Origin of the sequence: Parvibaculum sp. (assembly GCF_046297875.1) — a bacterium.
GTDB lineage: Bacteria > Pseudomonadota > Alphaproteobacteria > Parvibaculales > Parvibaculaceae > Parvibaculum.
The window spans coordinates 2,017,622-2,072,133 of record NZ_JBKBHD010000001.1; the positions used below are offsets into that span (position 1 = coordinate 2,017,622).

Below are 54,512 nucleotides of genomic sequence, written 5' to 3' on the forward strand. Positions count from 1 at the left end.
TTCCTCGCGCGGGTCCTGGCTCGTGTCGGTATAGCCGAAGAGTACGGGGTCATAGCCGAGGCGGCCCGCCTCCTTCGCCCAGTTCGTGTGGCGCGCATCGAGCGGCGTGCCATTGGTGCCGGAGCGGTGGTTCTGCAGATACATGCCGGTATGGAGCGAGGCGCGGGAAGGGCCGCAGGGCACTGCGTTTGCGTAGTGCCGCTGGAAGAGCACGCCGTCGGCGGCGAGCGCATCGAGGTTCGGCGTCTTCACCATTTCGTGGCCGCGGGCCGACAGGCATTCGCCGCGCCACTGATCCGCCGTGATGAAGAGAATATTGAGTTTCTGCGCCATTTCCGGCCCTCCCGCTGCGTTCCTCTGCCCCAGACTATGCGATGCCGGTGACAGGGGAACAACGGGGGCGGAAGGGGGCAAGTGCGTGAAAAAGTCCCTCTCGCCATTGAGGGGTTGAAAAGAAATGAGCCCTGCGTCATGTATGTGCCGCCCTTCGGGCGTCAGGCGGGCCCGGCCCGGTTCCTCAACCTCCGGCGAAGAAAAGCAAGATGGCGAAGATCACCTATATCGAGCACAACGGCACGGAACATGTCATCGATGTCGAAAGCGGCATGACGGTGATGGAAGGCGCCATCAAGAATTCCATTCCCGGCATCGACGCCGATTGCGGCGGCGCCTGCGCCTGCGCGACCTGCCATGTCTATGTCGCGCCGGAATGGAAGGAGAAGGTGGGCCCCGCCGAGAGCATGGAAGAAGACATGCTCGATTTCGCCTTCGACGTGCGTGACAATTCGCGCCTCTCCTGCCAGATCAAGGTGACGGATGAGCTCGACGGTCTCGTGGTGAACCTGCCCGAAAAGCAGTTCTGAGAACGGCGCCTCTTTTTCTCACCTGATCGTTTTCGCAGCCTGCCTTGCGATTGTCTCAAGCCCGGCGCGGGTTTCGCCTGCGCGGGCGCGAAGCGCGAGGCTGTGCAGCACGGCGCCTGCGAGCCGCGCCAGCGCGGCCGCATCGGCATCTTCTGAAATCTCGCCGCGCTTCTTCGCCTTTGCGTAGAGAAGTTCGAGGCCCCGGTCGATTTCGTCCAGCACGTCCTTCAGCACCGTCCTGATGTCGTCATCCACCACCGCTTCGGCCGGCGCGGTGCAGGAGACGAAGCAGCCGCGCGGCCCGTTCTCGCCCGACAGGTAGAGATCGATGCCGCCCTGATAGAAGGCGGCGAGCCCCTCCGTCAGTGCCATGTCCGACTGCAGGATGGCGACGAGAACCTTGCGCAGGCCCTCCGTGTAGAGGTCGAGGCTTTTCAGATAGATCGACTTCTTGTCGCCGAAGGCCGCATAGAGGCTAGGCCGGTTCATGCCCGTCGCGGCGGCAAGGTCGTCGAGCGAGGTGCCGGTGAAGCCTGCCGCCCAGAATGTCTCCATGGCCTTTGTCAGTGCCTTTTCGGGGTCATAGGCGCGGGGCCTTCCGCGGGGGGATTTCGACATTTTTGTACCAATTCGCAAAAAATCATTGACGGGCGTCCGGCGCTCATTATTATTCGGATAGGTACAAAAATCCAGCCGGGAGGAAACCTATGGAGCTTTATTTCGCACCGATGGCCTGTTCCATCGCCACGCGCATCGCGCTTTACGAAATGGGGAAGGGCGACGAAGCCTCGTTTCACCGCGTCGCGCTTGCCAGCAAGACGCTCGAAGACGGGGCGGACTTTTACGCCATCAATCCGAAAGGCCAGGTGCCGGCGCTCCGGCTCGACAATGGCGAGGTCCTGACGGAGAACGCCGCCATCCTTCAATATGTCGCCGATCTCAAGCCGGATGCGGGGCTTGCGCCCGCCTATGGCACCATGGAGCGGTACAGGCTTCAGGAGCTGTTGAATTTCATCGGTTCCGAGTTGCACCAGAAAGTGCTGGCCACGATCTTCAATCCCGCTGCGCCGCCCGAAGCCAAGGCCTATGCGCGTGACGAGGTGGCGCCGGTCAAGTTCGCGATGCTGGCAGAGGCCGTGAAGGACAAGGCGTTCCTCATCGGCAACCGCTTCACGGTGGCCGATGCCTATGCGTTTTTCGTGCTGTCGCTGTGTCCGTTCTTCGGCATCGACATTGCCCGCTGGCCTTCGCTCGAGGCCTATTTCAAGGGCCTGTCCGCGCGTCCCGCCGTGGCGCGCGCTGCCGCCGAGGAAATGGCGCTTATGAAGCCGAGCTGACGCTTTTCTTCGGGCGGGCGTCGAACACATCGAACTCATGTTCGATCGACTTCTCGATCAGGAGCCGCCACAGCGGCTCCGCGATCGCCCGGCTGAGGCCCGCCCGGTCCGCTTCCGCGAGAACCTTCTTAACCACATCCTCGATCCGCGCCTCGTCGCGCACGGCCGAGCGCTCACCCTTGATGATACCGGCCTGTTCGATATAGGACTGCCGCTCGGCGAGGAGTTTCACCAGGTCGCGGTCGATCCGGTCAATCTCCCGGCGGACTTCCGCCATCGTGTTGCATTTCACCATCGGGAGCCTCCGGGGCTGGTGCGGCACGGGGTCATGCTGCGCTGCCGCATTCGCTGCGTAAGATAGGCATCGCGGCCGGTTTGTCACGGCCAATCGGCATGATTTTTCTCTTGGCGTCAGGGCAGGGGCAACCTATATAGGCGTCAATGGTTGTGAAATATCTATAACCACATATTTTCATTGTTATTCCTGCTCCCGGAGCAGGTAAAGACAGGTGGCTGAGATGACGCAAGAAACAATCTCGACGGATGTGGTCATCATCGGAGCGGGGCCTTGCGGTCTGTTCGCGGTGTTCGAGCTTGGCCTGCTCGATATGAAATGCCACCTGATCGACATTCTGGACAAGCCGGGCGGGCAGTGCGCCGAGCTTTATCCCGAAAAGCCGATCTACGATATCCCGGCCCTTCCCGTCGTCAGTGGCCAGGAGCTGACCGAGCGTCTGATGGAGCAGGCGGCGCCTTTCGGTCCGCAGTATCATTATAACGAGATGGTCGAGGAACTGGAGAAGCTGCCCGATGGCCGTTTCCGCGTGAAGACCGATGGCGGCCTCGTGTTCGAGTCGAAAGTCATCGTCATTGCGGCAGGCGGCGGCAGCTTCCAGCCGAAGAAGCCGCCGATCCCCGGCATCGAGGCCTATGAAGGCAAGTCCGTCTTCTATGCCGTGAAGCGTATGGAGACCTTCCGCAACAAGAAGGTGCTGATCTCGGGCGGCGGCGACAGCGCGCTCGACTGGACGATCAATCTCCAGCCCATCACGCAGTCGATGCAGCTCATTCACCGCCGTGACGGTTTCCGCGCCGCGCCCGACAGCGTCAACAAGATGCATGCGCTGGTCGAAGAGAAGAAGATGCAGTTCCATCTCGGCCAGATCACGTCGCTGCATGGCGACAACGGCCAGCTCACCGGCGTTACCGCCAAGGGCAATGACGGCAAGGATTACGAGATCGAGTGCGACACGCTGTTGCCATTCTTCGGCCTCACCATGAAGCTCGGCCCGATCGCCAACTGGGGCGTCAATCTTCATGAGAACCTCATCCCGGTCGACACGGAAAAATTCCAGACGAGCGAGCCGGGCATCTTCGCCATCGGCGACATCAACACCTATCCGGGCAAGCTGAAGCTCATTCTCTCGGGCTTCCACGAGGCGGCGCTTATGGCGCAGGCCGCGTTCAAATATGCGAACCCGGATGCGAAGGTGACGTTCCAGTACACGACGTCGTCGACCAGCCTGCAGAAGAAGCTCGGCGTCGCCTGACGTTCTCAGCACTCCTGGAGTTAGTCATGCGTATCATCCTTGTGGACGGCAAGGGCCGCGAGCATGAGCTCGAGGCCGTGGAAGGCTGGCGGGTGATGGAGATCATCCGCGATTATGGCTTCCCCATCGTCGCCGAATGCGGCGGCGCCTGTGCCTGCGGCACCTGTCAGGTGGAAGTCGATCCCGAATGGTCGGCAAAACTTCACGCGCCGCGCGAGGACGAGCTCGACCAGCTCGACCAGAATTACGGTGGCGAGTGGTCGCGTCTTTCATGCCAGCTCATCATGTCGGAAGAGCTTGACGGCTTGCGGCTCCGCCTCTCCGACATCGCGATCCGCGAAGCGGCGTAGCATTTTCGACCGGTCTTTTCGGGCCTCGATCAGGTAGTCTCAAAACCAAAATACGTCATGGCCCTCATAAAGCGGGCCATGACGGCGTTGGGAGGAAACATGTGAAATCCATGTCCCAACTCCGCTCAAACAGCACCCCTCACTGGACAAGCCCTCCCTCTCTCTGCCAACAATGCGGGAAGTGGAGGGCTTTTTCTTGCGCCGTATTTCTTTCATCGCCTGTCTTTTCGCCGCGCTCGTCTTCGCGGCGCCGTCCTTTGCGCAGCCGCAACAGGCAGTCGAGACCAGTCTCTATTTCGGTCTCGCGCTTGAAGATGGCGGCGAGGTGAGCGAGGAGGCGTGGCACGTCTTTCTCGCCGAAGAAGTCACGCCGCGCTTCCCCGATGGTTTCACCGTCATCGATGCTTATGGGCAATGGCACGATCCCTCGCTTGCCGATGCGCCCATCATCCGCGAGAAAACGAAACTCCTCATCATCGTGCATCCCGGCACGGCGGAGACGGACAAGGTGGTTACGGAAATCAAGGAGCGTTACAAAAAGCGTTTCGATCAGAAATCCGTTTTCCATACGGATGCGCCCGTCCGTATCGTGGAGTAGTCTTCCCTCCATGTTTGCAGCTTCAGTACCTGTAGAAAAAACTTTCGAGATCTGGCCGGGCAGGTTGTCCTTTGCCGCGGGCGGCGCCGGCGCGCGCGATGCGCTCGATGCGGCGACCGACATGGCGCGTTCGCTTGCCCGCGCCGTGATCGAGGATGCGGAACTTCTTGCGCAAGGCGGCGATGTGCTGCCGCGCGGCGTTGCGGGCCGTCATGCGCTCGAAGCGGTGGTGCCGTTCCGCGATGTGCAGGGCGGCGATCTGCCGCCGCCGCTTGCGGCGCTGCCGGGTGCGATCTGCGATACCGTGCTCGATGCCATGCGCCGCGCGGCGGGTGAGGCGGATTTCATCATCGTCGCGCTCGGCAATGCGGCAGCGCTCCATATGGAGCCGGGCATTGCCCTGCCGCCCGATGCCGATATGCCGCCGGTCCTTGCGGAATTTGCGCGCGCACTCGGGCCCGGCATTCAGGGCGGCGTCGCGCTTGGCGGCATCCATTCCGCCATGCCGACCTGCGGCGCGCTCGACATGGTGGCCGTGCAGTCGAAAAGCGCCGCCATTGCGGGTTTTGCCGCAGCGCTTGCCGCCGATGCGGCGGCTACCGGTTTCACGCCGCCGAAGGGAGACATGCCGCGCGACCGTCTGCTGGCCGCAGGCTGGGCAGGGCGCGCTATCGCCCGCGCGCCGGGCCTTGTCGAGCCGGAGGCGATCTGGGATGCCTTGTCCGCGTCCGTCCGCCAGGCATCGGCGCTCCGCGACCGGCGGCTCCTGTCCGCCGCGGCGCTCGGCTTTCGCGGGCGCGGCCGCACCATCGGCCCCATCGATGGCGACAGGCTGCTCCGCTTCGGCGTTTCGGAGTGGCGCTGATCGCGGCGCAGGGTCATACTCGCCCCAAACAATAAGGGGAGGGTGGCCTCATGGGTTTCTACGAACGCCGCATCGTGCCGCATATCATCAACTGCGCCTGCGGCACCAAGCCGATCCGCTATCAGCGCAAGAAGGTCGTGCCGATGGCCGAAGGCACCGTGCTTGAAATCGGCATCGGCACTGGCCTCAACCTTCCCTATTACGATGCCTCGAAGGTGACGAAGGTCATCGGCCTCGATCCGTCGGAGGAATCCTGGAAGCTTGCAGGCGAGCGCGCGAAGGATCTCACCTTCCCGGTCGAATTCATCGGCCTGCCGGGCGAGCAGATCCCGCTCGAGGATAAAAGCGTCGACACGGTTCTCTGCACCTTCAGCCTCTGCACGATCCCCGATCCGGTGACGGCGCTGCACGGCATGAAGCGCGTGTTGAAGCCGGGCGGCAAGCTCGTCTTCTGCGAGCATGGCGCCGCGCCCGACGAGGGCGTGAAGAAGTGGCAGGACCGCGTGAACCCGGTCTGGAAGGTGCTGTTCGGCGGCTGCAATCTCAACCGCAGGATGCCCGCGCTGATCGAGGAAGGCGGCTTCCGCATCGCCGATCTCCAGAGCATGTATCTGCCGTCGACGCCGCGCATCGCGGGCTTCAACTATTGGGGCGTGGCTGAAGCCTGACCCCTTCGCGGAGACGATCATGACCTTGTCCGTTATCGGCGCCGGCTTCGGCCGCATGGGTACGCTGTCGCTCAAGCATGCGCTCGAGCAGCTTGGCTTTGCGCCCTGTCATCACATGACGGAGGTTTTCGCCAATCCGCATCAGGCGCCGCAATGGCATGCGGCAGCGCGGGGCGAGGCGGTCGACTGGGATGCGCTGCTCAAGGGCTACAAGGCGCTCGTCGACTGGCCCGGCTGCCATTTCTGGCGGGAACTCGCCGCGCATTATCCGGACGCGAAAGTGATCCTGTCGACGCGCGATCATGAGCGCTGGTACGAGAGCATGATGAACACGATCTTCCGGGTCATCGGCGGCGATCTGCCGCCCGAAGGCCCGGCGCGGGATGTAGCGGAAATGGCGGGTTATGTCGTCCGCGACAAGACGTTCGGCGGCAATCTCGACAAGGCGCATGTGCTCGATGTGCTGGCGAAGCACGAGGCGGAAGTAAAACGCACGATCCCGGCCCACCGCCTCCTCGTCTTCAATGTCGCGGAAGGCTGGGACCCGCTCTGCCGTTTCCTCGGCGTGTCCGTTCCGGAGACCCCATTCCCCCGCACCAATTCCACCGATGAATTCCAGGCGCTGCTGCGGTAGGGGAGCTCTTTCTTGAGGGGAAGGCCTTGAAGAACAAAACAGGAACACTTATCTTGGGCAGATGGACAGGTACGCCCTTATTGCCGATCTGAAGTCGAAGATTGCCGGGAGCGGGGCCGAAGGGGCTCCGGGGGCCGGGGTGATCCCGCTTGGGGCGGAGGCTGCGAGCATCTTGCCGGGCGGCGGGCTCCGGAAGGGTGCGCTGCATGAGGTGGTGGCGGCGGCCTATCGCGACATGGGCGCGGCGACGGGTTTTGCCGCGGCGCTGGCGGCGGCGGCCATGCGCCATTCGGCGAGGCCGGTCCTCTGGTGCGAGGCGGCGCGGCCGCCTTTCGACATGGGCCGGCTTTACGGGGTCGGGCTTGCCGCTTTCGGGCTCGATCCCGCGCGGCTCATCATCGCGCTGCCGCCTTCCGACACGGATTGTCTCTGGATCATGGAGGAGGCGCTGCGCGCGCGGGCCTTCGCGGCGGTGCTCGGCGAGGTGGACGGGCGCTCCGCCGCGCTCACGCTTTCCGCCACGCGGCGGCTGCAGCTTGCGGCGGAGGAAACGGAAACGCCGGCGCTCATCTTCACAGGTCATGGCAAGGCGGCGGCAAGCGTTGCCGTCACGCGCTGGCATGTTGCGGCGGGCCCGAGCGAGGCACGCGCGGGCGTGGAAGCGGATGAAAGATTGCCGGGGGCGCCTCGCTGGTCTCTCTCGCTTGTGCGTTCCCGTGGCGGTCAGCCGGGAGCGTGGCTCGCACAATGGAATGCCGAAGCGGCTGAATTTTCCTTCGCGCCGTTGCAGGCGGAAGGCGAAGCGGGGCTTGCCGCGGAAGAGCGCGGCAGATTGGTGCCCTTCATGCAGGCGGGCTGAGGCTCACCAGCGGCGATAGGGGTGCGGATAGTAGCCCGGATAAGGCCCCCACCAGGGCGAGGGCGTGCTGGCGCGGCGCAGTTCGCGGGTATTTTCTTCCTGCGCGCGGATTTCCCTGAGCTTCAGCAGGCAGTTCGAAAAAGCCTCCGTACCCGGATCAAATCCGATACGCTGGCATTCGGCCTGATCGGATTGCAGTTGCGCGGCGGCGCGGGAGGCCTGCTGTTCGGGGCTCGCGCAGGCGGTGAGCGCAAGAAGTGCCGCGAAAGTCAGGCCGGTTTTCACGATACGCATGAGGACACTCCTTGCCGTCAGAATCCCTTGGTGATGCCGATGCCGACACCGAAGCCGACATTGGGCGAGCGGCTGCCTTCTTCCTTCGCGCGGATTTCCTTCATCTTGAGGCGGCAATTGCCATAGGCCTCGGTGTTCGGCTGGAAGCCGAGATCGGTGCAGTTCTTGTGGTCGATCGCATCGAGCCGCGCCTGCTCGGCCACGGGGTCTGTGCAGGCCGCAAGTGTGAGGCCCGCGAGCGCGGCGGCGAGAACCAGATATTTCGTCTTTGGCTGTTTCATCATGCCGCTCTCCTGATATCCGGGAACCCCTGTTCCCATGGCGTCATCCTATTCCTTTTTCAGGCAATAAAGAGGCATGCCGGATTTGACTCGCTTCGCCGTGCTGCTTGAGGCAAACTCATGTTCTCTATTTGTTCTTAATGGGTCCGGTTTGTGCGTATCGCTGAAAAACGGCGGATTTCCTCGCTTTTTCTGCCGTCCTGGCCGGTCGAGCGGCTTTATCGCGGGCTCGCGCGGCAGGCAGCGCCCCTGCCGGTGGCGGAAAGGCCGAGGGCGCTGGCGCGGGCCGGGGCGGGCGGCATCCGCCTTACGGCCTGCAATGCGCTGGCGCGGGCCACGGGCGTCGAGCCCGGCCAGCTCGTGCCGGACGCGATGGCGCTTTGTCCGAAACTCGAAATCCTGCCCGCAGATCCTTCGGGCGACCGGAAGGCGCTTCGCCGTCTTGCCGGCTGGTGCGGAAGATGGACGCCCTGGACGGCGGCAGATTTCATCGGCATGGGCGGAGAACCGGATGGCATCCTGCTCGATATAACAGGCTGCGCGCATCTCTTTGGCGGCGAGGCGGCGCTGCTTGCGGAGATGCGGCGGCGCTTTGCCGGCTTCGGTTTCACCGCGCGGATCGCCATTGCCTCCACGCCGGGCGCTGCCTGGGCGCTTTCGCGTTTCGGCAATGAAGATGAATGCGTGCTGCCCGAAGGCGGCGAGGTCGATGCGCTGCGTCCGCTTCCCGTTGCGGCGCTTCGCCTCAGCGCCGATCAGGTGGACGGGCTCATCCGCCTCGGTTTGAAGCGCGTGGGCGATCTTTACGGGCGGCCGCGCGCGCCGCTCACCGCGCGTTTCGGCGCCGAGCTTTCGCGCCGTCTCGACGAGGCGCTGGGCGCCGCACCCGAGCCCATTTCGCCCGCGCGTCCGCCCGTGCCGTTTCGTGCAAGCCTTGCCTTTGCCGAAGGGCTGACGCGGCAGGCGCATATTCTCGATGCGGTGACGCGCATCACGGGCGATCTCTGCGCCGTGCTGGCGCGCGAGCGGAAAGGCGCGCGCCGCATGATGCTGCAGCTTTTCCGTGTTGATGGCGAGGTGACGCGGCTTCGCGCGGGCACCGGCATCGCAACGCATGATGCCGCGCATCTCGCGCGCCTCTTTCACGAGAAGCTCATGCTGCTCGGCGACGATTTCGACCCCGGTTTCGGCATCGAGGCGATCGAGCTTGCCTGCCTCGCCGCCGATCCGCTTGCGCCTGCGCAGAGCGGTTTCGAGGGCGGGGACGATCACGAAGAGGAACTCGAAAAATTCGTGGACCGCGTCAGCAATCGTTTCGGCGCGGACCGCCTTCTCCGCCTTGCGCCGCGCGCAAGCCACATTCCCGAACGTGCGGTCATGGCCGTTCCCGCACTCAATGGCGTGACGCCTGCCATAGAAGGCTGGAAGACGCATCTAGACGAGCATCGCGCCTGCCTTCTCGGCGGCAGCCTGCCGCGGCCCTTGCGCCTCCTGGCCGCGCCCGAGCCTGTGGAAGCGGTCGCGGAAGTGCCGGAAGGGCCGCCGCTTCTTTTCCGCTGGCGCAGGATCGCGCATCGCGTTGCCCGCGCGGAGGGGCCGGAGCGGATCACGCCGGAATGGTGGCGCGGCGGCGGCCAGCACACGCGCGACTATTACCGCGTGGAAGATGGCGACGGGCGGCGCTTCTGGCTCTATCGCGACGGGCTCTACAGGCACGACAATGAGGGGCCGCGCTGGTTTCTGCACGGTATCTTCGAATGAGCGCGGGCTTTGCCGAACTCGCCATGGCGAGCAATTTCAGTTTCCTGCGTGGCGCCTCCCATGCCGAAGAACTCGTCATGGCGGCTGCCGCGCAAGGGCTCGATGCGATCGGCGTTGCCGACCGCAACACGATGGCCGGGCTCGTCCGCGCCCATGCCGCGGCAAAGACGGCGGGCATCCGCTTTCTGCCGGGCGTGCGCCTTGCGCTGATGGACGGGTTCAAGGTCATCGCTTATCCGCAGGATCGCGCGGCCTATGGCCGTCTCGCGCGGCTTCTCACGCGCGGCAACAGGCGGGCGAAGAAGGGAGAATGCCATCTCACGCTGGAAGATGTGCTGGAGGAAGGCGAGGGGCAGTGCTTCATCGCCATGCCGCCGCCCATGCCGGGCGCTGCCTTTCGCGGCAATCTCGAAGCCCTGAAGGCGCGCTTTCCGGCTTCCGTCTGGCTGGCGCTGACGCCGCTTTACCGCGCGGACGACAAGCGGCGCCATGCCATGCTCACGGAACTTTCCGCCGGGACGAAAGTGCCGTTGCTCGCCACGAATGATGTTCTCTATCACGAGCCGGACCGCAAGAAGATGCAGGATGTCCTCACCTGTATCCGCGAGCATTGCACATTACGCGAGGCGGGCTTCCGGCTTGTCGCCAATGCCGAACGGCATGTGAAGAGCGGCGAGGAAATGACGCGGCTTCTCGCTGCCTTCCCGCAGGCGCTTGCCGCGCCGCAGGAGATCATGCGCCGCTGCAGCTTCTCGCTGGACGAGCTTCGCTATGAGTACCCATCGGATGTATTCTCGGCGCATGAGACGCCGCAGGAACTTCTGATCCGGCTGACATGGGAAGGGGCGGCGCGGCGCTTCCCCGAAGGCGTCAGCGAGAAGCTACGCAAGACCATTACGCATGAACTCTCGCTGATCGAGGAAATGAAATATGCGCCTTACTTCCTGACGGTGCATGACATCGTCCGTTATGCGCGGGAGCAGGATATTCTCTGTCAGGGGCGCGGCTCGGCGGCAAATTCCGTCGTCTGTTTCTGTCTCGGCATTACCTCGGTCAATCCGACGGAAGTCGATCTTCTGTTCGAGCGTTTCATCTCGCGCGACCGCAACGAGCCGCCGGACATCGATGTCGATTTCGAGCATGAGCGGCGCGAAGAGGTGATCCAGTATATCTATGCGAAATATGGCCGCCGCCGCGCCGGCATTGCCGCCACCGTCATTTCCTATCGCTCGCGCAGCGCCATCCGCGATGTCGGCAAGGTGTTCGGCCTGTCGGAAGATGTCGTCGCCGCGCTGGCGCGCTCTACCTGGGGCTGGTCGAGCGGCGGTGTCTCGGCCAAGGATGCGGAGGAAATCGGCCTCGACCCGGAAAACCGTACCTTGCGCCTCGCGCTCAGGCTTGCGAGCGAGCTGATCGGCTTCCCGCGCCATCTCTCGCAGCATGTCGGCGGCTTCGTCATCACGGACGGGCCGCTCGAGGAAGTGGTGCCGATCCAGAATGCGGCGATGGAAGACCGGACCTTCGTCGAATGGGACAAGGACGATCTCGACACGCTCGGCATATTGAAGATCGACGTGCTGGCGCTCGGCATGCTCACCTGCATCCGCAAGGCGTTTCAGCTTGTTGAAAAGCATCACGGCCGGAAACTCGATCTTGCCACCGTGCCGCAGAACGACATGAAGGTTTACGACATGCTGTGCGAGGCGGATGCAATCGGCGTCTTTCAGGTGGAGAGCCGGGCGCAGATGTCGATGCTGCCGCGGCTCAAGCCCCGCTGTTTCTACGATCTTGTGGTCGAGGTTGCCATCGTCCGGCCGGGGCCGATCCAGGGCGACATGGTGCATCCCTATCTCAGGCGGCGAAGTGGAAAGGAGGATGTTCATTACCCGAAGGAAGAATTGCGCGCGGTCCTGAACAAGACCTATGGCGTACCGCTCTTTCAGGAGCAGGCCATGAAGATCGCGATTGTCGCGGCGGGTTTCACGCCGGGCGAGTCCGACCAGCTTCGCCGCGCCATGGCGACCTTTCGCAAGACCGGCACGATCGGCCTTTACCGCGAGAAATTCATCAACGGCATGATCCGCAACGGCTATGAGCAGGATTTTGCCGAGCGTTGCTTCAAGCAGATCGAAGGCTTTGCCGATTACGGATTTCCGGAGAGCCATGCGGCGGCCTTTGCGCAGCTCGCCTATGTTTCGGCCTGGCTCAAATTTCACTACCCGGATGCCTTTTGCGCGGCGATCCTCAATTCGCAGCCGATGGGCTTCTACGCACCGGCGCAGCTTGTGCGCGATGCGCGCGACCATGGCGTCGAGGTGCATCCCGTCGATGTGAACCATAGCGAGTGGGATTGCACGCTGGAGGAAGCGGGGCAGGGCAGATACGCCGTGCGGCTTGGTTTCCGTCAGGTGAAGGGTCTTTCTGAAGCAGTGACGGATGCCATTGAAAGCGGGCGCGGCGCAGGCTTCGATTCCGTTCGGCATTTCTGGCTGAAGACGGGGCTTACGCCGAAGCTCATCGAGAAGATTGCCGATGCGGATGCGTTCCGCTCCATCGGGCTCGACAGGCGCGAGGCGCTCTGGGCGGTGCGCGGGCTTGGCGGTTATGCGCAAGGCGAAGGCGGAAAGGCACCTGCTGTGCTGCCGCTTTTCGCGGCTCATGAGGAGAGCGGTTTCCAGCATGAAGAGGAAATGCAGCTTCCTGCCATGCCGCCCGGCGAACATGTGGTACTCGACTATGCGACGCTGCGCCTCTCGCTCAAGGCGCATCCCATATCGTTTCTGCGCAGGCGCTTCGCGGCACAGGGCATCATTTCAAATGCCGCTCTGAAGGAGATCGAGCCCGGGCGGCGCGTCACGCTGGCGGGGCTCGTGCTTGTGCGGCAGCGGCCGGGCACGGCGAGCGGCGTCATCTTCGCGACGCTTGAAGACGAGACGGGCGCCGCCAATATCATCGTCTGGCCGAAACTTTACGAGAGGCGTCGGCGCGTCGTTCTTACCTCAAGCCTGCTTTTCGTGCGCGGGCGGGTGCAGAAGGAAGGCATCGTCATTCATGTCGTTGCCGACGATCTGGAAGACTGGACGCAGGAGCTTTCCCTGCTGTCTTCCGGTGTGGAGCTTGGCGATACCGCGCTCTACCCGACAGACGAAGTGCGCCGCCCGACGCAGGACAGCCGCGAAGTGCATGAGGCCCGGCAGGAAGAGCGCCGCATGAGGGCAGCGCGCTTCGTGCCGAAGAGCCGCGATTTTCACTGAGGCAGTTTGCGCAATGCGTGAAACTGCAATGCGCTGCCGCCGATTTCCGTCAACACGAAAAGCCAGAGAACGGGTGTTGCGCCCAACACAATCGCGTAGACTATCAGGGCCGCGACAACGAGCCTTGCAACGGCATCCATGCGGGCGAGTTCGGCAGACGGTGCGCGCAGCCGCGCAAGTGCCCAGACGACGCCGAGTACGCCCATGATGTGGACGAACATCATGCCGAAAGGGCCAGCTTCGAAATAGAGCGCAGGCGTGCCGAAACCTGCGAGGCCATCGAGCAGGTAGATCCCGACGATCAGCAAATCCGCGATGAAAGGCAGCGCAAAAGGCAGCGTCACCGCCAGATCGAGACCGGCAACCCCTTTGAATATACGTTCAGCCATCCCCATTTCCTCCATGCGACATTCGGTCTTCAATATTCGCCGCGAGACAATCTTCGCACTGTCCTCTTTTACTGTAGACTGCCCCATAGAGGCCGCATGAACCACCCCCCCGGAGGCGTTTTGAGCAAGCGTATCATTTGGACAGGCGGGGCCGGCGCCGCCTTTCTCCTCTTTCTCATTCTTGCCTATGCCCTGTTTCTCCGTGCGCCCAGCGTCGGCATGGCGGTGCCGGAGCGCGGCATGGCCGTCGAAGCGGTCTATGCGACGGGCACGGTGGAGCCTGTCCGCTATGCGCGGGTCGGGTCGAAGATTGCGGGCCGCGTCACCGATGTTCTGAAGCATGAGGGCGACAAGGTCGAGGCAGGGGACATTCTCCTCGTGATCGACGTCACCGAAAGCTATTCGCAGCTTCAGGAAGCGCAGGCGCGGCTGCAGCTTGCGGATTCAGAACTCGACCGCGCGCAGCGGCTTCGCCGCTCCGGCAATGTGAGTGAGGCGGCGCTCGATCAGGCGCGCAGCGCGCAGGCGGCGGCAAGCGCGGCGCTTCGCGGGGCGAAGGCCCGGCTCGACGATCATTTCATCACCGCGCCCGTGGCGGGCGAGGTGCTGCGGTCGGAATACAAGATCAAGGTTGGCGACATGGTTCAGCCGGGCCAGATCCTCTACATGGTCGGCGATCCCGGTGAACTGAATATCGATGCGGAAGTCGATGAAGAGGACATCGTGAAAGTCAGGCCGGGTCAGGAAGCGCTGATCCGCGCGGACGCCTTTCCGGGACGGGTGCTGGAGGGGAATGTCGTCCGCATGACGCCGTTCGGCGATCCGGTGGGACGCACCTATCGCATCCATATCGAGTTGCCCCGCAACACGCCGCTCATCTCCGGCATGACGACGGAAATCAATATCGTGGTTCGGCAGGAGGCGAATGCGCTTCTCGTTCCCTTGTCCGCCATTTCGGGAAATGCGGTCTGGACGGTGCGCGAGGGGCGGGCAGAGCGCCTGCCCGTGACGCTGGGCGCGGTCGGCTCGAACAGGGTTGAAGTATTGTCCGGTCTCGAAGACGACACACATTTCATTGTGCAGCCGCCGGCCGGACTCAAGGACGGCGACCGCTTGCGCGCGCATAGCGAAGGCTAGGCCGATGTTCTGGCGAGTCAGCATCGGCATTGCGGCGGCACAGCTTGCCCATCGGCGCCGCCAGACGATCGTCTCGACGCTTGGCGTGGCGCTTGGCGTCGGTTTCTTCGTGGCTACGTCTGCGCTGATGTCGGGTTCGGAAAAGGACATGGTGCAGCGGCTGGTCGACAATGCACCGCACATCACAGTGAAAGACGAATTCCGCACCGCGGCGCCGCAGCCGGTTTTCATGGCCTATCCCGAAGGCGCCGTCTCCCTGACCAGCACCAAGCCGCGCGAATATCTGCGCGGTATCAAGAATCATGGCGCCAAGATCGAGGAACTGTCGCGGCAGACCGGCGTCATCGCCGAAGCGGCGCTGACCGGCACGGCGATCGTGCGCTATGCGGCGAAGGATGTGAGCGCCGGCATTGCAGGCATCGACCCCGAGAAGGAACGGTTTCTCACCACCATTGAAGAGGACATGCAGCAGGGCAGCCTGATGCGCCTCAAGACGGCATCGCAGGGCATCGTGATCGGGCAGGGCATGGCGCTCCGGCTCGGCCTCGGCATGGACGATCTTGCGACCGTCGTTTCGCCGGAAGGCATTGTCCGCCGCATGAAGGTTGTCGGCATCTTCCGCACCGGCAATCTTCTGCTCGACGAGGGGCAGGTCTATATGCTGCTCAAGGATGCGCAGGTGCTGCTCAACAAGCCGTTTGTCGCCAACCGTATCCGCATCAAGATTGCCGATCCCGACATGGCAGAAGAAGTGGCCGCCGATCTCGAAAGCCGCTGGGGATACCGCACCGAAAGCTGGCAGGAAGTGAACCGCGACTTCCTCGGCCTTTTCGTCGTCCGCAACATCATCACCTATTCGATCGTCGGCGCCATCATGGCGGTGGCGGCTTTCGGCATCTTCAACATCATCTCGACCGTGGTGATGGAAAAGCGGCGCGACATTGCGATCCTGATGTCGATGGGATTCCGCGCGGCGGATATTCAATGGGTGTTTCTCGTGCAGGGCGTTTTTGTCGGCATCATCGGCATGGTGCTGGGCTGGCTGCTCGGGCTCTTCCTGCTGCAAATGCTGGGCACGGTCGAGATCACTGTGCCGGGGCTGATGGATACGCAGAAACTGCCATTGGAAAAGGGCATATTCCAGTTCGGCGTGGGCGGTCTTTTTGCGCTTGTCTCCGCCATCGCTGCGGCATGGATACCGGCGCGCAAGGCGTCGCAGGTGCGGCCGGTCGACATCATCCGGGGGGCGACATGAGCGCCGCGCCGATCGTCGAACCCATCGTCGAACCCATCGTCGAACCCATCGTCGAACTCAGGGGCGTCACGCGCATCCTGCAGGATGCGGTTCCCGTCACGCTTGTGCGGGACATCGACCTTTCGATCCATCGCGGCGAATTCGTCAGCGTGACAGGGCCTTCGGGTTCCGGCAAATCGTCGCTGCTTTATCTGCTTGGGCTTCTCGACCTGCCGACCACAGGCCATGTGCTGATCGATGGGGAGGATACGGCCGGATTCACGTCCGACCGTCTGGCCGAAATCAGGCTTGCGAAACTCGGCTTCGTCTTCCAGTTCCATTTCCTGCTGCCGGAATTCACCGTGCTGCAGAATGTGACGCTGCCGATGCTCCGGCTCGGCCGGCTCGGTGAGAAACAGATTCATGAGCGTGGCATGGCGCTGCTTGCCGATTTCGAGATTGCCGATCAGGCGGCGAAGCGGCCCGACCAGCTTTCGGGCGGGCAGCGCCAGCGTGTCGCCGTGGCGCGGGCGCTTGCGAACGATCCGCCGCTTATTCTCGCCGATGAGCCGACCGGCAATCTCGACATGCGCAACAGCGAGATCGTGCAGGGCATTTTCGCCGATCTCGCGGCGAAGCAGGGGCGCACCGTCATTGCGGTGACGCATGACAAGGATTTCGCGGATTCAGCGCCGCGCAATGTCCATCTGGTCGATGGGCGGATCGACAGCGACGTCAAACGCTAGCGGCTCAACTCCCGCATGGCGTGGTCGAGGCCTTCCAGCGTCAGCGGGAACATGCGCTCGCCCATGATCTGCTTGATGATCTGGAGAGAGGGCGTGTATTCCCAGTGGCGCTCGGGGATCGGGTTGATCCAGACGCAGCTTTCATAGATCTGGTTGACGCGCTCGAGCCAGATGCCGCCCGGCTCCTCGTTCCAGTGTTCCACCGAACCGCCGGCATAGGTGATTTCGTAAGGCGACATGGTGGCGTCACCGACAAAGATCACCTTGTAGTCGGACGGATACTTGTGGAGCACGTCCCAGGTGTTGAGCTTTTCCGAGTGGCGGCGGCGATTGTCCTTCCAGACGCCTTCATAAAGGCAGTTGTGGAAGTAGAAATATTCGAGGTTCTTGAACTCGGTGCGCGCGGCAGAGAACAACTCCTCGCAAAGCTTGATGTGGCTGTCCATCGAGCCGCCGATATCGAAGAAGATCAGCACGTTGATCTTGTTGCGGCGCTCGGGGACCATCTTGATATCGAGATAGCCTTGATGTGCGGTCGCCTTGATCGTGCCGTCGAGATCGAGTTCGTTCGGCGCGCCTTCGCGGGCGAAGCGGCGCAGGCGGCGCAGCGCCACCTTGATGTTGCGGGTGCCGAGTTCGACCTGATCGTCGAGATTTTTATATTCGCGCTTGTCCCAGACCTTCACGGCCTTGCCGTGGCGGCCTTCCTTCTGGCCGATGCGCACGCCTTCGGGATTGTAGCCATTGGCGCCGAAGGGGGAGGTGCCGCCCGTGCCGATCCACTTGTTGCCGCCTTCGTGGCGTTCCTTCTGTTCCTCGAGGCGCTTCTGCAGCTCCTCCATGATCTTTTCCCAGCCGCCCAGCGCCTCGATCTGCGCCTTTTCCTCTTCGGTGAGAAACTTCTCGGTCAGCGCGCGCAGCCAGTCCTCGGGGATGTTGGCGATCTCGCCATCGCCCATGAGTTCGAGGCCCTTGAAGACATGGCCGAACACGATGTCGAACTTGTCGAGGTTGCGCTCGTCCTTCACCAGCGAGGCGCGGGCGAGGTAGTAGAAGTCCTCGACCTTGCGGTCGATCACGTCGCGGTCCATCGCCTCGAGGAGCGTCAGATACTCGCGGAGCGAGACCGGCACATTGGCCTTTTTGAGTTCATGGAAGAAATGGACAAACATGGGCGTTTCCAGAATCCTGAATTGCGTTTGGGCGCAGTCTAGGGCCTATAGGGGCCGGTTTGAAGGGGCAGAGGTGTTCATTTATGCGTGGCCTGATTCCGGTAATTTTCGTTCTGATACTTGGGTTTAGCGGGGCCGCCCAGGCGCAGGAGGACAATCCCTGGCTGGAGCCCGGCCGGGCCGCGACGGAAATCGAGGCCTGCCTTGCGGTGGCGCCCGAGGAGGACGGCAACAGGGCGCGCGACTGCGGCGACAGATATTTCACGCAATGCGCGGAGGCCGGGAACTGGACGACGCTTGCCATGAACTTCTGCCAGTACGAGGTGATCGGCTACTGGGACGAGGTTGTGAAGGCGCGGGAAATGGAAATCGTCTCGATGGAAGACCAGCGGCTGACCGACTGGGTCGAGGCGAGCGCCATTGCCTATGAGGAGCATCGGGAGCTTACCTGTTCGCGTTTCCAGATTCCGATGGGCACGATGTATGGACCGATGCTTGCGGCCTGCTATGCGCAGATGGCGCTGGAGCGGGCCTCGGTTCTCGAAGACTTCACCGGCGAGGAACCGCTGATCGTGCCGGAAGTGGAAGAATAGGCGCACAGCAAGGCTCCCTGCAAAATGCGGGTTCTGAAAAAGTGGAGGGGCGCGGAGCATATCCGGCTTGTCTCTACTTTATTTGGGGAAGCGTCCGAATACGCTCCGCGCGGCGTTCGCGTTGCCCGGAAGGCGCTACACTTCCGCTGGCGCTTTCGCCGCCCGCCTTTCTGCAATGGATGCTCCGGAGCACCCCTCCCGAAGGCGGTCCCACCAAGATGGGGGCGGAATCGGGGGAGGGGATAAGTTTTTTTGCTGCTGATTGCAGAGGAAAGAAAAAGCCCGCGCCATGGGGCGCGGGCTTTCCTGATTTGGAGAGTCTTTCCTGACGCTGCGTTCCGCGGCTTCTGGATTGCCGGGTCACGGCGCTTCGCGCCGGCCCTGCAATGACGGCTTTGGTTCAGTTCCGTTCGCGGCGGGCGAGGAAGGCGAGGCGCTCGAAGAGGTGGACGTCCTGCTCGTTCTTCAGGAGCGCGCCGTGGAGCGGCGGGATGAGCTTGGTGGGGTCCTTCTCGCGCAGCGTCTCGGGCGAGATGTCTTCCGAGAGGAGAAGCTTCAGCCAGTCGAGGAGTTCCGACGTGGACGGCTTCTTCTTCAGGCCCGGCACTTCGCGGATCTCATAGAAGATGTTGAGTGCTTCCTGCACGAGCTTGCCCTTGAGGCCGGGGAAGTGGACATCGATGATGGCGCGCATCGTGTCTTCGTCCGGGAACTTGATGTAGTGGAAGAAGCAGCGGCGCAGGAAGGCGTCCGGCAGTTCCTTCTCGTTGTTCGAGGTGATGATGACGATGGGGCGCTGGGCGGCCTTGATCGTCTCATTCGTCTCGTAGACGTAGAATTCCATGCGGTCGAGTTCCTGCAGCAGGTCGTTCGGGAACTCGATATCGGCCTTGTCGATCTCGTCGATCAGCAGGATCGGGCGGTTCGGACGCTCGAAGGCTTCCCAGAGCTTGCCCTTGGCGATGTAGTTGCGGATGTCGTTGACGCGCTCGTCGCCTAGCTGGCTGTCGCGCAGGCGCGAGACGGCGTCATATTCATAAAGGCCCTGATGTGCCTTGGTGGTCGACTTGATGTGCCAGGTGATGAGCTCGGCATCGAGCGCCTTGGCGACTTCCTCGGCGAGCACGGTCTTGCCGGTGCCGGGCTCACCCTTCACGAGAAGGGGGCGCTGCAGCGTGATGGCCGCATTGACGGCGACGCGCAGGTCATCCGTGGCGACGTAATTCTTTGTTCCCTCGAACTTCATTGATCTGGCTTTCCTCTGGGCGCCAAGGCGGCGTTACCGAATTGCTGAACGCGAAGGAACCTAAAGGCTGGCCTGACCGGGTTCAAGGAAAAGGCCTGTTCGCAGGCGGGCGGCCTGACTGCTGGAATTGAGCGGGCAAGGGGACCGCCCGAGGCGGCCGCGACGGCAATTTTTGCCGGGAGGGCCTGATATGGGCGGCAGGGGCTACCGCCCAGACATGGTTAACAAATGGTAACATATTGATTTAATTAGATAAAATCATTGGCCCGCTCCTTGCTCCCAATGGACCAGCACTTGTCCCGCCACCCAAGGACGGGACGGACCGTATGGAGAGAGCCCATGAGCTTTTTTGGATCGATGACCACGGCCCTGACAGGCATCCGCGCCCAGTCGAGCGCGCTCGGTCACATCTCGGACAATATTGCCAATTCGCAGACGGTTGGCTTCAAGCGAACGGATACGAGGTTCCAGGACATCGTGACCGCCTCGACGAGCCGGAACCATCTGCCGGGGGCGGTGCTTGCAGCGCCGTCCTTCACCAATGGCGTGCAGGGCTCGATCGACGCATCGGAAGTTCCGACGCATATGGCGATCAATGGCGAGGGCTTCTTCGTCGTGTCGGCGCGCGTTGCCACCATCGACGGCAATCCCGTGTTCGACGGCGTGAACTACTACACGCGCCGCGGCGACTTCTCGATGGACAAGTATGGCTATCTCGTGAATGGCGCGGGCTACACGCTGCAGGGCCTGACGATCGATCCGACCACGGGCAATCCGATCGGCGACGTGCCGGGCCGCATCCAGATCAACCGCGACTTCCTGGCCGCGCGCACGACGAGCAACATCGATTACAAGGCGAACCTGCCGGCCTGGCCGAAGACGGCGAATGCCGATGCGGGCATCCCGAACAGCGAATTGCTGACGGTCAACCGTTTCACGCCGGCACTGGCCGACCTTTCGGTCATCTCCGCCGACAATGAAGACATCTTCCTCAACAACTCGCTCTCGGGCGGCGCCGTGACGGGCTATGACTCGCTCGGCGCGCCGGCGAACGTGCAGTTCCGCTGGGCCAAGATCGACAATGGCGCAGGCGGCGGCGACACCTGGCAGCTCTTCTACAAGACCAACGATGCCGCGACCGGCGCCCAGGACAAGTGGGTAAATGTCGGTCAGAGCTATGCCTTCGATGCGCAGGGCCGCCTCGATCCGCCGGTCGACTCGACCACGATCACCGGCCTGACGGTGAACGGCATCTCGCTCGGCAATGTCGTGCTCAATCACGGCGCGTCAAACATCACGCAGTTCCAGGACGACAATGGCACGGTGAAGACCACAGCACTCGACCAGAACGGCTATCCTTCGGGCGAGCTGGTGAGCATCGCCGTTTCGGAAAATGGCCGCATCACCGGCACCTATTCGAACGGCAAGACGGTCGATCTCGCGGAAGTGACGCTGGCGCGCTTCAACGCGCCGGACAAGCTGAAGCGGCTGGACGGCACGGCCTTTGCCGCAACGCAGGATTCCGGCGAAGCGATGCTTGGCGGCGGTGGCGACATCATCGCCTCGGCGCGCGAAGCCTCGAACGTCGATATCGCGGACGAATTCTCGAAGCTGATCGTGACGCAGCAGGCCTATACGGCCGGCACGCGCATCGTGACGGCGAGCGACGAGCTTATCCGTGAAACGCTCAACATGAAGCGCTGATGATTTTCGCGCCGGGCGCTCCTCGCGGGCATCCGGCGCGGACCCCAAGCCGGTAGCATTTCCAGCGGTCAGGTTTACCCATGTCTCTCACTTCCGCACTCGGCGCCGCAATGAGCGGGTTGAATGTCTCCCAGTCCGGGATCGACATTACCGCGCGCAATATCGCCAATGTGGGCACGCCGGGCTATACGCGCAAAGTACAGAGCCAGGTCAATGCGCTGGCGGGCGGCGAGGGCATCGGTGTGCGCCGCGAGGCGGCGCAGCGCCAGATCGACGAATTCCTGCAGCAGCAGCTTCGCACGGCGTCTGCGGGAACTGCCGGGCTCAACATCAAGTCGAGCATGCTGTCGCGGATCGATACCATGTTCGGAACGCCGAATTCCAACTCTTCCATTGCTGGGGCGATCAGCGCGCTGGCGACGATGCTGCAGGAGCTGGCGAACAACCCGGAATCGGATTCGGCGCGGCAGTCGCTGCTCAACGAGGCGGGCAATCTCGCCGCCAAGATGAACCGCATGTCGGACACGATCCAGGACATGCGGCTTGAGGCGGAGCGCAATATTGCGGCCGGCGTCGAACAGGCGAATGCGCTGCTGAAGACCATTGCGCAGGTGAACAACCAGATTTCGCAGCGCCAGGCGGGCAGCCTGTCCGTCGGCGACCTGCAGGACAAGCGCGACATGGCGATCGACGAGCTGTCGCGGCTCATGGACGTCAAGGTCGTCAATCGCGACGATGGTACGGTGACGATCTTCACCTCGGGCGGACAGTTGCTGCTCGACCGGACGCCGGTCGAACTCACCTTCGACGAGCGGACGCAGATCGACGCGACCTCGACCTATGAAAATGGCGGTATGGGTACGATCCGGCTCGTTTCCGGCTCGAACAGTATCGACCTGATCGCGGCAGGAGCGATCCGCTCCGGCGCGCTCGCGGGCTATGTCGAAATGCGCGACAAGGTGCTGCCTCAGGCGCAGGCGCAGCTTGACGAACTGGCCGCGCAACTTGCACTCAGCCTTTCGGAAGAAACGGTGGCGAGCGCTGCCGCCGTAGACGGCGCGGCGGAAGGCTTCGAGATCGATACGGCCTCGATGCTTTCCGGCAACACGATCAGCCTGACATACAGTGTGGGCGGGGTGCGGCAGAACGTGACGATCGTGCGGGTGGACGACCCGTCCGTTCTGCCGTTGTCCAACAATGTCACCGCCAATCCGAACGATGTCGTGGCCGGCATCAATTTCAATCAGCCGATGGCGGGTATCGTCGCCGATCTCCAGGCGGCGCTGCCGGCGGAAGTCGTGGTGTCGAACCCTTCGGGCTCTGTGCTGCGTTTCCTCGATGACGGAGCCGCCGATACGAGCGATATCGAGGCGCTGAGCGCGACGGTGACGCCGGCAGGGCTTGCCGACGGCTCGACGGGGCTTGCGCTTTTCGTCGACGGGCTGAACGGCAAGATTTTCTCGAACAGCCTCGACGTGCCGCCGCAGAAGGCGGGGTTTGCCTCGCGCATCCAGATCAATCCGGCGCTTCTCGCCGACGATACGCTGCTTGTGTCCTATGATGCGGGTGTGCCGCTGGGCGACTCGACGCGGCCGCTCGACCTGCTCGCGCGGCTTACCTCGAACACGCGGACCTATATGCCCTCGACGGGCATTGGCGGACCGGCGACGCCCTTCAATGGATCGATCGACGAATTCGCGCGGCGCCTCGTTTCGTTCCAGTCGGCGCAGGCGGCGAATGCCGAGCGCGACGCCTCGGCGCAGCAGGTGGTCTCGTCCTCGCTGCAGGACCGGTTCGACGCGCAGACCGGCGTCAATATCGACGATGAAATGTCCAACCTCCTGTTGCTGCAGAACGCCTATTCGGCCAATGCGCGGGTCATTTCGACCATTCAGGACCTCTTCAATGTGCTGATGAGTATCGGCAGGTAACAGTCATGCAGATTTCCACGCTCTCCCAGTCTCTTGCGATGCGCCAGTCGATCAACGACATGCGCGCCCAGTTCGACGATCTGCAGCGGCAGCTTTCGACCGGCCTCAAGACGAATTCCTATGCCAAGCTCGGGACGGACCGGAACGCGGTCCTGTCGGTGGCGCATCAGCTTTCGCAGCTTTCGACCTATACGAGCACGATCACCAAGACCGGCATGCGCATCGAAGTCATGGCCGATGCGCTGACGCGGATGAACTCGATCGCGTCGGAGACAAAGACGACGCTGGCGAGCTCGGGCTTCGAGCTTGTCAACGGGAAGCAAACGAGCGCCCAGATCCAGGCGGCGATGCAGTTCGACGAAATGGTCAATCTGCTCAATCTCAATGTCGAGGACCGCTATCTCTTTGGCGGGCGCGATACGCAGACGCGGCCGGTCGCGCTGCCTTCGGCCATTCTCAATGGCGCCGATGGCAAGGCGGGTCTCAAGCAGTTCATCGCGGAGCGCGCGCTGGCCGACCTCGGCGCGGACGGCCTTGGCCGTCTGACGCTCGGCACGGCGGGCGCGACGGTGACGCTCGGCGAGGATGCCGCGCCCAGCGTGTTCGGTTTCAAGCTCGCCAATGTCAATTCGACGCTGAGCAATGCCACGGTGACGGGCCCTGCAGGGGCCCCGCCCGCGCTCGATGTCGAGTTCACAGGCCTGCCGCAGATGGACGAGAAGATCGAGATCGGGCTTGCGATGCCGGACGGCACGACGACGCTCGTCACGCTCAAGGCCAGCACGAACAACCCGGCGGGCAAGGGCGAGTTCACGATCGGCGCCGATGCCAACCAGACGGCGGCGAATTTCCAGGCGGCGCTCGACCAGGCGATCGGCCTCGAGGCGCGCACGACGCTGAAGGCCGCATCGGCGGTGGCTGCGTCCAACGACTTCTTCGATTATGTAGCGGGCGGTGCGCCGCAGCGCGTCGACGGGCCGCCCTTCGAGACGGCCACCGGGCTTCGCGACGCGACGGATGCCGATACGGTGTTCTGGTATCGCGGCGATCTTTCCGGCACGGCTGGCAACAACTTCGTCGCGCAGATCGACGATGGCCGTCAGCTCGCCTATGGCGCGCGCACGGATCAGGATGCGATCCGCAACATGGTGAAAATGTCGGCGATGCTTTCGGCTGTGGAATATACCGATGCCGAGGACAAGGAAGAACTTGCTTCCTACAAGGCGCTGTCGAACCGCGTGACCCAGACGCTCAACTTCAAGGGCGTGCAGTCGCTGGAAAGCATCGTGACGGGGCTCGGGCTCGCCGCCTCGACGCTGAAGCAGACGCAGGACCGGCACGATCTCGTCATGGCATCGGCCAATGAATTGCTGGGCGACATTCAGAATGCGGACCCTTACGAGGTTGGCGTGAAGCTCACGACGCTTCAGACCCAGCTCCAGGCGAGCTATCAGGTCACCGCCATGCTTTCGAGGCTGTCGCTGGTGAATTTCATCTAGTCCGGCAGGACCGGCAAAGGAAAAGGGCCCGTTCCGGCGGGCCCTTTTTGCTTTCCGGTGTATGCAGAAGCCGCGATCAGCGGCCGTAAAGGCCGGCGGCGATCTCGCGATTGATCATGATGAGCGTATCGAGGAGCTGCGGCTGCGGCTCGGTGGCGGACTCGATTTCGCTGGTGCGCTTGAAGATGAAGATCGCGAGGTTGGCGATGTTCTGCTTGATCTCGCGGGGAAGGGGATGCTCGACTTCGGCGGCAGATGCGGCAAAAACCGTCCAGATGCGGCGGTTATAGACGAGAGCATCGTAGAGAGCGGTGTTGTTCTCATGGGTCCAGTTGTCGCGAATCCGCTGCAGCTGGCCGGCGGCGCGGGTCAGGATCGAGGCTTCGAACTCCCGCGGATCCTTCGGCGCGATGCGCGATGCGCTGGCATAGGCCTCATGAGCTTTTGACATTCTCCAACAGCCCCCGTTCGTACTCGATCAACTTTCGAGCTTCCTTGAGAGCTTTATACATTTCGCCGGTTAAGATTTTACTGTTGATGGCGTCGATGAAGGGGTGCGTGGACGGGGCAGCCTCCAGCACTTCCTTAACGATCTGGAAATAAAGCTCGTGATGGGGCCTCGGGTCGACCGAGAGATACATCATCTGCACGAGCAGGTAGACGCGCTTGCAGGGCGTGTCCGCGTCGGAGGTGCGCAGAATGTCTTTTTCGCGGAGGATCGGCGTATCGCCCTCGATGAAAAGACGCGTGCGCTGATCATCATTGGTGATGACGCTGTCGCCCAGAATGAAGCGTTCGCCGGGCTTGAGTTCGACTTTTAGAGCCATGAGGCACCGTCCAGTAGAGAATCCTGATTTGCGAGCATCCTAGCCTGAATCGACGCAAAGGGGCAGAGCGGGTGACGAGGTTCCACAAAAGCGGACGGCGGGAACCGGGGTTCCCGCCGTCTTCATTTCGTACCGGTAGCGCCGGAGCGCTTGCCGGATTAGCGGATCAGCTGGAGAACCGCCTGCTCCGCCTGGTTCGCCAGAGACAGCGAGGTCTGGGCGAGGGACTGACGGGTCTGGAGGGCGAGCAGGTTCGCCGCTTCCACGTTCGTGTCGGCCAGTGTCAGGGCGCCCGCACCACCTTCAAGAACGTTGATCATGTTCTTGGTGAAGTCCTGGCGGTTCTGCACGACCGAGAGGTTCGCACCGAAGGTCGAAGCCTGCGTACGCAGCGTCTTCGTGGCGCCATCGAGCAGCGCGATGTCGGCGTCGATGTCGGCGAAGGTCGTCTCGGCCACACCGAGGCCGGCCGAGTTGAACGTCACGCCTTCGATGTTCAGGTTCGACGTGCCGTCTTCGTTGAACTTCACGAGCAGGCTGTCGCCGTTCAGCAGGTTGATGCCGTTGAAGCTGGCATCGGTGGCGAGCTGGTCGATCTGCGTGCGAAGGTTGTTGTAGTCCTTCGCAAAGGTCGCACGAGCTTCCGCGAGCGTTTCGCCGTTCTGGCCCTGCGTGCCCGAAGTGGCGATACCGAAGCCGGCCGCACCGGTGGCAGCAGCAGCGCCGCCGATCGTGATGTCTTCACCCGAGGCAACCGAGAAGGAGAGCGAGCCGCCATCGCGCGAGACAGTCAGGCCGGCAAGCGTACCACCGGCGGAGACGAGACCCGCGAGCTGCGTTTCGATCGCGGCAGCCGAAGAAGCGGCCGACGCGTAGGTCGCCGTCGCGAAGACGACGCTGACAGCAGCGGCGGTGCCGATCTGGAAGGTGACCGTGCGGGCACCGGCAGTGCCGGCGATCGCGGCGGCTTCGGCCGTCTTGTTGAGCGTGGTCTCCGTGGCTTTCGCCTGGAGCGCCTGGTTGGCGACCGAGCGGGCCTGGTTGACGAGCTTCTGGATCGACTTGATGCCTTCGTCGGCGGCCTTCAGCGTCTGCACGCCAAGGCTCATCGAGTCCTGAAGGGCGCCGAGATCGGTGGCGCGGGCGTTCAGGCCGGCGGCGGTGAAATAGGACTGCGGATTGTCGAGCGCGCTCGAGACCTTCAGGCCGGTCGCGAGGCGGTTCTGCGTCTGCGCCATGAGCTGAGCGGTGCCCTGGAGCGTCTGCAGGTTAGCGCGCACGGCGCTGTTGATGACGATATCACCCATTTGAAGTGTCCTTTCCTAGGAACAATTTAGTCCGGCTCTTCCTGAGCCATGGGTGGAGCATGCGCGTCACTCGTTAAAGCGGCGTAAATTGGCGGTATTTTTAGCGAGAATTTTCGCGGAAATTTTCCGTGCACGGTTAAACAAAAAGGGCGGATCCTGCGATCCGCCCTTGCGTTTGCCTTGAAGAATATCCTTAACCGAAGAGACGCAGCACGCCCTGTTCGGCCTGGTTCGCGAGCGAGAGCGCGGTCGTGCCGAGCTGCTGACGGGTCTGAAGGGCGAGCATTTTCGCGCCTTCTTCGTTCGTGTCGGCCACGGTGAGCTGTGCCGCGCCGCCCTGAAGCGTGTTGACCAGCGAGGAGGTGAAATCCTGACGGATCTGGACCACACCGAGATTGGCGCCGAAGGTCGAGGCCTGCTGGCGAAGCACATTGGTTGCCGCGTTCAGCGTGTCGATGAAGGTGCGGATGTCGGAGTCGGCCTGGAAGCCGTGGTCGCCGGACTGATTGGCAACCGTACCGATGTTCAGAATGCCTTCCGGCGTCAGGTTCACGCCTGCAATGTCGAGCTGAGAGGTCTGCTCGGCGTTAAAGAAGACGCTCAGCAGGTCGCCCTTCAGCAGGTTCACGCCCTTGTAGCTGGCATCGCGGGCGAGCTGTTCGATCTGATCGCGCAGATTGTTGAAGTCACGCTCGAACTTGTCGCGGTTCACGCCTTCCGTGGAAGAGGTGCGGCTGCCGAGAAGGGCGGCCAGGCTGACGGGGGTGCCGGAGTTGTCCGCGGTGACCGCGAGATCGCGACCGCTCGATGCAGAAAACTCGAGGCTACCTTCGTTGGTGAGCGTTGCCGTCAGCGGTTCGGCGCCGACGAAAGTCGTGTTGGCCCAGTCGATCAGGTTCTGCACGGTCGCAACCTGGCCGGAGGCGGCGCCGATCGTGACGGAGTGCGACACTTCACCGACTGTGACGGTGATGGAATGTCCGGTTGCCAGCGCGCCAAGGCTGGCCAGCGTGACGCCGCCCGTGAGGGGGCCGCCTGTCTGATTGCCGGTGATGACAGTCGCCTTGATCTTGGTTTCAAGGGCCTGGTTCGCGACGGCCTTCATGCTCTCGACAAGCTTGACGATCGACTTGATGCCCTGATCGGCTGCTTCGAGCGTCTTGACCGCCTGGCCCATCGCGTCGAGCAGGCTGTTCAGGTCGGATGCCCGGTTGTTCAGGCCCTGAGCCGTGAAGAAGGATGTCGGGCTGTCGATCGCGCTGCGGACCTTCAGGCCGGTTGCGAGGCGAAGCTGCGTCTGGTCGAGCATCTTCGCTGTGTTCTGCATGCTGAGCAGATTTGACCGGATAGCACCGGAAAGGACCACATCAGCCATTGTCTTTACCCTCCAGGGTTCTAGCCTGCCGTTTCAACACGGCACGAGCACTACACTCGGTGTTAATCATTAATTCGACGTAAACGGGGGAATCCAAATATCGATCTGGACCGGATCCGTTGACTTGCCGAACCGGGTGCCTGAGGGGCCTTTGCCTTACTCCGCATCCGTCGATTGCATCTGGCATACCAGTCGCAAACGGCGGGCCAGTTTCGAAAATCAATGAAATCAATGGGTTAGGATGTTCCGGCGGTTGGGGAGGTCGGCAAGTTCCCCCTTTTCGGGAAAGTTTTGCCGGGCCGGAAGAGGCAAGTTGTGCCTGCGGATGCCAGAGCGGGCGCCGCCTTAGCCGCGAAGGAAGCGGTCCATATCAGCGATGATCGCGGCCGCCATTTTAGGCTTGTCGGTCGAGCGGCCGATATCGTAGCAGCGCAGGCTCGGGAACCACGGCATATGGTCCGTGCCGAGTTTCGTCCAGATCCGGGCGGCGCCGTAGTGGAAGGTGGGCACGCCGAGGGCGCCGGCGAGGGCGACCGGAAAGCTGGGCGGTCCGACCGTGACATCAAGGCAGGCGGTGAGGGCGGCGGCGCCCTCGAGATCGTTGAAGAGGTCGAGGCCGGGCATGCGATGCAGCGTCAGGCCATGTTCAAGCAGCAGTGCTTCGGCTTCCTGCTCCACATTCGTATATTGAAGATTGACGACCTTGATGCCTTCGAGCTTGAACAGCGCGGCCCAGTCGGCGAGCTGCGTGTAGTAGATGGAGCGAAGGTCGTCCACTTTCCCCGAAGTCCAGGAAATGCCGACCTTGGGGCCGGGGCCGATGCTTGCCAGCCATTCGCGGCATTCGGCCATGCGCGCGGCATCGGGCACGAGCGGGGTGACGGCGGGCGGGAAATCGGCGACGCGCCGGCGAAGCTGCGCCGCAACGAGGCCTGCGGGCGCCGTGTAGTCGAAATCGACTTCGCCGTAATTGTCGAGGCCGGTCGAACGCCATGCTTCAGGGCGGACGGTCGCGGACGGCCAGGTGCGCTGATAGAGCGGCACGAGGCGGCGGTCCGTCTCGATGATGACGTGACTCGCGCGGGCGACGAGATCCGAGTAGCAGGTGGAAAAATGCAGGTCGTCGCCGAGGCCCTGTTCGCGCCAGACCATGATGGTCTTGCCCGTCAGGTCCTGGCCTTCCCAGATCAGGCCGGGGAAGGGGCGATAGGGCTGGCGCTGGCCGCAGGCAAAGCCGAAGCCATACATGTCCCAGCCTTCCCCGGTATAGCCCGTCGCCAGAAGCGTGCGCGCAAGGTTCCAGCGCGCGGCGTCGCATTCCGGGTCGATGGCGAGCGCGCGCTGCAGGGCTTCGAGCGCATCGTGCTGCCGATCGAGAATTTCATAGAGTGCCGCCAGATTGGTCCAGGTATGGGAAATGCCGGCGTCGATCTCGATTGAACGGTGATAGCAGGCGAGAGCGTCGTCGAACAGTTTGGTGCCGGTCAGCACCTTGCCGAGCATTCCATAGGCGGTAGCCGAGTCCGGCTTCATTTCGATGGCGCGCGAAATGAGGTCGACCGCGCGCTGCTTCTCGCCCAGTTCGTCCACCAAGACGCCGAGATTGATGAGGGCGGCGACATGGCCGGGCTCCACTTCGAGCAAGCGTTCGTAGAGGCTCCGGGCCTGAGTGGAGTGCTTTACATTGGTGCAAAGCACGGCGAGATCGAAAATATAATGGAGATCGTCACCCGCATTGTCTGCAGCATGATTGAGCAGGGCGACGGCTTCGGCCTGACGTTTCGTGGCGATCAGGCATTGGGTAAGGCCGGTGATCGCGCCCAGATGCGCCGGATCCGAAGCGAGCACCTTGCGGTAGCGGGCTGCTGCGTCTTCATGACGGTCGCGCGCCTGCAGGCGCTGGCCCTGAGCGAACCTGCGTTCGGTGTCGGTGCCGCTGCTGGAACGCCGCTTGGTCATGGTGGACATTCGGATACTGCCCCGGTTGGCGCGTAAATGATGGGTCCACATCATTTCGGCCCGGCATGGTTACCACCGGGTTAACAAATCCCGAAATGGAGCCACGAGGTCAGACGCGGGCGTCGAGCGTCAGCGAGCCGCTGCCTGCGGCTGTGGCGGCACGGCGCGGCGCAGCGGCATTTGCGCCATAGCCGAGCGCAGGTGCGGTTTTTTCGCTCATGGCGTTCGCGACCATGCGGATGAGGCCTTCCGAGACCGAACGGGCGGCGGCAAGTGCCTCGCCATTCAGTGCGAGAAGCCGGCCGAGTTCGATCATGCCGGCCTTGAGCCGGGCGACACGTTCGGCCGGCGCCCGGTCGATCAGCTCCTTGCGGGTCTGAACGGACTGGACATCGAGGGCATATTCATTGGCGAGGCGGATTTTCTCCGGCTGCAGCGCTACCACCTGTTCGCGGTCGCGGTTGCGGAGCGCCTCGGTTTCGCGGGCGATGATGGCGCCAAGGTCAACGGTGAGCGCGATCATGCGGTCGACAAGGTCGGCCGGAGCCAGCGCCTCGGCAGGGGTGCGGCGCTTGTCGCTCATCGGGACGCCTCCTGAAGCTTGAGAATCTCGCGGTAGATATCGTCGGCGATGCCGATGCCGCCGGCCTTGGAGACCTCACGGCCATACTGATCGACCAGCAGCGAGCGGAACATGGTTTCGCCGGGTCCGCCGCCGAAGGGGCTTTCCTGCTCCATGCTCTCGAACATCGACTGGAACAGAGTCGAGACGAACTGCGCCTCGAAATCCTGCGCGGCTTCCCAGGCGCGCGGATCGCGCGTGCCATGCGCTGCAGATACCGGTTTGGCTGCGGCGGCGGGCATATAATAAGAGGTGACGGCGGCGAGGGCTTCCATCACATCACCTCGATTTCGGCCTGGAGCGCGCCGGACGCCTTGATCGCCTGCAGAATAGTGATCATGTCGCGCGGGCTGACGCCGAGCGCATTGAGACCGTCGACAAGCTGCGCAAGGCTGATGCTGCCGTCGATAATGCCAAGCTGGCGGCCATTTTCCTCGTCGACCTCGACATTGGTGCGCGGCACGACCACGGTGTCGCCCTGCGTCGAGAAGGGCGAGGGCTGGCTCACCTGCGGCGTTTCGCTGATCGAGATGGTGAGGTTGCCCTGGGCAATCGCGACCTTGCTGATGCGCACGTCCTGACCCATGACGATGACGCCGGAGGATTCGTCGATGACGACCTTGGCGGAAAGATCGGGCTGGACGCGAAGCTGCTCGATATCGGTGAGAAGCCCGACAACGCCGCCGCGCCAGCCGGCCGGCACATTGAGCTGCACGGTGGTCGGGTTATCGGCGATGGCGGTGTTCGCGCCGAGGAATGTGTTGATCGCACCGGCGACACGCCTGGCGGTCGTCAGGTCCGGGTTGCGGAGCGACAGGCGCAATGTACGCAGGTCCGCAAGGCGGAAATCGAGTTCGCGTTCGACAATGGCGCCGTTGGCGATGCGGGCATTGGTGGGCACGCCGCGGGTGACAGAGGCCGCTTCGCCGACGGCGGCAAAACCGCCCGTTGCGAGCGAGCCCTGAGCCACCGCGTAGACTTCGCCATCCGCACCCATCAGCGGCGTGACGAGAAGGACGCCGCCCTGAAGGTTCGAGGCGTCGCCAAGCGCGCTCACGGTCACATCGATCCGCGTGCCCTGCGTGGCGAAGGCCGGCAGGTTTGCCGACACCATGACGGCCGCGACATTGGCGGTTTTCAGCGTGGTGCCGCGTGTGTTGACGCCGAGGCGCTCAAGCATGCCGATCAGGCTCTGCTGGGTGAAGGGGGCATTGCGAAGCGTGTCGCCCGTGCCGTTGAGGCCGACGACGAGGCCGTAGCCCACCAGCATGTTGTCGCGGATGCCTTCGACATCGACGATGTCCTTGATGCGCGAGCTTGCCTCGGCCCTTTCGGCCGTAAGCGGCGCAAGGGCGCAGACGGCAAAAAGCGCCAGCAGCAATGCGGCGGGACGGAAAAGGGAAGGCCAGGATTTCAACCGGGACATGGATCGACCACTCAATCGCTTGCGATACGAGCCATTGTTTGCGAAAGCCGTGCCATGCGGCGGGCGGCAGGGATGGGCTTCAACTTATTGATTTAATTTGATTTTTTAATTCGCGCTCCGGGCGGGGCGCGGTGCCGGGGGAGCAGAAGCTGCCGCCCCCGGCAAATGCTGCCCGGCCCCGGCAACAGGCTTAACGAGCCTTTAAGACCTCAGGTTCATTTTGGAGATGTTGAGGAATTCCAGCCTGGAATCCCACTGGAGACGGCCATGAAGATCGGTGAAAGCAGATCGGCTTCGCAGTCAGGACCCGCGCGCGGCACACCGGCGCGGGGCGGCGGTGGCAGCTTTTCGGTTGGCGGTGCGCCTGCGGCGCGTGGCGCGGCGGGGCTGTCCGGCCCGGCCTCGCTGGCTGCCGTCGATGCCCTTCTCGCGTTGCAGGAGACCCCGGCGGCCGATGACGCGCTCCATGCGCCGAAGCGCCAGGCGATCCTCCGGGCGGAGGAGATGCTCGACATTCTGGACGATATCAAGCTCGCGCTTTTGGCCGGGCAATTGCCGAAATCCAAGCTTTCCCGCCTACTTTCCGTTGTCGAGCGCCAGCAAGGCGCCTTCAGCGACCCCCGGCTCAAGGACATTCTCGACCAGATCGAGCTCAGGGCCCGCGTGGAACTGGCGAAATTCGGAACCTATACTAAAGTCTAGGTTTTCTCCTGTTTCCGGCGGCCCCCCGCCCGCTCTTGAATTCGGGCAATTTCCACAAATATTTCACCGGCTTGGCCGCCAATGGCCGGTTGAGAATCGCGAAGGCGCTTCCTATACTCCGCGCGCTTCGGCGAAGGTTTGTGTCACAGAGAGATTGCCTAAATGGCCGTGCGTTTGCCCAAGGGCTATATGCCGTCAGACGACGAACCGTTCATGAACAAGCGGCAGAAGGAGTATTTCCGCCGCAAACTCGAGAAGTGGAAAGAGGACATCCTGATCGAGAACCGCGAGACGCTGCAGCACCTGCAGGACGACTCGGTTCAGCATCCCGATCTTGCCGACCGCGCCTCTTCCGAAACCGAACGCTCCCTTGAACTCCGCACCCGCGACCGTCAGCGCAAGCTGATCGCCAAGATCGATGCGGCCATCCGCCGGATCGACGATGGCACCTATGGCTATTGCGAGGAGACGGGCGAGCCGATCAGTCTGAAGCGGCTCGACGCGCGGCCGATCGCGACGCTTTCCATCGAGGCGCAGGAACGGCATGAACGGCGCGAGAAGGTCTATCGCGACGACTGAACGGAAGAGTTCAATCGGGACACACAAAAAACGCGGCTCTTTCGGAGCCGCGTTTTTCGTTGGAGCGATGCCTTGCTCAGAAAGGCATGACGATGTCGAGAAGCTGCTGGCCGTAGCGCGGCTGCTGCACGTCGCTGATCTGGCCTTCGCCGCCATAGGAGATGCGCGCCTCGGCGATCTGCGAATGCTGGATCGTGTTGGTGTTTGTGATGTCCTCGGGGCGGACGATGCCCGTGATGAGGAGATCGCGTACCTCGAAGTTGACGCGCACCTGCTGGCGGCCGGCGATCACGAGATTGCCGTTCGGCAGGACGTCGGTGACGACGGCGGCGATAGTCAGGTCCACCTGTTCGCGGCGATCCACGGAGCCGGTGCCCGCATTCGAGCTGGTGCTGCCGAGATCGGCGAGGCTCGTATTGTCCACAGCGTCCGGGAAGACCTTGCCGAGATAGGACTCGTAGCCGAAGAGATTGTTGACGCCGGCGCTTTCGGAATTGGCGCGGCTGCGCTTCGTGGTGTTGTTCACCTTGGCGCTGTCGGTAATGTTGATGTTCACGGTCAGGATGTCGCCGATGCGGGCCGCACGCTGATCCCGGAAGAAGGCACGCGAACCGGAACGCCAAAGCGAGTTCGGCTGGTAGACGATCTGTTCGGGCTGCGGCATGCGCATCGACACGGTCGGCGCTTCGGTGCCGATGGGCGCCAGATCCGGCGCCTTGCCGATATTGGACAGACGGCCAGGCGCATTGCAGGCGCCGAGCGTGGCCGCAAGAAGGACGATAGTGGCGAGGCGGGAAGCTGTACCGGCAAACATTGACTTTACCTTTTCGGTGCTGGCCCTGACGGGCTTGCGTTTCCGTTACGAATTGTTCGAGTGCGTCGTGGCCGAGACGGCGCGCGCGCTGCCGGGCGTGTCGACGCGGATGCTGTTGGGACCATCCACAACGCCGCGCAGGGTGCGGTTCGAGCGTGTGTTCAGCACGTTGATGATGTCGCCGACGGCGCCGTTTTCGAGTGCACGGCCACGCGCGATCAGCGTCAGCGTGCCGGAGGTGAGCAGCATATCGACCTGAGCACCCTTCTGGACGACGACGGGCGGCACCATGTCGGCAAGGCGCAGCGGCTCGCCCGAGCGCGCCTGATAGCGCGGCGACATGCCGAGAAGCTGGTCGAGCGAGGTGATGGCATTCTGGCCGATACGGTTCGAGGGGACGCGTACCCAGTCGATGTCGCTATGGCGCACGACATCGCCGGGGCGCATGTCGCGGTTGAGAACAGGCACGTCGGAAACGGGATAGGCGCGGCCCGTCACGCGGTGGAGCGGGCTCAGCATGTCGCCGGCCGGTGCGCGAAGGATCGCGGTGAAGCTGCCATTGCGGCGATTGAAGGCGATCTGTTCGACATTGACCGAAATCTCGGCATTGTCGGCAACCTGGACACCGGCGGCGCCATTGGTGAAATCGATCTGGAGCTGGGCGGCGGAGGGGAGGCCCGTCGACTGCGCACCGATGGCGGCGGCAATGGCGGAGGCGACTTCCTCTTCCGGCACGGCGATTCCGCTGCGGGCAACGACGATGTGGCTCAGGCCCGCATCATTGCGCCATTCGATGCCGTTGCGGCGGGCGGCGAGCGAAATGCGCGACACGGAAATCTCGCTGCGAAGCCCCGGCGCAGGCGCATTGGCGATAACGACATGGGCGGCCTTGCCGGCATTGTCAAAAATATCGCCGAGCGTGACCGTTTCGCCCGACACGGTGACTGCGGGGCGAAGTTCGGCCGCGTGGACCGTGCCTGCGACAAGCACGAAGGCGGCGATGGCGGCGAGACGGGAAAACATACGGGTCATCATGGCGTTCATCGCTTACTTAATGTTCGTGGTGACGGACATCATCTCGTCGGAGGCGGTGATGACCTTGGCGTTCATTTCATAAGCGCGCTGCGCGGTGATGAGCGTGGTGATTTCGCTGACCGCGTTCACGTTCGAGGTTTCGAGGAAGCCCTGCAGAACGCTGCCAATGCCGTCATTGGCGGGAATGCCGATGGTGGGGGCGCCGCTCGCGGTTGTTTCCGTGAAGAGGTTGTTGCCGAGAGGGTCGAGGCCTGCGTCGTTGGCAAAAGTTGCAAGTTCGATCTGGCCGACAACCTGCGAAGCCGTCTCGCCCTGCAGCGTCACCTGGACCTGGCCGTCGCGGCTGATGGTGACGTCGATCGCTTCCGGCGGAATGTTGATACCGGGGGCGAGCGTGTAGCCGTCCGCCGTTACCATCTGGCCATCGGCGCTGATCTGGAACGAACCGGCGCGGGTATATGCGTCTTCGCCGCTCGGCAGTTCGACGCGGAAATAGCCGCGGCCCTGGATGGCGATGTCGAGCTTGTTCTCGGTATTGTCGAGATTGCCCTGCGTCATGATGCGGTTCACGGCCGCCGTCTTCACGCCGAGGCCGACCTGCACACCGGCGGGCACGATGGTGCCTGCGTCCGACGAGTTGGTGCCGACGCGGCGCAGGTTCTGGTAGAGCAGGTCCTGGAACTCGGCGCGCTGGCGCTTGAAGCCCGAGGTGCTCATATTGGCGATGTTGTTGGAGATCACCTCGACATTGAGCTGCTGGGCCATCATGCCTGTGGCGGCGATGCTGAGCGACTGCATATGCGTACTTCCTTACTCTGCGTTTCGGGCGTGACGGGCGTTATGCCGCGGTGCCGCCAAGTTGCTGAATGGCCTGACGGCGCATCTGGTCTGCCTGATCGATGAGCTTCTGCGCGCTGGCGTAGGAGCGCGAAACCTCGATCATGTTGGTCAATTCGAGAATAGGATTGACGTTCGAACCTTCGAGGGCGCCCTGCACAAGGCGGATATTCTCGGAGGGGATTTCCTGCTGCGCGGTCTCGAACAGCGAGTCGCCCGTCTTCTTCATGTCTTGCGGGTTTTCGAAGGTGACGATGGCAAGGCGGCCGCGCAGACCCTGATCGGTCGAGATCGTGCCGTCGCGGGCAACGGTGATGCCGGTTTCGTCCCGTGCGAAGGCGATGGGGGCGCCGGCATCCGTCAGCACCAGGTCGCCGGCGGAGGTGACGAGCTGGCCTTCATTGTTCAGGTGGAAATTGCCGTTGCGCGAATAGCGGATGCCGTTTTCGGTCTCGATGCGGAAATAGCCTTCGCCGGTGATGGCGACATCGAAGGGATTGCCCGTGGTCTGCAGTGCGCCGTCGCGCATGTTGCGGTACTGGCCGACGTCCTGGACGAAGGCAATGCGCTTGTCGGGGCTCATATCCGATGCGTCGGTCTTCAGATACTGCTCGAACATCATCGTTTCCGACTTGAACGCAGTCGTGTTCACATTCGCGATGTTGTTCGCGATGGTCGCCATGTCGCGTGCCATCGCCATCTGGCGCGAGAGACCTATGAGAAGGGCGTTTTCCATATCGGGTCCGGCGAGCGGTTGAGTATCGGGACGCGGAATTGCGCTGCCAAAGAGAGTGCAGGGCCCATGCCAGACAATAATTCCAATTAAAACAATGACTTGACTTGTTTCCGGTGCGCCGGAGCGGGCGCTCGGGCAGGGATTACCGGGCAGATTCTGCCGGGCCGGCCCCGGCGGAGGGCGGACGCGCCATATTCTCTTAAGACAATTCGGCACAAGGCCGTTTTGCCAACGCTTCGTTAACCAAAGTCGGCGAGCATCCGGTTGTAATTCAGGGGAGGCGCACCGCGCGCATCCCGAACATCCGGGGCGAGATCGAAATGGCTGCAGTGGACGCCGACATTTCAGAAGAAGATACCGAAGACGCTGCGCCGCCTGCAAAGAGCAGGCTGGCGGGCAAGGTGCTCGTGCTTTACGTCGTCCTGCCTGTGCTCCTTCTGATCGGGGCGGGCGTGGGCGTCTACATGTCCGGCATTTTTGGCGGCAGTGACGAGGCGGCGGAAAAGCCGGTCGTCGTTGCAGCGCCCGTCTATTACGACATGCCGGATTTTCTTGTGAACCTGGCCGGGCCGCCGCCGCAGCATTACCTGAAGATGCGCGTTTCGCTGCAGGTGCGCGACAAGGAGGCGGTGCCGCTGGTCGAGGCCGCGATGCCGCGCATTCTCGACGGGTTCCAGACTTTCCTGCGCGAGCTTCGGCCGGAAGACCTTGAGGGGTCGCAAGGCATGCTCAATCTCCGCGAGGAGCTGATGCGCCGCCTCGCGCTCGCGACGCAGGAGCCCGTCGTCAGGGACGTGCTCTTCCGGGAAATCATTGTCCAGTAACCGTTCAGTCGCAGACAGGTTGTCATGAGCGCCGCAGATACGCAGGATATTGGTCAGGACGCACTCTCCGCCGCGGCAGAAGCCGCTTCGAAGGCGCCGGAGCGCGTGCTGAACCAGGATGAGATCGACAGCCTTCTCGGCTTCGAGGTGGATGAAGAAATCCTGCCGGACCGGCATGGCATAGACGCCATCGTCAATTCCGCGCTCGTTTCCTATGAGCGCCTGCCGATGCTCGAAATCGTGTTCGACAGGCTCGTGCGCCTGATGACGGTTTCGTTGCGCAATTTCACTTCCGACAACGTCGAAGTGTCGCTCGACAATGTCTCGTCGATCCGTTTCGGCGACTACCTCAATTCGATTCCGTTGCCTGCCATTCTTGCTGTTTTCCGTGCGAAGCAGTGGGACAATTACGGCATGTTCACGGTCGACTCGAACCTGATCTATTCGATCGTCGACGTGCTTCTCGGCGGCCGGCGGGGCACCGCTGCAATGCGTATCGAGGGCCGTCCCTATACGACCATCGAACTCAACCTCGTCCAGCGCATGATCGAAGTCGTGCTGCAGGACGTGCAGGCGGCTTTCGAACCGCTTTCGCCGGTCACGCTCGAATTCGACCGGATGGAAACCAATCCGCGCTTTGCCGCCATCGCGCGTCCGGCCAATGCCGCCATTCTTGTGCGGCTGCGCGTCGACATGGAAGATCGCGGCGGCCGCATCGAGATGATGTTGCCCTATGCAACGCTCGAACCGATCCGCGAGCTTCTGTTGCAGATGTTCATGGGCGAGAAGTTCGGCCGCGACTCGATCTGGGAAAGCCATCTCGCCACCGAACTCTGGTCGACACGGGTGCCGCTCGAGGCGGTGCTTGACGAACAGAAGCTGACATTGCGCGATGTGATGAATTTCGAAGCCGGGCAGACGTTGATGCTGAACAACGGGCCGGATGGCACGATCGATCTGCGCTGCGGCGGCGTGCGCCTCGGAACGGGCCGGATGGGCCGGGTGGGAAATCACGTTGCCGTGCGTGTCGAACAGGGCATCCGCCAGATCAAGCGTCTGGCCGAGGCAGAGCCGGAAATGAAAATTCCCGACATGAGCATGTCGAGTGGAGGTAAGTGATCATGTTTGGCGAGCTTCCTTTCAGCACCGTTCTTGAAATCATCGTCTGCCTGTTTCTCGCAGCGACGATCGCCTATTGCGCCGTGCTCGACCGAAAGCTGCGCGCCATGCGCGCCGGCCAGGACGGGATGCGCGAACTTGTCGGCGAACTCAATGCCGCGACCCAGCGCGCCGCCGGGGCGATCGACGGGTTGAAGCGCGCCAGCGAGGAAAGCGGCGAGGAGCTTGCCGAGCGTATCCGGCGGGCGAGGGGACTCGCCGACGAATTGTCGCTGATGCTCGAATCCGGCAACAGCATTGCCGAACGTCTCGGCCGCAGCGAACGCAGCGCGCAAGCCGCGCCGGCGGTGACGCGGCCTGCCGCCCGCCCGGTTTCGCAGCGCGATGCGGCGACCGCGGCTCGCGCCGCCAATCAGCTTCTCGAAGCCCTGAAAAAGAAATCGGGTTGAGGCCGGAAACAAACTCATGTCCATGTTTAATCGCCTCAGGCTTCTTCCGACCGTCATTCTCTGTGCGTCGCTGCTGCTGACGCTGAAGCTGGCCGATATCGCATCGGGCGGCGGCGGGAATGCGATTTCGGTTGCGCAGGCAAGTACGCCCGAGCCCGAAGCGGCGGCCCAGACGGCCGAAGGCGAAGCTGCGGCGGAGGACGCTCCCGAAACGGTGCAAAGCATCGTGCCGCCGAGCGCGGAAGAGGGCATTGCATCGCGTCTCAGCCAGTCGGAAACGACCGTGCTCGAAAGCCTTGCAGCGCGGCGCGAGGAACTTGACCGGCGCGGCAAGGCGCTCGATACGCGCGAGCAGCTTCTGAATGCGGCGGAAAAGCGCGTCGAGGAGCGCATTGCGGAGCTGAAGGAGATCGAGGGCCGGATCAACGAACGGCTCGGGGCTCAGGACGCCGAAAACGAGGCCCGTCTTGCGGGTGTCGTCTCGATGTATGAATCGATGAAGCCGAAAGATGCCGCCCGGATTTTCGAGCGGCTCGACATGGGCGTGCTGATAGAGGTTGCTAAGCGCATGCAGCCGCGGAAATTGTCCGCCGTACTGGCGGCGATGGACCCCGTTTCGGCCCAGGATCTGACGGTCGAACTCGCGATCGGCGAAAATCTCAACCTTGAGCCAGCCGCAGGCGGCGAGGCGACCGGCGCAAGCGCCGATCCGGCCTTCCGAAGCCCCGGAAAAGCGAGCTAATCCGCGCCAAAGGCCCGGTCTTTAAGGCCCACTTAACCGGCCTCCTTCTAGAGTGACGGCTCGCAGCGGCAGAAGGCCGCGATTTGCAGGCAGAAGCTTCAGGGGCGAATTGGCGTGAACGGGCTCAACCGACATGGCTGTGCGGACGGCACAAGCGGCATTCATGGCCGTCTGCGTGCGGTTGCCGTGGCCTGCCTCACACTGATGCTGCTCGCCCTGCCGCTCTCCGCCAGGGCATCGGGCGATGTGCGCGTCGATCTAAGCGAAGAGGACGGTTATGGCCGCCTCGTCTTCACCTTTTCCGGCGGTCTTCCCTCTCATCGTGCCTCGATCAATGCAGGCGTCCTCGTGCTCGAGTTCGGCCGTAGCGTTCAGGCCGATGGGGATGTCTTCCTGCGCGAAATGCCGCGCTATATTGCGCTGGTCCGCCAGTCGGACGATCGCCGTACGGTTCGCGCCGCATTGACCACCGATTTCACGCTCGACACGAAGACGGCGGAAAACGCCGTCTATGTCGATCTGCTGCCGCCCGGCTGGACAGGCGCACCGCCGCCGCTTCCCGCCGAGGTTCTGGCGCGGGTCGAGGAAGCGAAGCAGGCAAAAAAGGCCGCCGAAGAGGCGAGGCTCGCCGCCAAGGCGCAAGGCATTGTCGAGCCCGAAGCGCCGCCGCCCGGTATTGCTGTGCGGGTTGCCGCGCGCGCGGGCATGACACGGCTTGTTTTCGACTGGAACCAGCCGGTTCTCTATTCGCTTGTGCATCGCGAAGGACTTGCGACGATCACCTTCGACCGGATGTCGAAGGTCGATCTGTCACGCATCCGCGCCGATTTGCCGGCCTATCTGGCAGGCATCAATGCCGTCGAGCATGACGGACGGCTGTCCATCGTGATGACGCTGAAGCCCGGCATTGCCGTTTCCGATTTCCGCGAGGATCTCGGCATCGTCGTGGACCTCAAGCCGCATCATGCGACTCAGGCGCCGCTGACCGTAGAGGAAAAGCCACGCGACGGCGAGCCGCGCAAGCTTGCGCCCGCCGCCAGCGAACAGGCAAAGCCGGAAACGGCGGCAGAACCCGCAACAGCCGATGCCGGGAACGAGACTGCAAGCCCCGATGCGACCGCAACGAGCAAGACGGCCGGGGAGAGTGCCGAACCCCCGGTGACCGCCGGCCCCGTGCCGCAAGGAAAGCGGCCGGAAGGCAAGGCGGTCGTCCGCTTCGCCGAGGGACGCAATGGTATGGACCTCCTTGTCGACTGGCCGGAGCCGGTTGGCGCTGCGGTGTTCGAGCGGGCGGACCGGCTCTGGGTCGTCTTCGACAGGGAATTGCCGCTCGATACCGAAGGGCTTGTCTTGCCGGATCCCGAGGAAGGTCCGTTCGGGACGCCCGAAGTCATCGAGGTTTCCGAAGGTGCGGCGCTCAGCATCCCGTTGCGCGCAAAGGTGCTGACCGGCGCGGTGAACGAGGGTGCGACCTGGCGTATTTCCGCCGGTGAGACGCTTCCCACGACGGGACGGCCGATCGCCATTTCGCGGAAATGGCGCGAAGACGGGCGCGGCATGGTCGAGTTCGATCTGCGCGCGCCGCGCAAGGTTCTTCGCGTGCGCGATTCCGTGGTCGGCGATGAAATCATTGCAGTCACGGCCGTCGGTCCGGGGCAGGCATTGCAGATGCCGCGAAGCTTTGTCGAGTTCCAGGCTTTGCGGACGGCGCAAGGTCTCGCGATCGTGCCGGTGGCCGACGATCTCAATGTCGCCGCGGCGCCCGAAAGCGTTCTCGTCATGCGGCAAGACGGATTGACGCTTTCGGCGGACGATCACCGCGAATGGCGCGACGAGACGGAAACGCCCATCGTCGAACAGTCGGCACCTGCCGAAATGCGATTTGCCGAATGGCGCGATGCACCCGGCGAAACCTTCTTCGAGCGCCGGCAATATCATCTGGCGCAGTTGACGGATGCGCATACCAATGAGGTGGGCGACCGCCGCCTTGCCTATGGACGTTTTCTGCTCGCCTATGGTTTAGCGCAAGAAGCGCGCGCGATCCTGCTGGCGGCCCGGCAGTCCAACAGCCGTTTTGCGACGGACCCTTCATTCCAGGCGGTGCTTGGCGTGTCGTCCGTATTGAGCGGCCGGCATGTCGAGGCGATCCGGGAGCTTTCTGCTACCGGCCTCGACAATTCGCCTTACGCGGCGGCGTGGCGCGGGCTATCGCGCGCGTCGCTGGGGCATTGGGAAGAGGCCAAGGCACAGTTCGCGCTGGCCGGCGCCATTTCGGATTCGTTCGGCGAAGAATTGCAGACCGAATTCCGCTCGCTGGCAGCCATTGCCGCCCTCAAGACCAATGACATTGCATCTGCCGAGCAATATGCGGCGGGCTTCCCCCGCGATCCGCAGAGCCAGAGGGCAAAAGCGCAGATCTTGCTCGTTACAGCGATGATCGCCGATGCCCATGAACGCAAGGACAAGGCGGTGGACTATTACGATGCCGCCATTCTGAGCGGCTATCCGCCGGTTGCGGCGCGGGCGCGGTTCGGCAAAGCGCAGCTTCTCCACCGTGCCGGCGAGATGGACGACGAGTCATTCGGCAAGGAGCTGGAAAGCCTGCGCTATGCCTGGCGCGGCGACGAACATGAACTCGATGTGCTGACGCGCCTTGCGACGCTCCGGCTGTCGGAGGGCAAGGTCGGCGAGGCTCTCAAGGTGATGCGCACTGCCACCGACAATTACCCGGACAGCGACGAAGCGCACCGCATGAACATGCGCATGTCGGATATTTTCGCGGACTATTTCCTGAGCAAGTCGGTCGACGACCTGACGCCCATACAGGCGCTGGCCTTTTTCGAGGCGTTCAAGGAGCTGACCCCCATCGGACAGCGCGGCGACGAGATGATCCGCGATCTGGCGGAACGGCTCGTGCAGGTGGACCTGCTCGAACAGGCGGCCCATCTGCTGGACTATCAGGTGGCGAACCGGCTTCATGGCGGCGTTGCCAAGGCGCAGGTCGCAGCGAGGCTTGCGGCCATATTCCTGACCGATCAGAAGCCCGACCGGGCGCTGGCGGCGCTCCGGGCGACGCGCCAGAACCTGCTGCCGGAGGCGCTGGCCGACCGGCGCATGCTGCTCGAGGCGCGGGCGCTGTCCGACCTGAAGCAATATGACCACGCGCTCGATCTGATCGAGGGAAAATCCGGCCCGCTATTTGACCGTCTGCGTGCCGATACGTTGTGGGCGGGCGGACGCTGGGCGGAAGCGGGCCCTGCGATCGAACTGGCGCTTGGCGAAGACTGGAAGACCGAAGAAGCGCCGGGCGCCGAGATGCGGCTGCTCATCATGCGCGGCGCCATTGCCTATTCGCTGGCAGAGGATGAAGAAGGGCTTGCCCGTCTCCGTATCAAATATGGGGATGTGATGAGCCGCAGCGCCGATGCGGAGGCCTTTGCCGTGGTGACGGAACCCATCGTCAGGCAGGGCGTTGCTTTCCGCGACATGGCCAGCCGGATCGCTTCGGTCGATACGCTGGACCGTTTCATCGCGTCGCTGAATATAGCCGGAGAAGCCCTGGTCAACTGACGGCAGGCGCGCGCCGCGCTGCCGTCATGTGCCGAAGCTCTGGACGAGGCTTCCCGCGATCAGCGACCAGCCATCCACCAGCACGAAGAAGATCAGCTTGAAGGGCAGCGATATGATGATCGGCGGCAGCATCATCATGCCCATCGACATGAGAACGGATGCGACCACCATGTCGATGACGATGAAGGGCAGGAAGACAAGGAAACCGATTTCGAAGGCGCGGCGCAACTCGCTGATCATGAAGGCGGGCACCAGCACCTGAAGACCGATGTCGGAGGGCTCTTCGGGTTCCTCGATGCCTGACAGGTCGATGAAAAGGCGCAGATCGCCTGCGCGGACCTGCGACAGCATGAAGGTCTTGAAGGGACCGCTGGTCAGATCGAATGCTTCGGCAGCCTCGATTTCCTCGTTCATCAGCGGTTCGATGCCCTGCTGATAGGCGGCGGTGAAGGTCGGCATCATCACGAAGGCGGTGAGAAAGAGTGCAAGGCTCACCAGCACGGCGTTGGGCGGCGACTGCTGCATGCCGAGCGCGGTGCGTAACAGGCCGAGCACCACGATGATCCGCACGAACGACGTGACCATGATGAGGATCGACGGGGCGAGGCTCAGAATGGTCACAAGGGCGACGATCTGAACGACGCGCTCGGTGAGGCCGAGGCCTTCGGACATGTCGATCTGGATGGACTGGGCGCCTGCGGGCAGGGCGATGCCCGTGAAGACGAGCGCGAGGGCGAGCATCATCGCGGCGCGCTTCAGCGGCGCAGGCACGGTCAGACGGGTCGCGATGTGAGAGAGGCTGGTCACGCGCGGCGCTCCTTGATGTATTCGACGAAACGCTGAAGCTGGACGATATGGGCCGGACCGGCGAAGGCAGGGCGCGGCGATTTGTCATCCACTGCCGCAATTGCCGCGGCCGGTTGTTCGGGGGCGTCGATGCCGCTTTCGACGAGAAGCGGGTGTTCGCCGCCGATCAGGATCAGATGTTCCTTGCCGTCGCGGCGGATCAGGAGCAGGCGATGCTTGGCATCGACCGGGCGTACTTCGACAATGCCGACGCGGCGATTTGAGCCGGCCGATGTGACGCCCGGCGCGAGGCCAAAACGCTTGGCCAGCATGGCGCAAAGCCCGATCAGGCCGAGTATGAAGGCCAGTGCCGCGACAAAGCGGAAGATTTCAGAGAAGTCCATTTTGACTTGCATCCCACCCAATGGCCGTCGCCCCGACGACCCAGAATGGGAAGAATTTGCCGCGTCAGCCTTAATGCCGGGTTAAGGGCCAAGCGATACAGGGGTTTGGCTGGTTACCCCTTTCTCAACGCGCCCGGCAGATTTTGCCGCGTTAGCACGATGTTAACTCCGGGATGGTGAGACTGACCCTGCCGCCAAGGAATGCGTGGCTTCGGATCGACCCTCTCTCGCGCCCAGAATGCAGCGTGCGGAGCGGATCGCGGGAGCACGCGGGCAGATGGCAATCGGCGACCTTCCCATCATTGGAATGATGAAGCAGCGCATGCACTGGCTTGCCGCAAGGCAGCAGGTGCTCGCCCAGAATGTCGCGAATGCCGACACGCCGGGCTATACCGCGCGCGATCTGAAGCAACTCGATTTCGGCGACATGGTGAAGCGGAGCGGTCCTGTGCTCCGGCCGGTCGCCACGCAGGCCGCACATATCGGCAGCCCCGTGGCGGGCGCCGGGCATGGCTTCAAGCCGGGGCAGGCCAGGGGCGGCGAAGTCATCAAGAAGCCCGACTTCGAAACCTCGCCGACAGGCAACTCGGTCGTGCTCGAGGACCAGATGATCAAGGTCGCCGAGACGCAGATGGATTACCAGACAGTGACCGAGCTCTATTCCAAGAGTCTCGGCCTCATCAAGATCGCGCTTGGCCGTGGCTGAGCGGGGCTGAAAGGACAGAAAAATGAGCGCAATGGACCTGATCAAGTCGATGGTCGTGGCAGCCTCCGGCCTCAAGGCCCAGAGCGGGCGCATGCGCATCATCGCCGAGAACATCGCCAATGCGGATTCCGCCGCGCGCGTGCCTGGCGGCGATCCCTACCGGCGCAAGATCGTCACCTTCGAGGAAAAGCTCAACCGCGAGATCGGTGCGAAAACCGTCGCGATCGGCCGTCCGACATTCGACAAGACCGAATTCAAGCTCAAATACATGCCCGGCCACCCCGGCGCCGACGAGAACGGCTATGTGAAAATGCCGAATGTGAACGGCATGGTCGAGTCCATGGACATGCGTGAGGCGCAACGCAGCTACGAAGCAAATCTGAATCTCATTCAGGCATCGCGGCGCATGATCACCCAGACAATCGAAATCTTGCGGAAGTGAGGGCTGACAGATGAGCAGCATTCCAGCATCCATGGCACTCAACGCCTATGCGCGCGCAGCGGGCATGGGCGGCAATGTGCAGACGCCGCAACCCGGCACGGCAGGTCAGGCAAATGGCGCCTTTGGCGACATGCTGAAACAGGCCATGACCGAGGCCGTGAACTCATCCAAGGCCGGGGAAACGCAGATGGCAGCCGTCACGGGCGGCACGGGCGGGAACATCGTCGATGTCGTGACCGCGGTGGCGGAAGCCGAATCCACGCTGCAGACCGTCGTGACGGTGCGCGACAAGGTCATTACCGCCTATCAGGAAATCATGCGCATGCCGATCTGACGGCTGCGACGGGGGCAAAAAACAAAATGAGCGGACCTGAAGTTCTCGATCTTGCACAGCAAGCGATCTATGTGCTGCTGATCGTCTCGGCGCCAATGATGTTCGTGGCGCTGGGGGTCGGTCTTGCCATCGCGCTGTTGCAGGCGCTGACGCAGGTTCAGGAAATGACGCTGGTCTTCGTGCCGAAGATCATCGCGATCTTTCTCACGCTTCTGATTTCGCTGCCGTTCATGGCGCAGTCACTGCAAGGTTTCATGGCGCTGGTCTCGCAAAAGATCATATCGGGCTGAGGAAGCGGGCAGCGCGGCCATGATAACAATCGAGTATCTGCCGCAAACGGCGTTTACCTTCATGCTGATCTTCTCGCGGCTTGCGGCGATGATCATGCTGATGCCGGCGCTTGGCGAGACAAGCATTCCGGCGAATGTGCGTCTTATTCTCGCGCTGCTCCTCACCTTCGTGATGATGCCGCTGGTCGCCTCGACCTATGGCGAGATGCCGGGCACGATCGCGGCTCTGGTCTTTCTCGTCGTTTCGGAAGTGGCGGTCGGCATATTCATCGGCGGCGCGGCGCGCATCGTCATGAGCGCGCTTCATGTCGCGGGCAACATCATCGCGCTACAGATGAGCCTTGCCTTCGCGCAGAATGTCGATCCGACGCAGGGCCAGCAGGGCGTTCTGATTGCGAATTTCCTGTCGCTGACGGCCGTGACGCTGATCTTCGTCACCAATCTCGACCACCTGCTGATTGCCGCCATGCGCGACAGCTATCATCTGTTTGCGCCGGGGCAGGGGATTCCCGTTGGCGACTTCTCGCAGGTCGCGGTGCAGATGGTTTCGGGTTCGTTCAAGATCGGTCTGCAGCTTGCAGCCCCGTTCCTCGTATTCGGGCTCATCTTCTATGTGGGTATCGGCATTCTTTCGAGGCTGATGCCGCAGATCCAGATTTTCTTCATTGCGATGCCGGCGAACATCATGCTCGGCTTCGTGCTTCTGCTCTTTCTGCTGGCGGCCATGATGACGTGGTTCCTGCAGTATTTCGAGCAGTCGATTTCCGTTTTCGTCGGATAGGCCGGAGGGAAGCCCATGGCCGATCAGGACGATTCGGAAAAAACAGAAGAACCGACACACCGAAAACTGGAGGAAGCCCACAAGAAAGGCGACCTCGTCAAGAGCCAGGAGATCAGCACCTGGTTCGTGATGCTCGGCGCGGCGATTTCCATTGCGATGCTCGCGCCGGGAACCGCCTCGTCGATCATGGGCTCGCTCACGATCTTTCTTGCGCATCCCGAATCGATACCGATGGATGCCGAGCATTTGCGCCGCATCTGGCTTGGCATCGGTACGGATGTATTCGGCGCCGTGCTTGGCCCGCTCTGCATTCTTGCGGGGGCGGCGCTGATCGGCCATCTCATTCAGCATGCGCCGGTGCTGACCGCCGAAAACATGAAGCCGAAGCTCTCCAAGATCTCGCCGAAGGAGGGTCTGAAGCGCCTTTTCGGGCCGAAGAGCCTGATGAATCTCGCCAAGGGCATCGTGAAGATCGTCGTCGTGGGCATCGTCTCCTTTCTCATCGTCTGGCCGGAGCGCGACCGGCTGGCGCTGATGATGACGTGGGACGTGATCCAGCTTCTGCCGGTCGTGCAGATCATGGCGCTGAAGATGTTTGCCGGCGTGATCGCCGTCATGACGGTGGTTGCCGTTCTCGACTACCTGTTCGAGCGCATGCAATGGATGAAGAAGCAGCGCATGACCGTTCAGGAAGTGAAGGACGAATACAAGCAGATGGAAGGCGATCCGACGGTGAAGGCGAAGCTGCGCCAGATCCGCGTGGAACGCGGCCGCAAGCGCATGATGGCCGCCGTGCCGGGCGCCACCGTCATCATCACCAACCCGACCCACTATGCCGTGGCACTCAAATACGAGCAGGGCATGGGCGCGCCGGTCGTCGTCGCCAAAGGTGTCGATGCCGTCGCCTTCAAGATCCGCGAAATCGGCCAGGAAAACGATGTGCCGATCGTCGAGAACCCGCCGCTCGCCCGTGCGCTTCATGCAACTGTCGAGATCGACCAGGAAGTGAAGCCCGAGCACTACAAGGCCGTGGCCGAGGTCATTGGATATGTGATGCGTCTTAAGGCTAAGATGACTGGCGGTCGCGGCCGGAAATGATTCGGCCTGCAGGGTGGACGCAGGAGCAGCTTATGGCCGAGACGCCGGCCGATTACACCGAAATAGTACCCGGCGCGGATGAGGACGGGCGCGATTCCGAAGGCTGGCGCTCGCTGCCTGCGCGCCGCTGGGTCGTGATCGCGGCTGTCGCTCTCGGCATGGTGACGACGTTTCTCGACACGCTTTCGATTCATGCCTTCGGTCTGCCCGGGCTTCTCACCGCTCTTGGCCTTGTGGCGATTGCCGGAGCGGCGCTTTACGGGCTGTCCGGCAGCCAGACCGATGCGCTCAGCCGTTCACCCGCCGCTGCAGCAGAGGCGCTGACCGCGCTTCCCGACCCCTGCTATGTGACGGACCGGCGCGGCACGGTGCTTTTCGCCAATACCGCCTGGCGCGACGTCATGGGCGGCTTCGACGGCAACAGGGTGGTGCCGGTCGAAAGGCTGCTGGCGGGCAGGGGCGAAGGAGCGGAGATTTCGTTCCGCCTCGCACAGGCGGCGCGGACGGGCTTTGCGGCGGAAGAGGACATCGAAATCGGCCCGCGCAATGCGGCGCGCATCTACCGCGCCATTGTGCGGCCGCTGAGCGGGGCATCGGGCGGGGCGGTGTGGCTGTTCCGCGATCTCACGGCGGAGCGCGAGCGCGCGCAGGCGGCAGAAAAACGGCATGGTCGCTCGCTTGCCTATATCGAACATGCGCCGTTCGGCTTCTTTGCCGCCGAGGCGGATGGACGCCTCGTCTTCATGAATGCGCGGCTTGGTGAGTGGCTTGGCGTCGAGCCGAGGCAGCTGACGGAGCGGCGGGCGACGCTGGACGAACTCGTCATTGGCGAAGTGCCGGCGCTTGCGGAGGGCGAGGCAGAGCGGAGCGGGCAGCTCTCGCCGCTCGATGTCGATCTGCGGGATGCGGAAGGCAAGGCGCTGCCGGTGCGCATTCTTCGGACGCGCGTCGCGGAGGCGGCACGGCGTCCGGCGCGCATTTTTGCGCTGGTGCTGAACCGGACGACCGGAGACAAGGCGGAAGAGACGGCGCGCGACGCCGAGATGCGGTTTGCGCGCTTCTTCAACAATGCACCGGTCGGCATTGCGACGATCGACGGCGAGGGGCGCATCGACAATGCGAACCGCTCCTTCGTTGCCTATGCAGGGCCGGAAGTGATGCGCGGGGCGCAGCTTGTCGACCTGCTGATGGAAGAGGATCGGCAGGCGGTGCTCGAAGCGGTGGAGAGTGCGCGCAATGGAGGGCCTGCGGGCATACCCGTCGATGTGCGGCTTGCGCGCAATCCCGATCGCGTCGGACAGCTTTATGCCGCCCGCGTCGATATGGGGCCGGAGGCGTCCATCGTCGTCTATCTGATCGACGCGACGGAACAGAAATCGCTGGAGATGCAATTCGCGCAATCGCAGAAGATGCAGGCGGTCGGCCAGCTTGCAGGCGGCGTGGCGCATGACTTCAACAATCTGCTGACCGCGATCATCGGCTTCTGCGATCTGCTGCTGGTGCGGCATCAGGCGGGCGATCCGTCCTTTGCCGATGTGGTGCAGATCAAGCAGAATGCGAACCGCGCGGCGAACCTGACGCGGCAGCTGCTCGCCTTTTCGCGCCGGCAGACGCTCAGGCCCAAGGTTCTTTCGCTCACCGATGCGCTGGCCGAACTGCAGAACCTGCTGGCGCGGCTGCTGACCGAGAAGGTCGAACTCAAGATCGTGCACGGGCGCGATCTCGGTCTTGTGAAGGTCGACCAGAACCAGCTCGAACAGGTCATCATCAATCTGGCCGTCAATGCGCGCGACGCGATGCCCGATGGCGGGCGGCTTACCATCCGGACGGCCAATGTGTCGGAGGCGGACAGCCGCGCGCTCGACCATCCGCTGATGCCGCATGCCGAATATGTGCTGATCGAGGTGTCGGACACGGGCACCGGCATTCCGAAGGAAAATCTCGGCAAGATTTTCGAGCCTTTCTACACGACGAAAGACCCCTCGAAGGGAACGGGGCTCGGGCTCTCCACCGTCTATGGCATCATCAAGCAGACGGGCGGCTTCATCTTCCCCTATTCGACCGTGGGCAAGGGCACGAGCTTCCGCATCTATCTGCCGCGCTATGTCGAAACCGCGGCCGACAAGGCCGCAGATGCCGAAGCGGCGGCCGCCGCCGCAGCAGCACCCGCCGAAGCGACGGACCTCACGGGCAAGGGAACGATCCTGCTCGTCGAAGACGAAGACGCGGTGCGCACCTTTGCCGCCCGCGCGCTTGCCACACGCGGCTACGAGGTGCTGCAGGCCGAAAGCGGCGAAGTGGCGCTCGAGGTCGTGAAGGAGCATGACGGCCGGATCGATCTCATCGTATCGGACGTCGTGATGCCCAATATGGATGGGCCGACCATGGCGCGGGAGCTGAAGACGGTCCTGCCCGGCGTGCCGATCATCTTCGTCTCGGGCTATGCGGAAGACGCCTTTGCGAAGAACCTCGATCCCGACCAGGAATTCCACTTCCTGCCGAAGCCCTTCTCGCTGAAGCAGCTCGCCGCCGCCGTGAAGGACGTGATGGGGAAGAAGTGAGGGCGGGGCGACCAGCTTTCCTCGTCATCCTGTCGGGGTTGCCCGGCAGCGGCAAGACGACGCTTGCAAGGGCGCTCGCGCGTGAACTTGATGCCGTTCACATTCGCATCGATACGATCGAGCAGGCGCTGAAGCGCTCGTCTCTCGGCATCGACGATGCAGCCGATGCCGGCTATGCGGCGGGCATCGCACTTGCGGAAGACAATCTCAGGCTTGGACATGTGGTGATCGCGGATTCGGTCAATCTGTTGCCTGTGACCAGAGAAGCATGGCGCGGGGCGGCGCGACGGGCCGGAGCGCCTTTTACAGATATCGAAATCATCTGTTCGGATCGGGCGGAGCACCGCGCCCGCGTCGAGGTGCGGCAGGGCGATATAGCAGGACATGTGCCGCCGACATGGGCCGAAGTGGAGGCGCGGGACTACCGGCCCTTCAGCGAAGACTGCCAGCGGATCGACACGGCGGGCCGGAGCGAGGCCTATTGCCTGACTGAGCTTCTGGCGGGGCTGCGGGGGCTGTGATCGCGTGAACGTCGCGCGAACATGATCTAATTAAATAAATAAAATCAATAGGTTAAAAAATCTGTTGCCAATGAGAACAAAATGGGTACGCTCGGTCCCGTCAAGAGCGCATTGCGCGACTCGGCGGGCGATGGTTAAAGGGGAAAACGGCATGTCCAAGAACGTAGTGAGCCTCGTGAAAGACGAATCCGACAAGAAGAAGGCGCTGGACGCCGCTCTGAGCCAGATCGAGCGGTCGTTCGGCAAAGGCTCCATCATGCGGCTTGGCAAGAACGAGCAGATCGTCGAGATCGAGGCGATTTCGACCGGTTCGCTCGGCCTCGACATCGCGCTTGGCATTGGCGGGCTGCCGCGTGGCCGCGTGATCGAGATTTACGGGCCGGAATCCTCGGGCAAGACCACGCTGGCGCTCCAGACCATTGCAGAAGCCCAGAAAAAGGGCGGCATTTGCGGCTTTGTCGACGCGGAACATGCGCTCGACCCGATTTATGCCCGCAAGCTCGGTGTACAGCTCGACGAATTGCTGATTTCCCAGCCCGATACCGGCGAGCAGGCGCTCGAGATTGCGGACACGCTGGTCCGCTCCGGTGCGGTCGATGTGCTGGTGATCGACTCGGTCGCGGCGCTGACGCCCAAGGCCGAACTCGAAGGCGAGATGGGCGACAGCCTGCCGGGCCTTCAGGCGCGGCTGATGAGCCAGGCGCTGCGCAAGCTCACCGCCTCGATTTCAAAGTCGAACACCATGGTGATCTTCATCAACCAGATCCGGATGAAGATCGGCGTCATGTTCGGCAGCCCGGAGACGACGACGGGCGGCAATGCGCTGAAATTCTATGCGTCCGTCCGCCTCGACATTCGCCGCATCGGCTCGATCAAGGAGCGCGACGAGGTGGTCGGCAACCAGACCCGCGTCAAGGTGGTGAAGAACAAGGTGGCCCCGCCCTTCAAGCAGGTCGAATTCGACATCATGTATGGCGAGGGCATTTCCAAGATGGGCGAGCTCGTCGATCTGGGCGTCAAGGCCGGCATCGTCGAGAAGTCGGGCTCCTGGTTCTCCTATAACAGCCAGCGGATCGGGCAGGGGCGCGAGAACGCCAAGCAGTTCCTGCGCGAAAACCCCGACATGGCGAACGAGATCGAGACGGCAATCCGCCAGAATGCGGGCCTGATCGCCGACAAGATTCTGGAAGAGGTCAGCCCCGACGAGATCGAGGATGGCGATATGGAGGCGAGCGCCTGACGCCCGCCTGACCGATCGGAACAAGTTTCTCTAGCTCCGGCCATCCGGCCGGGCATGGGCGGCGCCGGGTACCCTCCGGCGCCGTTTTCCGTTTTCCTCCCTGCCGGGGGCTTTCTGGACAGTCCGCCGGGCGACAGGTAAAAGCGGGCAGCCTATATTCATCAATGAAACGGGGCGGATAGCCGGTGGCTGCCGCTTGCCGGAGGGACCCCTTGAAGGGCCCCGAACCTTGAGCAGACAGAGCGCAGCCATGGACGGCCTGAACGAGATCCGACGCAAGTTTCTGGACTATTTCCGCGCGCAGGGGCACGAGGCCGTGCCGTCCGGACCGCTGGTGCCGAACAACGATCCGACGCTGCTCTTCACCAATGCAGGCATGGTGCCGTTCAAGAATGTGTTTACCGGCCAGGAAACGCGGCCCTATGTCCGCGCGGCGAGCGCACAGAAATGCGTGCGCGCGGGCGGCAAGCATAACGATCTCGACAATGTCGGCTATACGGCGCGCCACCACACCTTCTTCGAGATGCTCGGCAATTTCTCCTTCGGCGATTATTTCAAGGCCGAGGCGATCGAGTTCGCATGGACGCTGATCACGAAGGAATTCGGGATTCCGAAGGACCGGCTGATGGCGACCGTCTATGCCGAGGACGATGAGGCCTTCGATCTCTGGAAGAAGATCGCTGGCCTTCCCGATGCGAAGATCATCCGCATCCCGACCTCGGACAATTTCTGGTCTATGGGCGACACCGGCCCCTGCGGACCCTGCTCGGAAATCTTCTTCGATCATGGCGACAGGATTCCGGGCGGCCCGCCTGGCAGCCCCGATCAGGACGGCGACCGCTTCATCGAAATCTGGAACCTCGTCTTCATGCAGTATGAGCAGCATGCAGACGGGACGCGCGCGAACCTGCCCAAGCCCTCGATCGACACGGGCATGGGGCTCGAGCGCATTGCCGCCGTGCTGCAGGGCACACACGACAATTACGCGACCGATCTCATGCGGGCGCTGATCGTCGCCTCTGCCGAAGCCTCGAAGAGCGATCCCGACGGCGCCCAGGCGGTGAGCCACCGGGTGATCGCCGATCATCTGCGCTCGTCCTCCTTCCTCATCGCCGATGGCGTCATGCCGTCGAACGAGGGCCGGGGCTATGTGCTCCGCCGGATCATGCGCCGCGCCATGCGCCATGCGCAGCTTGTCGGCGTGGCCGATCCCCTGATGCACCGGCTGGTGCCGGCGCTTGTGCGCCAGATGGGCGATGCCTATCCGGAACTGCGCCGCGCCGAGGCGCTCGTCACCGAAACGCTGAAGCTCGAGGAAACGCGCTTCCGCGATACGCTTGCGCGCGGGCTGAAGCTTCTCGACGATGAAGTCGAACAGCTTGGCGGCAGGGGCGTGCTGCCCGGCGAGGTCGCGTTCAAGCTCTACGACACGTACGGCTTTCCGCTCGATCTCACGCAGGA

Annotated in this window: 57 protein-coding genes (2 of these 57 running past the window's edge); 35 read left to right on the forward strand and 22 right to left on the reverse strand. The window is 62.9% G+C overall.

The annotated features are described in order from the left end of the window. Positions 1-333 carry the 5' end (the start) of an alkaline phosphatase family protein gene (locus tag ACK4FH_RS09845; RefSeq protein ID WP_409813107.1) on the reverse strand. The gene continues 1,191 nt to the left of window position 1, outside the view, so 333 of the gene's 1,524 nt are visible here — the first part of the coding sequence; it begins with the start codon at positions 331-333; its stop codon lies beyond the left edge, outside the window. Between the two features lie 209 nt (positions 334-542). Here ACK4FH_RS09845 and ACK4FH_RS09850 point away from each other — a divergent pair, with 209 nt between their 5' ends. Further along, on the forward strand, positions 543-863 hold the full coding sequence (locus ACK4FH_RS09850; protein ID WP_409813109.1) for a 2Fe-2S iron-sulfur cluster-binding protein: 321 nt from the start codon (positions 543-545) through the stop codon (positions 861-863). Between the two features lie 18 nt (positions 864-881). Here the strand turns inward: ACK4FH_RS09850 and ACK4FH_RS09855 are convergent, their stop codons facing one another. Beyond that, positions 882-1,481 (reverse strand): TetR/AcrR family transcriptional regulator, encoded by a 600-nt coding sequence (locus ACK4FH_RS09855; protein WP_409813111.1) that lies wholly within the window; start codon positions 1,479-1,481, stop codon positions 882-884. Between the two features lie 89 nt (positions 1,482-1,570). On the opposite strand from ACK4FH_RS09855, the gene ACK4FH_RS09860 reads away from it, so the two are divergent. Continuing rightward, positions 1,571-2,200: a glutathione binding-like protein gene (locus ACK4FH_RS09860; RefSeq protein ID WP_409813113.1), complete on the forward strand. Its 630-nt coding sequence runs from the start codon at positions 1,571-1,573 to the stop codon at positions 2,198-2,200. On the opposite strand, the gene ACK4FH_RS09865 is transcribed toward ACK4FH_RS09860, so the two are convergent. Further along, a complete protein-coding gene (locus ACK4FH_RS09865) occupies positions 2,184-2,495 on the reverse strand; it encodes a chorismate mutase (RefSeq protein WP_409813115.1) in 312 nt (103 codons plus the stop codon). The genes ACK4FH_RS09860 and ACK4FH_RS09865 overlap by 17 nt on opposite strands. A gap of 223 nt (positions 2,496-2,718) precedes the next feature. Here ACK4FH_RS09865 and ACK4FH_RS09870 point away from each other — a divergent pair, with 223 nt between their 5' ends. From ACK4FH_RS09870 to ACK4FH_RS09900, 7 genes are all read left to right on the forward strand, one after another. After that, positions 2,719-3,750: an NAD(P)/FAD-dependent oxidoreductase gene (locus ACK4FH_RS09870; protein ID WP_409813116.1), complete on the forward strand. Its 1,032-nt coding sequence runs from the start codon at positions 2,719-2,721 to the stop codon at positions 3,748-3,750. Positions 3,751-3,776: 26 nt separating this feature from the next. Beyond that, a complete protein-coding gene (locus tag ACK4FH_RS09875; RefSeq protein ID WP_409813117.1) occupies positions 3,777-4,100 on the forward strand; it encodes a 2Fe-2S iron-sulfur cluster-binding protein in 324 nt (107 codons plus the stop codon). Positions 4,101-4,296: 196 nt separating this feature from the next. Next, complete coding sequence (locus tag ACK4FH_RS09880) at positions 4,297-4,698, forward strand: DUF3574 domain-containing protein (protein ID WP_409813119.1); 402 nt, start codon at positions 4,297-4,299, stop codon at positions 4,696-4,698. A 10-nt stretch (positions 4,699-4,708) separates the two neighbouring features. Then, a complete protein-coding gene (locus tag ACK4FH_RS09885; protein WP_409813121.1) occupies positions 4,709-5,563 on the forward strand; it encodes a hypothetical protein in 855 nt (284 codons plus the stop codon). A 50-nt stretch (positions 5,564-5,613) separates the two neighbouring features. Then, positions 5,614-6,231 (forward strand): class I SAM-dependent methyltransferase, encoded by a 618-nt coding sequence (locus ACK4FH_RS09890; protein ID WP_409813123.1) that lies wholly within the window; start codon positions 5,614-5,616, stop codon positions 6,229-6,231. Positions 6,232-6,250: 19 nt separating this feature from the next. Further along, a complete protein-coding gene (locus tag ACK4FH_RS09895; RefSeq protein ID WP_409813124.1) occupies positions 6,251-6,865 on the forward strand; it encodes a sulfotransferase family protein in 615 nt (204 codons plus the stop codon). A 61-nt stretch (positions 6,866-6,926) separates the two neighbouring features. After that, entirely contained in the window at positions 6,927-7,724 is a 798-nt protein-coding gene (locus tag ACK4FH_RS09900) for an ImuA family protein (protein ID WP_409813126.1), read from the forward strand. Between the two features lie 3 nt (positions 7,725-7,727). On the opposite strand, the gene ACK4FH_RS09905 is transcribed toward ACK4FH_RS09900, so the two are convergent. After that, positions 7,728-8,018 carry a hypothetical protein gene (locus tag ACK4FH_RS09905; RefSeq protein ID WP_409813128.1) on the reverse strand — a complete coding sequence of 97 codons (291 nt, stop codon included), beginning with the start codon at positions 8,016-8,018 and terminating at the stop codon, positions 7,728-7,730. Positions 8,019-8,035: 17 nt separating this feature from the next. Beyond that, positions 8,036-8,302, reverse strand: a complete 267-nt coding sequence (locus ACK4FH_RS09910; protein ID WP_409813130.1) for a hypothetical protein — start codon at positions 8,300-8,302, stop codon at positions 8,036-8,038. Positions 8,303-8,452: 150 nt separating this feature from the next. On the opposite strand from ACK4FH_RS09910, the gene ACK4FH_RS09915 reads away from it, so the two are divergent. Both ACK4FH_RS09915 and ACK4FH_RS09920 read left to right on the forward strand, forming a co-directional pair. Beyond that, complete coding sequence (locus ACK4FH_RS09915; protein ID WP_409813132.1) at positions 8,453-10,060, forward strand: DNA polymerase Y family protein; 1,608 nt, start codon at positions 8,453-8,455, stop codon at positions 10,058-10,060. Then, positions 10,057-13,314 carry an error-prone DNA polymerase gene (locus ACK4FH_RS09920; RefSeq protein ID WP_409813134.1) on the forward strand — a complete coding sequence of 1,086 codons (3,258 nt, stop codon included), beginning with the start codon at positions 10,057-10,059 and terminating at the stop codon, positions 13,312-13,314. Before ACK4FH_RS09915 ends, ACK4FH_RS09920 begins: the two co-directional genes overlap by 4 nt. On the opposite strand, the gene ACK4FH_RS09925 is transcribed toward ACK4FH_RS09920, so the two are convergent. Then, positions 13,308-13,703, reverse strand: coding sequence for a hypothetical protein (locus tag ACK4FH_RS09925; protein ID WP_409813136.1), 396 nt, complete (start codon positions 13,701-13,703; stop codon positions 13,308-13,310). The two genes, ACK4FH_RS09920 and ACK4FH_RS09925, sit on opposite strands and share 7 nt — an antisense overlap. Positions 13,704-13,823: 120 nt before the next feature. Here ACK4FH_RS09925 and ACK4FH_RS09930 point away from each other — a divergent pair, with 120 nt between their 5' ends. The 3 genes from ACK4FH_RS09930 to ACK4FH_RS09940 are packed head-to-tail and all read left to right on the forward strand — an operon-like array spanning position 13,824 to position 16,820. After that, positions 13,824-14,840, forward strand: coding sequence for an efflux RND transporter periplasmic adaptor subunit (locus tag ACK4FH_RS09930; protein ID WP_409813138.1), 1,017 nt, complete (start codon positions 13,824-13,826; stop codon positions 14,838-14,840). Between the two features lie 4 nt (positions 14,841-14,844). Continuing rightward, positions 14,845-16,095 carry an ABC transporter permease gene (locus tag ACK4FH_RS09935; protein ID WP_409813139.1) on the forward strand — a complete coding sequence of 417 codons (1,251 nt, stop codon included), beginning with the start codon at positions 14,845-14,847 and terminating at the stop codon, positions 16,093-16,095. Next, positions 16,092-16,820: an ABC transporter ATP-binding protein gene (locus tag ACK4FH_RS09940; RefSeq protein WP_409813140.1), complete on the forward strand. Its 729-nt coding sequence runs from the start codon at positions 16,092-16,094 to the stop codon at positions 16,818-16,820. The genes ACK4FH_RS09935 and ACK4FH_RS09940 overlap by 4 nt, the downstream gene beginning before the upstream one ends. Here ACK4FH_RS09940 and ACK4FH_RS09945 read toward each other — a convergent pair. After that, a complete protein-coding gene (locus tag ACK4FH_RS09945; RefSeq protein WP_409813142.1) occupies positions 16,817-17,992 on the reverse strand; it encodes a vWA domain-containing protein in 1,176 nt (391 codons plus the stop codon). The two genes, ACK4FH_RS09940 and ACK4FH_RS09945, sit on opposite strands and share 4 nt — an antisense overlap. An 83-nt stretch (positions 17,993-18,075) precedes the next feature. Here ACK4FH_RS09945 and ACK4FH_RS09950 point away from each other — a divergent pair, with 83 nt between their 5' ends. Beyond that, positions 18,076-18,585: a hypothetical protein gene (locus tag ACK4FH_RS09950; RefSeq protein WP_409813143.1), complete on the forward strand. Its 510-nt coding sequence runs from the start codon at positions 18,076-18,078 to the stop codon at positions 18,583-18,585. A 400-nt stretch (positions 18,586-18,985) separates the two neighbouring features. On the opposite strand, the gene ACK4FH_RS09955 is transcribed toward ACK4FH_RS09950, so the two are convergent. After that, positions 18,986-19,831 (reverse strand): AAA family ATPase, encoded by an 846-nt coding sequence (locus ACK4FH_RS09955; RefSeq protein ID WP_409813145.1) that lies wholly within the window; start codon positions 19,829-19,831, stop codon positions 18,986-18,988. Positions 19,832-20,170: 339 nt separating this feature from the next. Between ACK4FH_RS09955 and ACK4FH_RS09960 the strand changes: the two genes are divergently transcribed. The 3 genes from ACK4FH_RS09960 (at position 20,171) to ACK4FH_RS09970 (ending at position 24,965) form a co-directional block, all read left to right on the forward strand. After that, positions 20,171-21,535, forward strand: coding sequence for a flagellar hook protein FlgE (locus ACK4FH_RS09960; protein ID WP_409813146.1), 1,365 nt, complete (start codon positions 20,171-20,173; stop codon positions 21,533-21,535). Positions 21,536-21,615: 80 nt separating this feature from the next. Next, positions 21,616-23,466 carry a flagellar hook-associated protein FlgK gene (gene flgK, locus ACK4FH_RS09965; RefSeq protein ID WP_409813148.1) on the forward strand — a complete coding sequence of 617 codons (1,851 nt, stop codon included), beginning with the start codon at positions 21,616-21,618 and terminating at the stop codon, positions 23,464-23,466. A 5-nt stretch (positions 23,467-23,471) separates the two neighbouring features. Further along, positions 23,472-24,965: a flagellin gene (locus tag ACK4FH_RS09970; RefSeq protein WP_409813150.1), complete on the forward strand. Its 1,494-nt coding sequence runs from the start codon at positions 23,472-23,474 to the stop codon at positions 24,963-24,965. Between the two features lie 76 nt (positions 24,966-25,041). On the opposite strand, the gene flaF is transcribed toward ACK4FH_RS09970, so the two are convergent. From flaF to ACK4FH_RS10010, 8 genes are all read right to left on the reverse strand, one after another. After that, on the reverse strand, positions 25,042-25,416 hold the full coding sequence (gene flaF / locus ACK4FH_RS09975) for a flagellar biosynthesis regulator FlaF (protein WP_409813152.1): 375 nt from the start codon (positions 25,414-25,416) through the stop codon (positions 25,042-25,044). Then, positions 25,400-25,792, reverse strand: coding sequence for a flagellar biosynthesis repressor FlbT (gene flbT / locus ACK4FH_RS09980; RefSeq protein ID WP_409813153.1), 393 nt, complete (start codon positions 25,790-25,792; stop codon positions 25,400-25,402). The genes flaF and flbT overlap by 17 nt, the downstream gene beginning before the upstream one ends. Positions 25,793-25,950: 158 nt before the next feature. Further along, the gene (locus tag ACK4FH_RS09985) at positions 25,951-27,099 is read right to left on the reverse strand and encodes a flagellin (RefSeq protein WP_409813154.1); all 1,149 of its coding nucleotides are present in this window, start codon (positions 27,097-27,099) and stop codon (positions 25,951-25,953) included. A gap of 193 nt (positions 27,100-27,292) precedes the next feature. After that, positions 27,293-28,474: a flagellin gene (locus ACK4FH_RS09990; protein WP_409813155.1), complete on the reverse strand. Its 1,182-nt coding sequence runs from the start codon at positions 28,472-28,474 to the stop codon at positions 27,293-27,295. A gap of 345 nt (positions 28,475-28,819) precedes the next feature. Beyond that, a complete protein-coding gene (locus ACK4FH_RS09995) occupies positions 28,820-30,442 on the reverse strand; it encodes a tetratricopeptide repeat protein (protein ID WP_409813156.1) in 1,623 nt (540 codons plus the stop codon). A gap of 100 nt (positions 30,443-30,542) precedes the next feature. Next, complete coding sequence (locus ACK4FH_RS10000; RefSeq protein ID WP_409813158.1) at positions 30,543-31,016, reverse strand: hypothetical protein; 474 nt, start codon at positions 31,014-31,016, stop codon at positions 30,543-30,545. After that, complete coding sequence (locus ACK4FH_RS10005; RefSeq protein ID WP_409813160.1) at positions 31,013-31,330, reverse strand: rod-binding protein; 318 nt, start codon at positions 31,328-31,330, stop codon at positions 31,013-31,015. Before ACK4FH_RS10005 ends, ACK4FH_RS10000 begins: the two co-directional genes overlap by 4 nt. Then, positions 31,330-32,481 (reverse strand): flagellar basal body P-ring protein FlgI, encoded by a 1,152-nt coding sequence (locus ACK4FH_RS10010; RefSeq protein ID WP_409813162.1) that lies wholly within the window; start codon positions 32,479-32,481, stop codon positions 31,330-31,332. Before ACK4FH_RS10010 ends, ACK4FH_RS10005 begins: the two co-directional genes overlap by 1 nt. A 267-nt stretch (positions 32,482-32,748) precedes the next feature. Here ACK4FH_RS10010 and ACK4FH_RS10015 point away from each other — a divergent pair, with 267 nt between their 5' ends. Together ACK4FH_RS10015 and dksA are read left to right on the forward strand one after the other, a co-directional pair. Then, positions 32,749-33,183 carry a flagellar assembly protein FliX gene (locus ACK4FH_RS10015; protein ID WP_409813164.1) on the forward strand — a complete coding sequence of 145 codons (435 nt, stop codon included), beginning with the start codon at positions 32,749-32,751 and terminating at the stop codon, positions 33,181-33,183. A 162-nt stretch (positions 33,184-33,345) separates the two neighbouring features. Next, positions 33,346-33,762 carry an RNA polymerase-binding protein DksA gene (gene dksA / locus ACK4FH_RS10020; protein WP_409813166.1) on the forward strand — a complete coding sequence of 139 codons (417 nt, stop codon included), beginning with the start codon at positions 33,346-33,348 and terminating at the stop codon, positions 33,760-33,762. A gap of 76 nt (positions 33,763-33,838) precedes the next feature. On the opposite strand, the gene flgH is transcribed toward dksA, so the two are convergent. Genes flgH through flgF form a run of 4 tightly spaced genes read right to left on the reverse strand, consistent with a single transcriptional unit; the run spans position 33,839 to position 37,184 of the window. After that, a complete protein-coding gene (gene flgH / locus ACK4FH_RS10025) occupies positions 33,839-34,576 on the reverse strand; it encodes a flagellar basal body L-ring protein FlgH (RefSeq protein ID WP_409813168.1) in 738 nt (245 codons plus the stop codon). Between the two features lie 45 nt (positions 34,577-34,621). After that, positions 34,622-35,611: a flagellar basal body P-ring formation chaperone FlgA gene (flgA, locus tag ACK4FH_RS10030; RefSeq protein WP_409813170.1), complete on the reverse strand. Its 990-nt coding sequence runs from the start codon at positions 35,609-35,611 to the stop codon at positions 34,622-34,624. A gap of 12 nt (positions 35,612-35,623) precedes the next feature. After that, positions 35,624-36,409, reverse strand: a complete 786-nt coding sequence (gene flgG, locus ACK4FH_RS10035; protein ID WP_409813172.1) for a flagellar basal-body rod protein FlgG — start codon at positions 36,407-36,409, stop codon at positions 35,624-35,626. A 40-nt stretch (positions 36,410-36,449) separates the two neighbouring features. Further along, positions 36,450-37,184 carry a flagellar basal-body rod protein FlgF gene (gene flgF, locus ACK4FH_RS10040; protein WP_409813174.1) on the reverse strand — a complete coding sequence of 245 codons (735 nt, stop codon included), beginning with the start codon at positions 37,182-37,184 and terminating at the stop codon, positions 36,450-36,452. Positions 37,185-37,504: 320 nt separating this feature from the next. Here flgF and ACK4FH_RS10045 point away from each other — a divergent pair, with 320 nt between their 5' ends. From ACK4FH_RS10045 to ACK4FH_RS10065, 5 genes are all read left to right on the forward strand, one after another. Then, positions 37,505-38,008, forward strand: a complete 504-nt coding sequence (locus ACK4FH_RS10045) for a flagellar basal body-associated FliL family protein (protein ID WP_409813176.1) — start codon at positions 37,505-37,507, stop codon at positions 38,006-38,008. Positions 38,009-38,032: 24 nt separating this feature from the next. Then, a complete protein-coding gene (gene fliM / locus ACK4FH_RS10050; RefSeq protein ID WP_409813178.1) occupies positions 38,033-39,127 on the forward strand; it encodes a flagellar motor switch protein FliM in 1,095 nt (364 codons plus the stop codon). Positions 39,128-39,129: 2 nt separating this feature from the next. Next, positions 39,130-39,576 carry a DUF6468 domain-containing protein gene (locus ACK4FH_RS10055; RefSeq protein WP_409813180.1) on the forward strand — a complete coding sequence of 149 codons (447 nt, stop codon included), beginning with the start codon at positions 39,130-39,132 and terminating at the stop codon, positions 39,574-39,576. A gap of 16 nt (positions 39,577-39,592) precedes the next feature. Beyond that, positions 39,593-40,318: a MotE family protein gene (locus ACK4FH_RS10060; RefSeq protein WP_409813182.1), complete on the forward strand. Its 726-nt coding sequence runs from the start codon at positions 39,593-39,595 to the stop codon at positions 40,316-40,318. 114 nt (positions 40,319-40,432) lie between these two features. Next, positions 40,433-43,888 carry a hypothetical protein gene (locus ACK4FH_RS10065; protein ID WP_409813184.1) on the forward strand — a complete coding sequence of 1,152 codons (3,456 nt, stop codon included), beginning with the start codon at positions 40,433-40,435 and terminating at the stop codon, positions 43,886-43,888. 24 nt (positions 43,889-43,912) lie between these two features. Here ACK4FH_RS10065 and fliP read toward each other — a convergent pair whose 3' ends face one another. Both fliP and ACK4FH_RS10075 read right to left on the reverse strand, forming a co-directional pair. Next, on the reverse strand, positions 43,913-44,632 hold the full coding sequence (gene fliP / locus ACK4FH_RS10070; RefSeq protein ID WP_409815236.1) for a flagellar type III secretion system pore protein FliP: 720 nt from the start codon (positions 44,630-44,632) through the stop codon (positions 43,913-43,915). Positions 44,633-44,691: 59 nt separating this feature from the next. Further along, on the reverse strand, positions 44,692-45,078 hold the full coding sequence (locus ACK4FH_RS10075) for a FliO/MopB family protein (protein ID WP_409813186.1): 387 nt from the start codon (positions 45,076-45,078) through the stop codon (positions 44,692-44,694). 277 nt (positions 45,079-45,355) lie between these two features. Between ACK4FH_RS10075 and ACK4FH_RS10080 the strand changes: the two genes are divergently transcribed. From ACK4FH_RS10080 to alaS, 10 genes are all read left to right on the forward strand, one after another. Then, complete coding sequence (locus ACK4FH_RS10080) at positions 45,356-45,784, forward strand: flagellar basal body protein (protein ID WP_409813188.1); 429 nt, start codon at positions 45,356-45,358, stop codon at positions 45,782-45,784. A gap of 31 nt (positions 45,785-45,815) precedes the next feature. Continuing rightward, positions 45,816-46,226, forward strand: coding sequence for a flagellar basal body rod protein FlgC (gene flgC / locus ACK4FH_RS10085; protein WP_409815239.1), 411 nt, complete (start codon positions 45,816-45,818; stop codon positions 46,224-46,226). Positions 46,227-46,236: 10 nt separating this feature from the next. Beyond that, positions 46,237-46,560: a flagellar hook-basal body complex protein FliE gene (gene fliE / locus ACK4FH_RS10090; RefSeq protein ID WP_409813190.1), complete on the forward strand. Its 324-nt coding sequence runs from the start codon at positions 46,237-46,239 to the stop codon at positions 46,558-46,560. 26 nt (positions 46,561-46,586) lie between these two features. After that, entirely contained in the window at positions 46,587-46,850 is a 264-nt protein-coding gene (gene fliQ, locus ACK4FH_RS10095; protein ID WP_409813192.1) for a flagellar biosynthesis protein FliQ, read from the forward strand. 19 nt (positions 46,851-46,869) lie between these two features. After that, positions 46,870-47,631 (forward strand): flagellar biosynthetic protein FliR, encoded by a 762-nt coding sequence (gene fliR, locus ACK4FH_RS10100; protein ID WP_409813194.1) that lies wholly within the window; start codon positions 46,870-46,872, stop codon positions 47,629-47,631. A gap of 15 nt (positions 47,632-47,646) precedes the next feature. Next, positions 47,647-48,729, forward strand: coding sequence for a flagellar biosynthesis protein FlhB (gene flhB, locus ACK4FH_RS10105; RefSeq protein ID WP_409813196.1), 1,083 nt, complete (start codon positions 47,647-47,649; stop codon positions 48,727-48,729). Positions 48,730-48,761: 32 nt separating this feature from the next. Continuing rightward, positions 48,762-51,290, forward strand: a complete 2,529-nt coding sequence (locus ACK4FH_RS10110; RefSeq protein ID WP_409813198.1) for a PAS domain-containing protein — start codon at positions 48,762-48,764, stop codon at positions 51,288-51,290. After that, positions 51,287-51,811, forward strand: coding sequence for an AAA family ATPase (locus ACK4FH_RS10115; protein WP_409813199.1), 525 nt, complete (start codon positions 51,287-51,289; stop codon positions 51,809-51,811). The genes ACK4FH_RS10110 and ACK4FH_RS10115 overlap by 4 nt, the downstream gene beginning before the upstream one ends. A gap of 151 nt (positions 51,812-51,962) precedes the next feature. Next, positions 51,963-53,051 (forward strand): recombinase RecA, encoded by a 1,089-nt coding sequence (gene recA, locus ACK4FH_RS10120; protein WP_409813201.1) that lies wholly within the window; start codon positions 51,963-51,965, stop codon positions 53,049-53,051. A gap of 250 nt (positions 53,052-53,301) precedes the next feature. Further along, positions 53,302-54,512: the 5' end (the start) of an alanine--tRNA ligase gene (alaS, locus tag ACK4FH_RS10125; protein ID WP_409813202.1), read on the forward strand. It continues 1,468 nt past the right edge of the window; 1,211 of the gene's 2,679 nt are visible here — the first part of the coding sequence; the start codon lies at positions 53,302-53,304; its stop codon lies off the right edge, out of view.

Excerpts from the sequence above, each read along its gene's own strand:
- ACK4FH_RS09860 (WP_409813113.1), top strand. The coding sequence starts at position 1,571 with ATGGAGCTTTATTTCGCACCGATGGCCTGTTCCATCGCCACGCGCATC.
- ACK4FH_RS09995 (WP_409813156.1), bottom strand. The coding sequence starts at position 30,442 with ATGTCCACCATGACCAAGCGGCGTTCCAGCAGCGGCACCGACACCGAA.
- flaF (WP_409813152.1), bottom strand. The coding sequence starts at position 25,416 with ATGTCAAAAGCTCATGAGGCCTATGCCAGCGCATCGCGCATCGCGCCG.
- fliM (WP_409813178.1), top strand. The coding sequence starts at position 38,033 with ATGAGCGCCGCAGATACGCAGGATATTGGTCAGGACGCACTCTCCGCC.
- ACK4FH_RS09935 (WP_409813139.1), top strand. The coding sequence starts at position 14,845 with ATGTTCTGGCGAGTCAGCATCGGCATTGCGGCGGCACAGCTTGCCCAT.
- ACK4FH_RS09900 (WP_409813126.1), top strand. The coding sequence starts at position 6,927 with ATGGACAGGTACGCCCTTATTGCCGATCTGAAGTCGAAGATTGCCGGG.
- ACK4FH_RS10110 (WP_409813198.1), top strand. The coding sequence starts at position 48,762 with ATGGCCGAGACGCCGGCCGATTACACCGAAATAGTACCCGGCGCGGAT.
- ACK4FH_RS09910 (WP_409813130.1), bottom strand. The coding sequence starts at position 8,302 with ATGATGAAACAGCCAAAGACGAAATATCTGGTTCTCGCCGCCGCGCTC.
- ACK4FH_RS09885 (WP_409813121.1), top strand. The coding sequence starts at position 4,709 with ATGTTTGCAGCTTCAGTACCTGTAGAAAAAACTTTCGAGATCTGGCCG.
- ACK4FH_RS09960 (WP_409813146.1), top strand. The coding sequence starts at position 20,171 with ATGAGCTTTTTTGGATCGATGACCACGGCCCTGACAGGCATCCGCGCC.
- fliE (WP_409813190.1), top strand. The coding sequence starts at position 46,237 with ATGAGCAGCATTCCAGCATCCATGGCACTCAACGCCTATGCGCGCGCA.
- ACK4FH_RS10075 (WP_409813186.1), bottom strand. The coding sequence starts at position 45,078 with ATGGACTTCTCTGAAATCTTCCGCTTTGTCGCGGCACTGGCCTTCATA.
- ACK4FH_RS09890 (WP_409813123.1), top strand. The coding sequence starts at position 5,614 with ATGGGTTTCTACGAACGCCGCATCGTGCCGCATATCATCAACTGCGCC.
- ACK4FH_RS09990 (WP_409813155.1), bottom strand. The coding sequence starts at position 28,474 with ATGGCTGATGTGGTCCTTTCCGGTGCTATCCGGTCAAATCTGCTCAGC.
- ACK4FH_RS09945 (WP_409813142.1), bottom strand. The coding sequence starts at position 17,992 with ATGTTTGTCCATTTCTTCCATGAACTCAAAAAGGCCAATGTGCCGGTC.
- ACK4FH_RS09875 (WP_409813117.1), top strand. The coding sequence starts at position 3,777 with ATGCGTATCATCCTTGTGGACGGCAAGGGCCGCGAGCATGAGCTCGAG.
- flbT (WP_409813153.1), bottom strand. The coding sequence starts at position 25,792 with ATGGCTCTAAAAGTCGAACTCAAGCCCGGCGAACGCTTCATTCTGGGC.
- ACK4FH_RS09865 (WP_409813115.1), bottom strand. The coding sequence starts at position 2,495 with ATGGTGAAATGCAACACGATGGCGGAAGTCCGCCGGGAGATTGACCGG.
- ACK4FH_RS10060 (WP_409813182.1), top strand. The coding sequence starts at position 39,593 with ATGTCCATGTTTAATCGCCTCAGGCTTCTTCCGACCGTCATTCTCTGT.
- ACK4FH_RS10055 (WP_409813180.1), top strand. The coding sequence starts at position 39,130 with ATGTTTGGCGAGCTTCCTTTCAGCACCGTTCTTGAAATCATCGTCTGC.
- ACK4FH_RS09855 (WP_409813111.1), bottom strand. The coding sequence starts at position 1,481 with ATGTCGAAATCCCCCCGCGGAAGGCCCCGCGCCTATGACCCCGAAAAG.
- ACK4FH_RS09940 (WP_409813140.1), top strand. The coding sequence starts at position 16,092 with ATGAGCGCCGCGCCGATCGTCGAACCCATCGTCGAACCCATCGTCGAA.
- flgA (WP_409813170.1), bottom strand. The coding sequence starts at position 35,611 with ATGATGACCCGTATGTTTTCCCGTCTCGCCGCCATCGCCGCCTTCGTG.
- ACK4FH_RS10015 (WP_409813164.1), top strand. The coding sequence starts at position 32,749 with ATGAAGATCGGTGAAAGCAGATCGGCTTCGCAGTCAGGACCCGCGCGC.
- fliP (WP_409815236.1), bottom strand. The coding sequence starts at position 44,632 with ATGATGCTCGCCCTCGCGCTCGTCTTCACGGGCATCGCCCTGCCCGCA.
- ACK4FH_RS09850 (WP_409813109.1), top strand. The coding sequence starts at position 543 with ATGGCGAAGATCACCTATATCGAGCACAACGGCACGGAACATGTCATC.
- fliR (WP_409813194.1), top strand. The coding sequence starts at position 46,870 with ATGATAACAATCGAGTATCTGCCGCAAACGGCGTTTACCTTCATGCTG.
- ACK4FH_RS10005 (WP_409813160.1), bottom strand. The coding sequence starts at position 31,330 with ATGGAAGCCCTCGCCGCCGTCACCTCTTATTATATGCCCGCCGCCGCA.
- ACK4FH_RS10000 (WP_409813158.1), bottom strand. The coding sequence starts at position 31,016 with ATGAGCGACAAGCGCCGCACCCCTGCCGAGGCGCTGGCTCCGGCCGAC.
- dksA (WP_409813166.1), top strand. The coding sequence starts at position 33,346 with ATGGCCGTGCGTTTGCCCAAGGGCTATATGCCGTCAGACGACGAACCG.
- flhB (WP_409813196.1), top strand. The coding sequence starts at position 47,647 with ATGGCCGATCAGGACGATTCGGAAAAAACAGAAGAACCGACACACCGA.
- ACK4FH_RS09870 (WP_409813116.1), top strand. The coding sequence starts at position 2,719 with ATGACGCAAGAAACAATCTCGACGGATGTGGTCATCATCGGAGCGGGG.
- recA (WP_409813201.1), top strand. The coding sequence starts at position 51,963 with ATGTCCAAGAACGTAGTGAGCCTCGTGAAAGACGAATCCGACAAGAAG.
- ACK4FH_RS10045 (WP_409813176.1), top strand. The coding sequence starts at position 37,505 with ATGGCTGCAGTGGACGCCGACATTTCAGAAGAAGATACCGAAGACGCT.
- flgG (WP_409813172.1), bottom strand. The coding sequence starts at position 36,409 with ATGCAGTCGCTCAGCATCGCCGCCACAGGCATGATGGCCCAGCAGCTC.
- ACK4FH_RS09920 (WP_409813134.1), top strand. The coding sequence starts at position 10,057 with ATGAGCGCGGGCTTTGCCGAACTCGCCATGGCGAGCAATTTCAGTTTC.
- flgK (WP_409813148.1), top strand. The coding sequence starts at position 21,616 with ATGTCTCTCACTTCCGCACTCGGCGCCGCAATGAGCGGGTTGAATGTC.
- flgH (WP_409813168.1), bottom strand. The coding sequence starts at position 34,576 with ATGTTTGCCGGTACAGCTTCCCGCCTCGCCACTATCGTCCTTCTTGCG.
- ACK4FH_RS10080 (WP_409813188.1), top strand. The coding sequence starts at position 45,356 with ATGGCAATCGGCGACCTTCCCATCATTGGAATGATGAAGCAGCGCATG.
- flgF (WP_409813174.1), bottom strand. The coding sequence starts at position 37,184 with ATGGAAAACGCCCTTCTCATAGGTCTCTCGCGCCAGATGGCGATGGCA.
- ACK4FH_RS09905 (WP_409813128.1), bottom strand. The coding sequence starts at position 8,018 with ATGCGTATCGTGAAAACCGGCCTGACTTTCGCGGCACTTCTTGCGCTC.
- ACK4FH_RS10010 (WP_409813162.1), bottom strand. The coding sequence starts at position 32,481 with ATGTCCCGGTTGAAATCCTGGCCTTCCCTTTTCCGTCCCGCCGCATTG.
- ACK4FH_RS09925 (WP_409813136.1), bottom strand. The coding sequence starts at position 13,703 with ATGGCTGAACGTATATTCAAAGGGGTTGCCGGTCTCGATCTGGCGGTG.
- ACK4FH_RS09955 (WP_409813145.1), bottom strand. The coding sequence starts at position 19,831 with ATGAAGTTCGAGGGAACAAAGAATTACGTCGCCACGGATGACCTGCGC.
- ACK4FH_RS09895 (WP_409813124.1), top strand. The coding sequence starts at position 6,251 with ATGACCTTGTCCGTTATCGGCGCCGGCTTCGGCCGCATGGGTACGCTG.
- flgC (WP_409815239.1), top strand. The coding sequence starts at position 45,816 with ATGGACCTGATCAAGTCGATGGTCGTGGCAGCCTCCGGCCTCAAGGCC.
- ACK4FH_RS09950 (WP_409813143.1), top strand. The coding sequence starts at position 18,076 with ATGCGTGGCCTGATTCCGGTAATTTTCGTTCTGATACTTGGGTTTAGC.
- ACK4FH_RS09970 (WP_409813150.1), top strand. The coding sequence starts at position 23,472 with ATGCAGATTTCCACGCTCTCCCAGTCTCTTGCGATGCGCCAGTCGATC.
- fliQ (WP_409813192.1), top strand. The coding sequence starts at position 46,587 with ATGAGCGGACCTGAAGTTCTCGATCTTGCACAGCAAGCGATCTATGTG.
- ACK4FH_RS09985 (WP_409813154.1), bottom strand. The coding sequence starts at position 27,099 with ATGGGTGATATCGTCATCAACAGCGCCGTGCGCGCTAACCTGCAGACG.